Annotated in this window: 46 protein-coding genes and 1 pseudogene (1 of these 47 cut by a window edge); 29 read left to right on the top strand and 18 right to left on the bottom strand. The window is 52.1% G+C overall.

Annotation, left to right across the window (positions count from 1 at the left end):
* Positions 1 to 606: 606 nt before the first annotated feature.
* Positions 607 to 1,086, bottom strand: a complete 480-nt coding sequence (locus BLP78_RS05945; protein WP_090457493.1) for a VOC family protein — start codon at positions 1,084 to 1,086, stop codon at positions 607 to 609.
* A 180-nt stretch (positions 1,087 to 1,266) separates the two neighbouring features.
* Entirely contained in the window at positions 1,267 to 2,205 is a 939-nt protein-coding gene (locus BLP78_RS05940) for a DUF5996 family protein (protein WP_090457491.1), read from the bottom strand.
* Between the two features lie 605 nt (positions 2,206 to 2,810).
* Here BLP78_RS05940 and tadA point away from each other — a divergent pair.
* From tadA to ftsB, 5 genes are all read left to right on the top strand, one after another.
* Complete coding sequence (gene tadA / locus BLP78_RS05930; RefSeq protein WP_090457486.1) at positions 2,811 to 3,299, top strand: tRNA adenosine(34) deaminase TadA; 489 nt, start codon at positions 2,811 to 2,813, stop codon at positions 3,297 to 3,299.
* Complete coding sequence (locus BLP78_RS05925; protein WP_090457484.1) at positions 3,299 to 3,778, top strand: L,D-transpeptidase; 480 nt, start codon at positions 3,299 to 3,301, stop codon at positions 3,776 to 3,778. Before tadA ends, BLP78_RS05925 begins: the two co-directional genes overlap by 1 nt.
* Before the next feature lie 286 nt (positions 3,779 to 4,064).
* Entirely contained in the window at positions 4,065 to 5,759 is a 1,695-nt protein-coding gene (locus tag BLP78_RS05920) for a CTP synthase (protein WP_090457480.1), read from the top strand.
* Between the two features lie 217 nt (positions 5,760 to 5,976).
* A complete protein-coding gene (gene eno / locus BLP78_RS05915) occupies positions 5,977 to 7,260 on the top strand; it encodes a phosphopyruvate hydratase (RefSeq protein ID WP_090457478.1) in 1,284 nt (427 codons plus the stop codon).
* A gap of 136 nt (positions 7,261 to 7,396) precedes the next feature.
* On the top strand, positions 7,397 to 7,723 hold the full coding sequence (gene ftsB, locus BLP78_RS05910) for a cell division protein FtsB (protein ID WP_090457533.1): 327 nt from the start codon (positions 7,397 to 7,399) through the stop codon (positions 7,721 to 7,723).
* 350 nt (positions 7,724 to 8,073) lie between these two features.
* On the opposite strand, the gene BLP78_RS05905 is transcribed toward ftsB, so the two are convergent.
* Together BLP78_RS05905 and BLP78_RS05900 are read right to left on the bottom strand one after the other, a co-directional pair.
* Entirely contained in the window at positions 8,074 to 8,358 is a 285-nt protein-coding gene (locus tag BLP78_RS05905) for a type II toxin-antitoxin system RelE/ParE family toxin (RefSeq protein WP_090457476.1), read from the bottom strand.
* On the bottom strand, positions 8,355 to 8,633 hold the full coding sequence (locus BLP78_RS05900; protein ID WP_090457473.1) for an antitoxin of toxin-antitoxin stability system: 279 nt from the start codon (positions 8,631 to 8,633) through the stop codon (positions 8,355 to 8,357). The genes BLP78_RS05905 and BLP78_RS05900 overlap by 4 nt, the downstream gene beginning before the upstream one ends.
* Positions 8,634 to 8,763: 130 nt before the next feature.
* Here BLP78_RS05900 and BLP78_RS05895 point away from each other — a divergent pair.
* Positions 8,764 to 8,997, top strand: a pseudogene (locus tag BLP78_RS05895) (integrase core domain-containing protein); the annotation flags it as partial.
* A gap of 675 nt (positions 8,998 to 9,672) precedes the next feature.
* Here BLP78_RS05895 and BLP78_RS05885 read toward each other — a convergent pair.
* From BLP78_RS05885 to BLP78_RS05870, 4 genes are all read right to left on the bottom strand, one after another.
* On the bottom strand, positions 9,673 to 10,299 hold the full coding sequence (locus BLP78_RS05885; RefSeq protein ID WP_090457464.1) for a hypothetical protein: 627 nt from the start codon (positions 10,297 to 10,299) through the stop codon (positions 9,673 to 9,675).
* A complete protein-coding gene (locus tag BLP78_RS05880) occupies positions 10,296 to 10,916 on the bottom strand; it encodes an SCO family protein (RefSeq protein WP_090457462.1) in 621 nt (206 codons plus the stop codon). The genes BLP78_RS05885 and BLP78_RS05880 overlap by 4 nt, the downstream gene beginning before the upstream one ends.
* 110 nt (positions 10,917 to 11,026) lie before the next feature.
* Positions 11,027 to 12,547 carry a hypothetical protein gene (locus BLP78_RS05875; protein ID WP_090457459.1) on the bottom strand — a complete coding sequence of 507 codons (1,521 nt, stop codon included), beginning with the start codon at positions 12,545 to 12,547 and terminating at the stop codon, positions 11,027 to 11,029.
* 1,033 nt (positions 12,548 to 13,580) lie between these two features.
* Positions 13,581 to 14,141, bottom strand: coding sequence for a YaeQ family protein (locus BLP78_RS05870; protein ID WP_090457530.1), 561 nt, complete (start codon positions 14,139 to 14,141; stop codon positions 13,581 to 13,583).
* Positions 14,142 to 14,454: 313 nt separating this feature from the next.
* Here BLP78_RS05870 and nikR (BLP78_RS05865) point away from each other — a divergent pair, with 313 nt between their 5' ends.
* Positions 14,455 to 14,907, top strand: coding sequence for a nickel-responsive transcriptional regulator NikR (gene nikR / locus BLP78_RS05865; protein WP_090457457.1), 453 nt, complete (start codon positions 14,455 to 14,457; stop codon positions 14,905 to 14,907).
* A 73-nt stretch (positions 14,908 to 14,980) separates the two neighbouring features.
* Here the strand turns inward: nikR (BLP78_RS05865) and BLP78_RS05860 are convergent, their stop codons facing one another.
* Positions 14,981 to 15,616 carry a response regulator gene (locus BLP78_RS05860; RefSeq protein WP_090457455.1) on the bottom strand — a complete coding sequence of 212 codons (636 nt, stop codon included), beginning with the start codon at positions 15,614 to 15,616 and terminating at the stop codon, positions 14,981 to 14,983.
* A gap of 132 nt (positions 15,617 to 15,748) precedes the next feature.
* Entirely contained in the window at positions 15,749 to 17,725 is a 1,977-nt protein-coding gene (locus BLP78_RS05855) for an ATP-binding protein (RefSeq protein ID WP_090457452.1), read from the bottom strand.
* Between the two features lie 419 nt (positions 17,726 to 18,144).
* On the opposite strand from BLP78_RS05855, the gene BLP78_RS05850 reads away from it, so the two are divergent.
* The 9 genes from BLP78_RS05850 (at position 18,145) to yut (ending at position 26,592) form a co-directional block, all read left to right on the top strand.
* Entirely contained in the window at positions 18,145 to 19,446 is a 1,302-nt protein-coding gene (locus tag BLP78_RS05850) for a hypothetical protein (protein ID WP_256330107.1), read from the top strand.
* 360 nt (positions 19,447 to 19,806) lie between these two features.
* Positions 19,807 to 20,748, top strand: coding sequence for an urease accessory protein UreD (locus BLP78_RS05845; protein WP_090457449.1), 942 nt, complete (start codon positions 19,807 to 19,809; stop codon positions 20,746 to 20,748).
* A gap of 107 nt (positions 20,749 to 20,855) precedes the next feature.
* A complete protein-coding gene (locus tag BLP78_RS05840) occupies positions 20,856 to 21,158 on the top strand; it encodes an urease subunit gamma (protein ID WP_025039556.1) in 303 nt (100 codons plus the stop codon).
* Between the two features lie 32 nt (positions 21,159 to 21,190).
* Entirely contained in the window at positions 21,191 to 21,499 is a 309-nt protein-coding gene (locus BLP78_RS05835; RefSeq protein ID WP_025039557.1) for an urease subunit beta, read from the top strand.
* Between the two features lie 36 nt (positions 21,500 to 21,535).
* The gene (gene ureC / locus BLP78_RS05830) at positions 21,536 to 23,242 is read left to right on the top strand and encodes an urease subunit alpha (RefSeq protein ID WP_090457446.1); all 1,707 of its coding nucleotides are present in this window, start codon (positions 21,536 to 21,538) and stop codon (positions 23,240 to 23,242) included.
* Between the two features lie 199 nt (positions 23,243 to 23,441).
* Positions 23,442 to 23,981: an urease accessory protein UreE gene (ureE, locus tag BLP78_RS05825; protein WP_090457443.1), complete on the top strand. Its 540-nt coding sequence runs from the start codon at positions 23,442 to 23,444 to the stop codon at positions 23,979 to 23,981.
* Positions 23,982 to 24,665, top strand: coding sequence for an urease accessory protein UreF (locus tag BLP78_RS05820; protein WP_256330106.1), 684 nt, complete (start codon positions 23,982 to 23,984; stop codon positions 24,663 to 24,665).
* 21 nt (positions 24,666 to 24,686) lie between these two features.
* On the top strand, positions 24,687 to 25,340 hold the full coding sequence (ureG, locus tag BLP78_RS05815; RefSeq protein ID WP_090457441.1) for an urease accessory protein UreG: 654 nt from the start codon (positions 24,687 to 24,689) through the stop codon (positions 25,338 to 25,340).
* A gap of 292 nt (positions 25,341 to 25,632) precedes the next feature.
* The gene (yut, locus tag BLP78_RS05810) at positions 25,633 to 26,592 is read left to right on the top strand and encodes an urea transporter (protein ID WP_090457438.1); all 960 of its coding nucleotides are present in this window, start codon (positions 25,633 to 25,635) and stop codon (positions 26,590 to 26,592) included.
* A 485-nt stretch (positions 26,593 to 27,077) separates the two neighbouring features.
* Here yut and BLP78_RS05805 read toward each other — a convergent pair whose 3' ends face one another.
* The 3 genes from BLP78_RS05805 to BLP78_RS05795 are packed head-to-tail and all read right to left on the bottom strand — an operon-like array spanning position 27,078 to position 30,552.
* Positions 27,078 to 27,821 (bottom strand): carbonic anhydrase, encoded by a 744-nt coding sequence (locus BLP78_RS05805; RefSeq protein ID WP_090457436.1) that lies wholly within the window; start codon positions 27,819 to 27,821, stop codon positions 27,078 to 27,080.
* Between the two features lie 56 nt (positions 27,822 to 27,877).
* Positions 27,878 to 28,339: a nickel-responsive transcriptional regulator NikR gene (nikR, locus tag BLP78_RS05800; protein ID WP_090457434.1), complete on the bottom strand. Its 462-nt coding sequence runs from the start codon at positions 28,337 to 28,339 to the stop codon at positions 27,878 to 27,880.
* Positions 28,340 to 28,368: 29 nt separating this feature from the next.
* A complete protein-coding gene (locus BLP78_RS05795; RefSeq protein WP_218118922.1) occupies positions 28,369 to 30,552 on the bottom strand; it encodes a TonB-dependent receptor in 2,184 nt (727 codons plus the stop codon).
* Between the two features lie 395 nt (positions 30,553 to 30,947).
* On the opposite strand from BLP78_RS05795, the gene BLP78_RS05790 reads away from it, so the two are divergent.
* The 3 genes from BLP78_RS05790 (at position 30,948) to BLP78_RS05780 (ending at position 33,635) form a co-directional block, all read left to right on the top strand.
* Positions 30,948 to 31,916, top strand: a complete 969-nt coding sequence (locus tag BLP78_RS05790; RefSeq protein ID WP_090457429.1) for a metal ABC transporter substrate-binding protein — start codon at positions 30,948 to 30,950, stop codon at positions 31,914 to 31,916.
* Positions 31,917 to 32,007: 91 nt separating this feature from the next.
* Positions 32,008 to 32,745, top strand: coding sequence for a metal ABC transporter ATP-binding protein (locus BLP78_RS05785; RefSeq protein WP_256330104.1), 738 nt, complete (start codon positions 32,008 to 32,010; stop codon positions 32,743 to 32,745).
* Positions 32,745 to 33,635: a metal ABC transporter permease gene (locus BLP78_RS05780; protein WP_090457425.1), complete on the top strand. Its 891-nt coding sequence runs from the start codon at positions 32,745 to 32,747 to the stop codon at positions 33,633 to 33,635. Before BLP78_RS05785 ends, BLP78_RS05780 begins: the two co-directional genes overlap by 1 nt.
* A gap of 79 nt (positions 33,636 to 33,714) precedes the next feature.
* On the opposite strand, the gene BLP78_RS05775 is transcribed toward BLP78_RS05780, so the two are convergent.
* Both BLP78_RS05775 and BLP78_RS05770 read right to left on the bottom strand, forming a co-directional pair.
* The gene (locus tag BLP78_RS05775) at positions 33,715 to 34,212 is read right to left on the bottom strand and encodes a hypothetical protein (RefSeq protein ID WP_090457524.1); all 498 of its coding nucleotides are present in this window, start codon (positions 34,210 to 34,212) and stop codon (positions 33,715 to 33,717) included.
* Between the two features lie 78 nt (positions 34,213 to 34,290).
* Positions 34,291 to 35,958 carry an alpha-glucosidase gene (locus tag BLP78_RS05770; protein ID WP_176752791.1) on the bottom strand — a complete coding sequence of 556 codons (1,668 nt, stop codon included), beginning with the start codon at positions 35,956 to 35,958 and terminating at the stop codon, positions 34,291 to 34,293.
* A gap of 683 nt (positions 35,959 to 36,641) precedes the next feature.
* Here BLP78_RS05770 and BLP78_RS05765 point away from each other — a divergent pair.
* The gene (locus BLP78_RS05765; RefSeq protein ID WP_090457421.1) at positions 36,642 to 37,355 is read left to right on the top strand and encodes a hypothetical protein; all 714 of its coding nucleotides are present in this window, start codon (positions 36,642 to 36,644) and stop codon (positions 37,353 to 37,355) included.
* Positions 37,356 to 37,852: 497 nt separating this feature from the next.
* On the opposite strand, the gene BLP78_RS05760 is transcribed toward BLP78_RS05765, so the two are convergent.
* Together BLP78_RS05760 and BLP78_RS05755 are read right to left on the bottom strand one after the other, a co-directional pair.
* Complete coding sequence (locus BLP78_RS05760) at positions 37,853 to 39,325, bottom strand: amino acid permease (RefSeq protein WP_090457419.1); 1,473 nt, start codon at positions 39,323 to 39,325, stop codon at positions 37,853 to 37,855.
* Positions 39,326 to 39,597: 272 nt separating this feature from the next.
* Entirely contained in the window at positions 39,598 to 40,287 is a 690-nt protein-coding gene (locus tag BLP78_RS05755; protein ID WP_090457417.1) for a DNA-3-methyladenine glycosylase family protein, read from the bottom strand.
* Between the two features lie 344 nt (positions 40,288 to 40,631).
* Here BLP78_RS05755 and BLP78_RS05750 point away from each other — a divergent pair, with 344 nt between their 5' ends.
* The 4 genes from BLP78_RS05750 (at position 40,632) to BLP78_RS05740 (ending at position 43,474) form a co-directional block, all read left to right on the top strand.
* On the top strand, positions 40,632 to 41,243 hold the full coding sequence (locus tag BLP78_RS05750) for a hypothetical protein (protein WP_090457415.1): 612 nt from the start codon (positions 40,632 to 40,634) through the stop codon (positions 41,241 to 41,243).
* Positions 41,236 to 41,802 (top strand): nucleotidyl transferase AbiEii/AbiGii toxin family protein, encoded by a 567-nt coding sequence (locus BLP78_RS15770; protein ID WP_218118921.1) that lies wholly within the window; start codon positions 41,236 to 41,238, stop codon positions 41,800 to 41,802. Before BLP78_RS05750 ends, BLP78_RS15770 begins: the two co-directional genes overlap by 8 nt.
* 14 nt (positions 41,803 to 41,816) lie before the next feature.
* Positions 41,817 to 42,179 carry a nucleotidyl transferase AbiEii/AbiGii toxin family protein gene (locus BLP78_RS15765; RefSeq protein WP_218118920.1) on the top strand — a complete coding sequence of 121 codons (363 nt, stop codon included), beginning with the start codon at positions 41,817 to 41,819 and terminating at the stop codon, positions 42,177 to 42,179.
* Positions 42,180 to 42,460: 281 nt separating this feature from the next.
* Positions 42,461 to 43,474, top strand: coding sequence for an NADPH-dependent aldehyde reductase Ahr (locus BLP78_RS05740; protein WP_090457412.1), 1,014 nt, complete (start codon positions 42,461 to 42,463; stop codon positions 43,472 to 43,474).
* Between the two features lie 147 nt (positions 43,475 to 43,621).
* Here BLP78_RS05740 and BLP78_RS15205 read toward each other — a convergent pair whose 3' ends face one another.
* Positions 43,622 to 43,846 (bottom strand): hypothetical protein, encoded by a 225-nt coding sequence (locus tag BLP78_RS15205; protein WP_143002896.1) that lies wholly within the window; start codon positions 43,844 to 43,846, stop codon positions 43,622 to 43,624.
* A 476-nt stretch (positions 43,847 to 44,322) separates the two neighbouring features.
* Here BLP78_RS15205 and ada point away from each other — a divergent pair, with 476 nt between their 5' ends.
* The 5 genes from ada to BLP78_RS05710 form a co-directional block, all read left to right on the top strand.
* Positions 44,323 to 45,429, top strand: a complete 1,107-nt coding sequence (gene ada / locus BLP78_RS05735) for a bifunctional DNA-binding transcriptional regulator/O6-methylguanine-DNA methyltransferase Ada (protein ID WP_090457522.1) — start codon at positions 44,323 to 44,325, stop codon at positions 45,427 to 45,429.
* Entirely contained in the window at positions 45,426 to 46,175 is a 750-nt protein-coding gene (locus BLP78_RS05730; RefSeq protein ID WP_090457410.1) for a 2OG-Fe(II) oxygenase, read from the top strand. The genes ada and BLP78_RS05730 overlap by 4 nt, the downstream gene beginning before the upstream one ends.
* Positions 46,176 to 46,192: 17 nt before the next feature.
* Positions 46,193 to 46,846, top strand: coding sequence for a DNA oxidative demethylase AlkB (alkB, locus tag BLP78_RS05725; RefSeq protein ID WP_090457407.1), 654 nt, complete (start codon positions 46,193 to 46,195; stop codon positions 46,844 to 46,846).
* A gap of 203 nt (positions 46,847 to 47,049) precedes the next feature.
* Entirely contained in the window at positions 47,050 to 47,457 is a 408-nt protein-coding gene (locus BLP78_RS05720; protein ID WP_090457405.1) for a hypothetical protein, read from the top strand.
* Positions 47,458 to 47,775: 318 nt separating this feature from the next.
* Positions 47,776 to 48,569, top strand: partial view of a TonB-dependent receptor family protein gene (locus BLP78_RS05710; protein WP_256330102.1) — the 5' end (the start) only. It continues 1,450 nt past the right edge of the window; only the first 794 of its 2,244 coding nucleotides appear in the window; it begins with the start codon at positions 47,776 to 47,778; the stop codon falls past the right edge of the window.

Here is a 48,569-nt window from a genome sequence, read left to right as displayed (position 1 = left end):
TGGGTTAGCAAGAAGTTCCTTACAGGACGAAGTGGTAGTGAGTTAACCAAAAGGAGTACTGAAATGGCAACAAAACATCGAAGGTTGCGCAGCTAGAGCAGTGCTATCACATCACTGAGGCCAAATGGTAATGTTGGTTAGTAGTCCGTGCGACTCACAATACCGATCGCATTAAAGCCTATGAAACTTTTGTGACGTTTGTTTAAATGCACCCACTTCTTGGTGCCGGCCGAGAGAACCGTTACGGTATTGCGCCCATATAGAGGTGAAGACACGATTCGCGCTTAAAGCACGCTAAGCCGCTGCGGCGAAGTCATGTATACGGGTCCGAAGCGGCCGAAACTGGTCTGGCCCGAGTTTCGCAGGTGATCGACAGCCCGCTGCAGATAGGCCGTGTTCCACAAAATGATGGCGTCCACTGCTGAAGAGCGAACCAGGCCAGTCGCACTTATTCCTGGTTCGCTAAGATCAAATACAGGTCAGTACGGCTAAATGCAGATTCATTTGCAGTTAATCCTGGTTTGCGGGGTAGATAGTTGCAGTTATTTCTGGCCGAAAATCGCGCTGAATGCAGGTTGAGGCGGTTTCAAATGCAGGCTATTACAGCTAGGTATCGGCCCCGCCTTGCTTGAACATCGCCGCGGCACGTTGCCTGATTTCATCCAGGGAGAGATCTTCCTTATGAGTCGCAAGGAACCAGATATGCCCGAAGGGATCTTCCAACGTGCCTGTCCGATCACCATAGAACTGATCCTGGACCGGCTTGATGACCTTGGCGCCCGCACTTGTGGCTTGGGCAAACATTGCGTCCACATCCTTGACATATAAATGGAGGCCCACCGGCGAGCCAGCCCCCGGTTGCGAAGTACGGAACGCGCTTTCACAGCCGAAATCGTCAGCCAGCATAATTCGGGAATCGCCGATTTGAATTTCGGCATGCCCGATTTTCCCGCCGGGCGCGCCCAATCTATATAATTCCGCTGCGTTAAATGCTTGCGTGTAAAATTCGATGGCCTTGGCCGCGCCGTCAATCATCAGGTATGGCGTTAACGTATGGTAACCATCGGGTATGGGTCTGGTTGTCATATTTGCACTCCATTCTTTTCCAGGGTTCCAAATTGTGGCGGTATAAATATCCCGGTACGTTATCCCCATACCGCCACTCGTCAGATAACCAATAAAATCATCGGTTAATCAATGAAATTGATTGGCTGGTTTCGAGTGTAGAAGATTATCATCGCTGCGTCCACACCATCGCGTTCTGTATCACTTGGACGGCATGTTGCGCTCCAGCGCCAACCGGTCCCAGTGCGCCAGCGTGGCGGCAGCATCGTAAGTTGTCTGAAGAAATGAGAGCAGCGCCTGTGCCGGGTTGTCAGCTGTTCGCACAGCTTCGTAGGGAAGAATGAATTCCCCAAGCTTGTCGTGGAAATACGCAGCTTTTGGCTGAACAGGATATTTACTGAAACCGGCAGGGGTGGGATAAGCATAGGCGTAAAAGGCAGCTTCGCCCAAACCTGTCCCCGGCCAAAAGCCCGCGCTCGACACCTCATGAGAGTAGGCCTCTTCCATTATCCGGTTAGCGACATTGGGTGCCCCGCCCGGATGCTTCGGTGCGGTTCGCCCCGAAAACCGGGTCACAGCGAGATCAAATCCGCCCCAAAATAAATGCACCGGGCTCACCTTGCCGATGAAGCGGGCGCGGAAATCCTTGAAAACCCTATCCACGTGCACGAGCGCATGCCAGAATCGGGAAACGGCATCGGCATCATAGCTCGTATGTTGAGTATCTCTCTCGAATGGTATGGCGACTTCCACCTCAACCGGCCGGGCGAAAATCTTGACCTCGATACCCAACTCGGCAAGTGCTTCCATTATCTTGCGGTAGAAGCTCGCGACCGGCATGGGTTCCAGCATAAGCGCGCGATCAGCGCCTTCCGAGGTGGTGATGCGCAGTACGTGGGCAATAAAATCGAAGTCGACGGCAAACGTGAACTTTCCGTAAGGGATGGGTGAGGTCGTAAGGCCGCGCGTCGTGATATAGAGGGTAGAACCCCAGCCGTGATTGATATCCGGAGAGAGCGCCAATCGTATCTTGCCGACAACCTGTGTCCACATGTGGAGCGTAGTGCAAGTGTCCTGCCAATCCTCCAGCGCGGACAACCTGGGCCAATTATTCGAGTCACCGATATAATTAGAAGTCATGTCGTCTCCTGTCGATGCCGGTGCTAAAGATCCACTGCAGGGCAAGGGCCGCACGTTCCAGCCTCGTGATCGTAGCATCCACATTCTCCGGTTTCTTCGTTGCACACCACTGTAATCACGAAAGGACCATCAGCGCCCGCCGCGCCTGAAGACGATATCCGAAACTTTGTCCAGGACACGGGCGTGCCGTGCAAGCGATTCATTATCGTGCTCATCTCTTGTACGTTCCCGGTAATTTTTTCGAATAATCGAGCCATGCGAACCCGATCTTGACCCTTGAGGGGTTTCAACTTTTTTTGCGCGGATTGGGCAGGTTGCGCCGGTTGCTCTGATTGAGCAGATTTCGCAGGTTTTATGGATTTCGTAGATTTAGAGGGCATATTCATCTCCTGAAAGGTTATTCAAGGTTTACCGGGACCGCTTGACCAACACTAGCTAACGCTATTATTTTCATAGACTATATTGCTTCGAATAGCAAGAAACCCTGGTAGCCGCCTCTTCTATTGCATAATGCCCAGCATGCATTACAAGTAGTACGATATGAGAGATCAAGGTACATTCTTACCGCCGAGAATTTTTACGGTAACCCGAAACGATGAGCAGCCATGAACAATAATGATTCCGACTTCATGCGCGCTGCGCTTGAGCTTGCAGCACAGGCGGAAGAGGCAGGCGAGGTGCCGGTGGGCGCCGTGGTGGTGAGCAATGGAGTCATCATCGGACGTGGATACAATTGCCCAATCTCGGCAGCGGACCCAACGGCGCACGCGGAGGTGATGGCATTGCGGAATGCGGCAAAAAATGTGGGTAATTACCGTTTGGCGGATTGCACCCTTTATGTAACGCTGGAACCCTGCGTCATGTGTGTGGGCGCAATTTTTCACGCCCGTATCGCGCGGTTGGTTTATGGTGCGGTGGACCTTAAGACAGGGGCGTGCGGGAGCGTGATCGACTTGCCGGCGGAGATACGGCTTAACCACCATATGCAGGTGACCGGAAATATTCTGGCGGAAGAGGGAGCGGGAAAGTTGAAGCTTTTTTTTGGAAAACGCCGCAAGACAGCAGCGAAACGCCATGCTGATGAGAGTTGCTGATGAGAGTTGTAATCAGTATTCCATCACAAGAGCTTGATCTATGGGCCGAGAATCAGAATATCATCCGGAAATATCAAATTTCTTCAGCCGTCAATGGGGTAGGGCAGGAGTACGGCAGTTTTTGTACACCGCTTGGCAAGCACATTATTCGCGCCAAAATCGGGACGAGCCAGCCGATCAACACAGTATTTATCAGGCGCCGGCCCACCGGCGAAATCTATACCCCTGAACTGGGCGCAAGATATCCAGGCCGCGACTGGATTCTCACCCGCATTCTCTGGCTTTCCGGCTGTGAACCGGGCTTTAACCGTATGGGTAAAGTCGATACCATGCGCCGCTACATTTATATCCATGGGAGCCCGGATAGCGCAGAAATGGGCAAGCCCGGTTCCATCGGTTGCATCCGCATGCATAACCGTGACTTACTCGAATTGTTCGACCTGGTGAATGCTGGAACAGAGGTTGATATCAAAGGCTGACATTCTGGTTTGGAATCCTGGAGCGTGTGGCAGGAAAACCGGGGGGCGATTGAAACTATCTGGCAGCCTGCCGGACAGGAACGTCACCCTTTCCGCTCCACTGGCAAAGTTATTGCGCCTCTGCTTTTTACTCCAGATGAATCGGATTCGACCGTTGATACATGTGCTGTAATAAAGAGCGCGTCTAATTACACTGCTGAGCTATCAAGCTGTTTTCCCGGCAAAAGCCGCTTTACCATTGTCGCCAATTTGTTCGAATGAACCTTTTCCGGTATCATAAGCAGCCATGACAAAGTATGTATTTGTAACAGGTGGCGTAGTATCTTCCTTGGGAAAAGGCATTGCTGCGGCCTCGCTTGCAGCTATCCTCGAAACTCGTGGCATCAAGGTCACGATGCTCAAGCTGGATCCCTATATCAACGTGGATCCGGGAACCATGAGTCCGTTTCAGCACGGAGAGGTGTTCGTTACGGAGGATGGGGCGGAAACCGACCTTGACCTTGGTCATTACGAGCGTTTCATTACCGCGCGCATGAGCAGGCTCAATAATTTCACTACCGGTCAGATTTACGAGAGTGTAATAAAAAAGGAACGGCGGGGAGATTATCTGGGTGGCACAGTGCAAGTCATTCCGCACATCACCGATGAAATCAAACTGAACATCAGAGCCGGCGCGGCCAATGCTCAAGTAGCCATCGTCGAGATCGGAGGGACGGTTGGCGACATCGAGTCGTTACCGTTTCTGGAAGCGATCCGCCAGATGGCAGTGCAACTTCCTCGCGAGGATACCTGCTTTATCCACCTCACGTTACTGCCTTATATCCCATCCGCGGGAGAATTGAAAACCAAGCCAACCCAGCATTCGGTAAAAGAGTTGCGTGAGATCGGCATCCAGCCAGATGTGCTGCTATGCCGTGCCGACCGGCCGTTACCGCCGGAGGAACGCCGCAAGATCGCGCTATTCACCAACGTTCGGGAAGAAGCGGTGATTCTGGCGCTGGATGTGGACAGTATTTATAAAATTCCGGCGTTGCTGCACGAACAGATGCTGGATGAAATCGTCTGCCACAAGTTGAATATGCTCGCCAAGGCGGCGGATCTGGGCATCTGGAAAAAACTGGTGCACGCGTTGGAGAATCCTCAGCGAACAATAGAAATTGCGCTGGTCGGTAAGTATGTGGATCTGACGGAGTCATATAAATCCCTATCGGAAGCATTGATTCATGCGGGTATTCATACCCAGAGCAAAATCAAGATCCATTATATGGATTCTGAAACTATCGAGAAAGAAGGTACCGATTGCCTGAAGCACATGGATGGGATATTGGTTCCCGGCGGTTTCGGCAAGCGTGGGGTGGAGGGCAAAATCATGGCTATCCGCTATGCCCGTGTCAACCGCGTCCCTTATCTCGGAATCTGCCTGGGCATGCAATTGGCTGTAATAGAGTATGCCCGCGACAAGGCGGACATGGAAGGCACGCACAGCACCGAATTCAATCCCGATACGCTTTATCCCGTAATTGCTTTGACAACCGAATGGCGCACCCGCGAAGGTCATCTTGAAGTTCGAAGCACAGAGTCGGGCCTCGGTGGCAGCATGCGCCTGGGCGGGCAGGAATGTCTACTCAAGGAAGGATCGCTTGTCCGGAAAATTTATGGGGCGGATAAAATCATCGAGCGCCATCGTCATCGTTATGAAGTCAACAATGAGTATATTCCCCGTCTGGAACAGGCCGGGCTGCGCGTGAGCGCTGTGTCGGCAGCAGACGGCTTATGTGAAATGATTGAATTGCCGGAAGCCGAGCATCCCTGGTTTGTCGCCTGCCAGTTCCATCCAGAATTTACTTCCACTCCCAAGGCGGGGCATCCGCTGTTCACGGCGTTTATCGAGGCAGCTGCCCGTTTCGCGGGCAAATGCACGGCAGCCGAAGCTTTAACGCACAATAAACCGAAAGACACCGCCATAAGCGCCAACCAATAAATTCGGTCTTGTCGAACCTGATTCGGGGCACAATTTTTCTCCCCAACTGAAGACCCACGTGATGTAAATCAAAATAAAAATTGGAACCGTCCGATATTCGGTTCAAGCAAATAAGTCAGTGGTGACTTATTTTTCCTCAGACCATCGTTCGGTAAGCTGAATACCTAGCAAAACAGTTTTCGATAACTTATAAATAAATGACCCAGGGAAAAATAGCATGAGTGCAATTGTAGATGTCATCGCCCGCGAGATTCTTGATTCACGCGGAAACCCAACCGTAGAAGCGGATGTATTGCTTGAATCCGGCGTGCTCGGGCGAGCGGCCGTGCCTTCGGGCGCATCTGTCGGCACGAGAGAGGCGGTCGAATTACGCGACGGGGATACTCAGCGCTATTTTGGCAAGGGCGTGCTGAAAGCGGTGGAAAATGTGAATACCGAGATTTCCGAAGCTGTCATGGGTCTCGACGCGATGGACCAGGGTTTTATCGACCAGACGCTGATCGACCTGGATGGCACAAGCAACAAGTCGAGACTCGGCGCCAATGCGGTTCTTGCGGTGTCGCTTGCGGTGGCAAAAGCGGCAGCAGAGGAGTCCGGGCTGCCGTTATACCGATATTTGGGTGGTGCGGGGCCAATGGCTATGCCTGTCCCCATGATGAATGTCATCAATGGTGGTGCACATGCCAATAACAATATTGACATGCAGGAGTTCGTGATAATCCCCCTCGGCGCGCAGAGTTTCCGGGAAGCCTTGCGCTGGGGCGCTGAAATATTTCATACCCTGAGAGGCATGCTCGACAGCAAGGGTATGCATACTGCAGTGGGCGACGAGGGCGGGTTTGCGCCCGATCTGGCTAATAATGAAGCCGCGCTGCAACTAATTGTGGAGGCCATAGAGAAAGCCGGTTATATACCGGGCCCGGATGTGGCTATCGGGCTGGATTGCGCCAGTTCCGAATTTTTCAGAGACGGCAAATATCATTTGGCATCGGACGGCTTGAGCCTCGATTCGGGGCAATTTGCCGATTATCTCGCCACATGGGTAGACAAGTATCCTATTCTCAGCATTGAAGACGGCATGAGCGAGCACGACTGGGATGGGTGGAAGCTGCTTACCAGCAGGCTCGGAAAGTCCGTGCAACTGGTGGGGGACGATATCTTCGTGACCAATACCGGCATCCTGAAAGAAGGCATTGCGCAGGGTATCGCCAATTCCGTACTTATCAAACTCAACCAGATCGGGACGCTTACCGAAGTCTTTTCCGCCATAGAAACCGCCAAGCGTGCCGGGTATACCTCAGTGATTTCGCACCGTTCCGGTGAAACCGAAGATACCACCATTGCCGACATCGCCGTCGCCACCAATGCGCTGCAAATCAAGACCGGCTCGCTTTCCCGTTCTGATCGTCTTGCTAAATACAACCAGTTGCTGCGTATCGAGGAAGATCTTGGCGATGCCACAAACTATCCCGGGCGAGGCGCGTTCTATCAACTAAGATAATGGCTATCCAGGTTTCGATATCTCGATTCAGCCGGGCTCGGACATTGATTTAGCTTATTCTGGAATTGAAGGCGGCGCCCATGCAAGAAAAGGATCGCTGCCTTTACGATAAAGGATGGTCTCTAGGGGTATCCGGGTGAAAGTACTGGGCTTAATATTCGCTGCCCTGATTGCTCTGATGCAATACCCGTTGTGGCTGGGCAAGGGTAGCTGGCTTAAGGTATGGGAAGTGGATCAGCAGGTCATCACGCAACATGAAATCAACCAGAAGCTGAAAATGCGCAATGCTGCCCTGGACGCGGAAGTGCGCGACCTGAAGCAGGGGTACGACGCCATTGAAGAGCGTGCCCGCAGCGAACTGGGCATGATCAAGCAGGATGAGACTTTTTTTCACATACTGGAAGATAACAACAAAAATTCCTACGGCGATGGCAAGACCGGAGAAGGACACCCTGGGCAATAAACGTCGCAGAAAAAATACAGCTCGGATTTGATTTCACAAACAGCGTGGGATCAAGCCTGATGCAGCATTCATGATACAGGTGGGACAACGGCACTTCACAGGTTTAGGTGCCTACTGTGCGACCCAACCAGCACGGAGGGCGCACTCTGATTGACGCGGCTGACCGCGTTAGCCATCCGGTTCGTGCTGGCTGCCGGACAATCTCAAGGTGAAGCCAAGTCCTGAAATCTAAAGAAGAAGAACTGCAAATCTTTATTTTAAGGTTTGCAGTTCTATTCAGCATTAACATGGAAAAAAATTCGCTCACGGCCAAGGCCTTCTGAACGCCCCGGGTTTTCGCTAATCCACCCTCACTCGCGCAGCGGCGGCCACTGGCGGGCTGTATGAACCAAGGCCAGTATCCACACCGTTTCCTGGATGACCTCATATACCAGCAGATAATTTTCACGGGGAACGAGTTCGCGGGTACCCGATATTTTTCCAATCCGGCCCAGCATGGGATAGGTGACCAGCCGGGCGGCGGCATCGCTGAATAACTCATCCATCAAGATGGCCGCAACCGGATTGTCGGCCGCGATGTAATTCCATATGTCGTCGCGATCCTGCTCCGCTTCCGGCGTCCAGATAACTCTCACACCTGATTTGCGGTACTGGCACGCCTCGCGGCGAAATCGGCTTCAACCTCGGCGTTCGATCGGCCCCTTCCAGTACGCACCGATTTCCTGGCAACCTCGACCTTCTGGCGCAGGAACTCGTCGTGTTCCCGCGCCTGGCGTTGCCGCTGGACATATTCGCGCATCAGCTCACGTACGACCTGAGATGCAGGCCGGTCGGCTGCCTCGGTCTCGGCCATGAACTCCGCACGCAACTCGGGTTCGAGCTTCATGGTGAAAACGGCTTCTTTCGACATAATTCAATCTCCTAGCATAAAGTACTAAGCAAGTATATATACTGTCATTACACGTGTAAATATGGAACGACGGATGGCTGAATCACGATGGGATTCTGAAAGGATGACTCAACAACACCGGCTAAAGCCGGTGGTTGTCGAGCGCCTGTGGAAATCGGTGAAATACGAGCGGGTGTATTTACATGCGTATGAATCAGTCACTGAAGCCAGAGTATCAATTATGCAATACATGGATTGGTACAATCGATCCAGGCCACATTCGAGTCTGGGCAAGAAAACGCCTGATGAGGCTTATGCCGTGATGCTGCCGACGATTGAACAGGCAGGAACAGGCAGCGTGAGAATCAGCAGAGATTCCACTTAAAATACTCAGGTTGTTGTTCAAACAAACGGAACCACTTCTGAGTTCGCGGTATTCCATGACTACGCGGGTGGTCCAGATCAGAAATTAGACTCATTGATCCGAGATAAGCTGTTGATGAAGAAATGCGTATTTAATGCATCCCAATTCCGTGATGAGAACAAGTTCGGAGAAAATGGTAAGCCTAGCGATATTGAAGATTTGTTTACGCCATCAACGTACTTGACTTACTTTAACAAAGTCTATGATAGCAAGTTGAGAAACTCACCTCTCCTAGAAATTGAGCTTAACCCCAGTGCACGGCACCGAATCGTGCAACGGATCGAGGATGCTCTGAAGACTAGAGGAATAGAACTCCGTCCATCAGGTGGGTTTAACCACTATGGCATCGCCTCGGAGTTCGCGATCTCTCCTCCCAAAAGTCTCAATGAAAAGACCGTAAAGCGTTTCGCCGCATTGTTCAAAGCGATCAACGGTGCATTCAAATAGCTTTCTCGGTTGGCGCTTTTATGTGCCCGTTTTCGGATCAGCCTCAATTGCTGGCAAGAAAAATACCAAACTTATAATTGACTGACTGAAAAAGGGGTTTTTCAGGGACGATTATTTTAAGGTTTGCAGTTCCAGGATTCGCGGCCTGCCTTTTTTACCCGCAGATGCCGGGAAATAGAGAAGAGAAAATCATTGACTTGATCGCAGCCGTTGTGGCGTGCAAAGTTTATTGAGCAGGGTAACGGCGGAGAATGTGTTGCGCCCATCGCGGCCTTTGCCTGCCTGGTCGTATATCTCAGTGATCTCTACAATATTTCCTTGCATGTGTGCCTTGACCGTATAAGCATCGAAACCAAAATCTTTACCAAAATTGACCCAGTCGACAGGCAGAACAAACTCTGCTCCGTTGACTATACGCTTGGCATTCAAGTCTGCAGGCACGGCATTTCCATGCGACATTCCCAATGCCTGGGGCAATACAGCGCTGTCATGTTGCAGCACGCTTTCATACATTAGAACCTTATCGCCATCTCCTTGATTTATCGGAATGAGGAAACCGTAAGTTTTCCCATTCAGTATACGCAGCATGAGGTGATCCCCAGCTTCCCCATTTGTCCGTTCCCCCCTGGTTTTGACTTGAAACACGAGATGATTATCCGCGGAAATATCGGTTGCCACGGATAGAATATCGAGCTCCGGAGAAAGCGACTTATCCATGAACGATACGATGACACGGGGATCGGCATCGATCTGCATCGCAGATGCGGTAAGAGAGACGATTATCAGCGTTGGAATGAGTACGACAGGCCAAATCATGACTTAAACAGGGCCTTATTCTCACGAAATATCTGCTCCATTTGAGCTGTATCCTTCAGTGCATCAAATATCACCCTGATATTTCCTCTGGTGTCGATTAGAAATGCAGTAGTACTATGGTCTACCTGATAATTCTGCATATTTCCTGAATTTTTGGTGTAAAAGGCGGTCTCGACGCTGAAAGCGGCCTTGAACCGCTCCAGCACTTCACCTTCAAAACGCAAATAGGCAAGATCCGACCCGAAGGCTTTGATGTAGCGTGAAAGAATAGCGTTAGTATCCCTATCTGGGTCCACCGTGACGAAGATTCCGTTCAGCTTGATCTTCTCAGCCGCGGCTGCATTGACGAGCATGGATAGATTGGCGAGAGACGTGGGGCAGACATCCTTGCAATGCGTAAAACCGAAAACAACCAGTTGCCACCGCGTATCCTTGTCCGCCTGTGCTTGTTTCAGTTGACCGATGATTTCTGGTTGTAAGGGTATCGGAGAGGTCGGAATGACAGTCGCGGCTTCGATGCCGGCGTGGGCAAACAGGAGAAATGCTGTCAGCACAGCCGGAAAATAACGCTTCAGGAATACCCCTGACTGGATTTCTTTTATATATTTCAGTTTCATATCAATTCGCGATTATCCTGGTTGCGATCAGAAGGGGGCTCATCTTGTTCAGCCCAGGATAAATCCCGGGAAAAAGAGATGAGCCGAGTATAAAGCGGGATAACCGGAAATTAGCGAAGGCCTCCTGCGGCAAATATGCCGTGTGGCTTCACAAGACCGTCACTTGGTCCCCAAACCTTGGCGACAGTGTCGGTTTCTGTATCAATCTTCAGCACATAGCCCGAAACCCAGCTTGCCACCAGCAAATGCCGATGGTCTGGCGTCGGGCTGATCGTGTGAGCGACGGCGTATCCCTTCGGTAGTTCAAAGCCGGGTCGAAGCCTCTTGATGAACCGCGGTTTTTCTCGATCGGTTAAATCGAACACAGAAATGTAACCATCGTTTCCGAACGTGTAATCAAGAGTATCTTCCTCTGCGATATAGAGTTTTCCGTTCACCACCGCAATATCGGATGCAGAACGGAACACGCCATGGCCATTCGCATGATTGGTGTACTTGACTATTTCCTTTGCGGTTCCCTCCTGGGTATCAAGCAGCCACACGCTAGGCGGAATGATATCTTTCGTGGTTGAAGGAGTCAGGGAAGTTTTGTCCAGTTGCATGGATGCGGTGACAGCGTAGCGCTCATCCAGCCAATAGACGAAATGGGTGAAAGCCGCATGCTTTTTCTCGTTGCCCAGCATGATCTGACCTACCGTCTGCAGTTCACCGGTTTCCCTATTGGGTTTGTATATATCGATGATGCTATTGTCAAAAAAGTATCCTGTCCCAAGACCAATGGTTCCAGACCTGTTGAAATTTACCCCATGCGTCTGCTCGGTATAGCCAGGTATGACGATAGGATCAAAACTCACAAACTCGTTCGTTTTGTAATTGATCACACGTATCCTGTCCGACGTAAATTCCGTAAAGTAGAGGAAATCGGAGTAGGGGAGCAGCGTGGGACCATGAATCTGGGTTCCCCTGCCTATCAGCCAGTTGGGAATGGCCTGGACCTTGTTGACTGGCGTGACAAAGGGCAACTCGGAGGGATTATTTGGGGAATCAGCTGCCAAAACCGTATTCACGGTTAACGAGGCCAAGCGTGTATCCCAATTGATCTCGTTCACGCTCAAGGCGATGATATAGGAGGAATGGTCCTTCGTATTGTCGGAAGTGATATAAATCCTCTTCCCTTCGGGCATTATGACTGTGTGCTGCAAGGGAACGTTTCCAGGCCAACCGGGGAGCGTGGTCGGGTCTATGATTATCAACTTATCGTTTTCGTAGTTGAAGAGATAGATCATCCCGTTGTGGTAGTCGATCGCGGTGGCGATGGGCTGTATTTGATCGTTATAAACATCAGGATGTTGACCGAGCGACAATGATTTGGGGCTATCTTTTCCGCGCCGGTGGTCACGTCCCTTATCCGCGTAATCGTCATCGTCGGGAAACGCTTTGCCATTTTTTTCACGCAGGCTGTCGACCCTTGTCCGCATCTTGCCGGTGTTGGTGCTCGAAAGGTCATTGCTTGGTGAATTGTCCTCTTTTAAGGGAGAGGTATGATCTGTTGCTTGGATTTCGCCGACCGATAGTGTCAATATGCATGAAGCTACCAGTGGAGCTAGAAATATTTTTTTTATTGAAGTCATTTGAATCCCTTATACGATTTGATAAATGATGATCTGGAATGACGCTGTTCCCTTCATTAAGGAATCCGGATTGCAAAAACAGCTTCTTCCGTTTTTATGCAGCCCTTAGCAAAGCCGTCATTCAGCAGTTTTTTTTTGGATTATGGAATCGCTCGATATAGCTGAGGATTTCTGACCCGAAGTCCGTGTCCGATACAATATCGCGCGATCGGTCAACTCCAGGTTGGGCTGGAAGCCCAGGGTGGATAAGTATTGAAGACCTCCTGTCAGTAAAAACGGATCCAAAAGCAGCCAACCAGATACCTCCTGGTGGCGCAGGTCACTCTAATGCATTAAACAAAAAGTTGAGATGGGAGAAGGAGCTGTTTTATGTGTCTTCTTTTTATTGACTACTCAATAAAAATATCGTAGCTCTGGAACCCGCGGCAACAATCTCGGCGTGACAAATGCATCAGGTTTCAACCAGTCGGGCGGCTTTGAAATTTTCAATGACCGACTGACTTTCATAAGCCCGACGCAGACAAACGATAGTTCCGACAGCGTGGTCTACATATCTACGGTCGGTGGCACTCTCACAACATCAATGCGCACTCCCCCTATGTGTCGCAGAACAACTTGGTTCAACGCAGGAACGAACCTTGTCCTGGCTGCGTAACGTCGCAGGGAGCAATGGGAGTAACAAGAATTTTTTTCGCGTCTGCGAAAATTTATTATTGTGTCTGTGAAAAGGAAGGTCGACGGAGCAGAACCGTCAGCCTGGGGAATAATAACAATAGGAAAGTTTTGCTGATGTCGACAGGTTTACGCAGAGTGCCCCGTTGGCCGCGTTTGTTATCTGGCTTATTCCATCGCACCGACGTCTACGGGCATGAGTGTCATGGGATCGTTACTGAAGATATCACTTATACCGCCACCGTATAAGGCCTGAAAATGCCTTGCCCGGCAGGTCTATGGAGCCGGAATTTTTCATTTTAGAGGTACCAATTCAGGGAGCGGGTCATTTATTGGACTTTGCTAGAACGCCCCTGGACCACTACCGGGGATGTGTCACCGGCAAGCTCTTCAGATTTTCCAGTTCAAACAACGTTGACTCATTCCCGTCAGCCAGCCAAATTTGCTTGTCCTGAATCGTGCAATTCAAACGCATGTTACGTTGTGCCTGCTTCGCGATGGCCTGGCTGGCTTCCCTTGGTAGATTGTTCACGGTCAGGTTCTTGATCTGCTCGAGTTTGCCGCGGCATTGGCTCCACCATGTGTCGGCGATGCGTCCACCATATGTATAAACGCATACCTGATTGGCACGACCACAGGCTCTGCGAATGAGTTTTTCATCCGGAAGACCTACATCTATCCAGAGCTCGATAGCGCCGGTTAAATCCTTCTGCCAGAGATCGGGTTCATCACACGTGCTCAATCCATTGCCGAACGATAGGGATTCATGGGCGTGCAGCAGGAAGGCCAGTAATCGCACCATCATGCGTTCATCGGTTTCCGATGGGTGGCGGGCGAGGGTGAGCGCATGGTTGTGATAATAATTCCGGTCCAGGTCTGCGATTTGCAGATCGGCCTTAAAAATGGTTGCTCCAAGAGCCATATGGATATAAGTCGTTGTGTGATTGGCTGCCTGATGTTTTATCCGCAGAACCATCAGGCGGGCGCGTTAAGCGTCATCTTTGGCATGCTTGCCGGTGTCTCTAATTCTACACACTTGCCAACTGATCTTCGTAGCGCCTGGAAGCCTATCATTAATCGTGTAGGGAATCCCTGACAAGGCATTCATTTATTCCTACATCGTATTTCAGCGTTCCCCGACAGACGTTCCCTCATCAGTATGATATTTTTAATCCGATTGCAAGCCAGTCATACCCCAGAACACCGGAGCGAACAATATCTTGGAGCAGGTAAACATGGAACGTCTCACTATATCGCTTAATAATCAGCTCGCGAAGCAGTTTGATTCTGTAATGCACAAGCGCGGTTATTTCAATCGCTCGGAAGCCATGCGTGACCTGATACGGGATCTGCTCGATACCGTCCGCGTGGAAGAACATGTCGAAGATCATTGCGTTGCCACGCTCAGCTATATATACGCTCCCGAACTAACCAGTTGCATTACTGCGACACAACACAGGCATCATGACCTTATCGTATCCACCATGGATGTACATATCGATCACGACAATTGCCTGGAAGTAACCATCCTGAGTGGAACCATCAGGAACGTGAAAAAATTCGCCAATCATGTTATTTCCATGCAAGGAGTGCGGCATGGCAAACTGCATCTTTTACCGGTTGAGATCGTCCAGGAGAGCTATTCTTCTGATTCTGCACCGCACGTTCATGGCAGTGCTTTTGCGTGAATGAAATCGATCGCATGAACAACGCCTTATGAGCAAAGCGGCCGTAAGCGCTCAATATTGAATGAACATGCCGCTATTCCAGCAACTTATGTTCGGTTACATAGCGGATTAGCTGGGCGTTGTTCTGCATATTCATTTTTTCCAGAATGCGGGCGCGGTAAGTACTGACGGTTTTTGCGCTTAATGCCAGTCTTTGCGAGATTTCAGCCAAGGATACGCCCGCAGTGATAAGTTTGAGAACGTCATATTCCCGATCTGAAAGTGTGGAATGCAGCGGTATTTTCGATGTCGGGCCCAGGTCGAACAGCAGTTTCTCCGCCAGTTCCGGATCTATGTATTTTCCTCCATTTGCCAAACGGCGGATCACGGATATCAGTAGATCGGTCGGACTGTTCTTTGTGAGATAAGCGGATGCGCCCGCGCGTATTGTCCTGATCGCATATTCATCCTCATGGTACGTACTTAGCATCAGCACCTGATACTTCGCATCATCGGCCATTATCCGTTTTAATACTTCCAGTCCATTCAGGCCCGGCATGCTGACATCCAGCAATGCCACATCCCATTCGCCACGGCGCATTTTCTCCAGGGCATCGAGTCCGTCTGTCGCTTCCTCGACGACTCGGATGTCCGTTGTTTCGGCAAGAATCCGTTTCAGCCCATCCCGAAAAAGCCGATGGTCGTCAGCAAGAAAGACTTTGATTGTCATGTGTATTCTATCGGTCTTATCGGTTCCAAGGAGGTCAGCTCTATTTCACCCGCATATATACAGAAGGCTTTTTCATTGAAGATCGCAACGATATGAGCTGACTGCTTTTGCAGAGCTCCTGCGAGAGAGCTATTATGAAATTCCCCCGTTTCGCTTTATGGGCAAACGCACGCTGACCACGGTTCCCTGCTGCGGAATACTGGTAATATCGATATCCGCCCTCAGTACCGCCGCCCGTTCCCGCATTCCAAGCAGGCCAAATGATTTTTTCTGGGCAACGTCTGCGGAATCAAATCCTTTACCGTTGTCGCGTACTTCAACAATAAGATCATCCGCATTCTGCGACAGGGCAATTTCGACCTGACTTGCTTCGGCATGGCGTGCCACATTAGTCAAGGATTCCTGCACGATTCGAAATATCGCCACCGTTTGATCTTCATCCAGATCGATCGATTCCTCCATCAAACGCAACACGCAGCTTATGCCGCTATGTTTCCTGAATTCATCGGTCAGTTTCTTAATGGCCGATATGATCCCAAGCCCGAGCGAAGCCGGCCGCAAATGTTCAGCCACGTTGCGCACGCTCTGGCCCGCTTCATCCACCAGTTCGGCCATGTTACGCCTGATGGTTTCCATTTTCCCGCTTCTGCTATCTTCCACGCCATTTAGCAGCGAAATTTCGAGGTGTAATGCCGCCAGAAGCTGACCCAGTTCATCGTGAATTTCACGGGCGATGTATTTGCGATCTTCTTCCCGCATCTGCTCCACGTGGGCCGCAAATTCTCTTATTGCGGCGTCCCGTACCCGAAGCTCCTGCTCTACCAGAATACGTGCTTCCGCCTGCTTGTGTTCCAGCCACTTCCCCAGATCATCCCCAACCACGTCAATAAGATTCTGCTCTTCCGGCAGCAAAAAAGGCTGGTCTTCACTATAAAATACATCTATCCATCCGTATGCCTCGCCGTAGACCATTACCTGCTTTCGTCGTATGTGTGTATGGCTCCTGTCATACCGATCGGAAACAAACTGCTTGCCGTCGAGCTCGATTCTGATACTGGTAATGTGAGGAAATTGCATCGCTGCAATCAATTGCACAAAAACAGTCCTGCAAACCTCCTCCAGCGACCCTGATTCCATCCCGCGACGGATCGCATAAAAACAGTTGATCTCCTTTAGTCGCTCGCGTAAGGATTCTTCAACCCGTTTTAGTTTTGTGATTTCATGTTCGATGGCTTCTGCCATCGTATTGAAATCAGAGCCGAGCTTGGCGATTTCGTTATGCGTGGCAATATCGCAGCGGGTGGAATAGCTGCCCTTTGCGATACTGCTTGCCTGGCGGCTGAGATAATCGAGCGGACGCAGGATATTGCGGCGCATGTAGACAGCGGCGACCGCGACGGCGAGTAGCGCGGTGCAAAGCAGTCCCAGTATCAGCAGGATTTGCTGATGGAATTTTGACTGTAAATTTGTCAGTGTAGTTTGAGTGCGATGATCCAGTTCAAGCATGAATTGGCTGATCGGCGCCATTATTCTGGTTTTCTCAGCTGTGTAACGCTCTCCGAACAACAGTTCAATAGCGAAATTTCGGTCAGGCATGCGAGATATGGTGAAGTTTCCATATCCGTCGTCGTATAACCCTTTTATCGCAGCAAATGCCTGTTTTTCCAGGTTAACCAGATTGTCGGAATTTTTCTGGGATTGCCGCAGCAGATCCAGTTCTCGTTCACTGAAACCTTCACGCCGCATCAAATCCAACAGGGAAATGGCATTCCCGAGCGTGCTGGGTAAGGAAGGCTTGCTTACATTCCAATAGGTGACCGGATGATTTTCCTGAGGGCGCTGCCGTTTGCCGTTACGGATGTCGAGGATCTCTAAAAAAGATTGCTCGTAAACCGGATCACCGGTGATGACGTAGCTCCGAGCCATCTTCGTAAGATCTTCGGAACTGCGGAATAACTCGTTTGCGAGCTGTAGAGACCTGTTTTTCTGGTGCTCTGCTTCGGTGATCTCATCCAGCGTACCCAGCGCCTGTGAAGAAAGCAATATCAGCAGGCTGAGACTCAGTACAGTGACGATAAGACAAAAATTGATGAAAACACCGATTCGCACGCTTCTCCTTTTCGTCTTGTTAAATCACACTCGTTTTTTTTGCTTTCTGGGCTTGCAGCAAAGCTCGGCTTAGCCCGCAAATCTGGCATTGCTTGTATGGTTTTGTTTTATTGACGTGGCTTCTTCCCCTCAGGGACTTGATTAGATCGTTTGTTTTTGTCGTTTCTAATTGATAGGCCCAGCCATGTTTCCCATTTATTTAGAGGGGGCGGCTGGAGTTTCCTGAAATAATTCTTACTTCGCGGCCCTGCCGAGTCGGATTCGTGAAGTATAAAAGAAAATCTTCTTACACAAAATTTGTAGTTTGTGGATATTTTTTAATGACTCCTACCAAAAAGTCCTGCATGATCATGCTGGTCGGGTAAATAGGCATGAAGGAATTTCAAGAATGAAGAATTCTGAGAAAACGGGGTTATAAAATGGCCAGCTATGAACCAACATCGGCTGAGAGCGTTTTACGGAAAGATCATCTTCGGAAGAAACGGCAAAATTTCCTTGCTCAAGTAGCACTCCTTGCGGTACTGGCGGCCGGTTTTCTGCCTTTATCTCCCGAGGCAAATGCCATAGATTTGATGCCGAGCAAGCCCAAGTGGGCTATTGATGAGACGAAATGGGTGACCGTTGGCATGGGGTTCCGCGGTTCGGGGATATGGGCGGAAAATCGTGATTACAGGAACGATTTCAGCATCGACAATGCTCGTGTGTACGTAAACGGCCAGGTTCATCAATATGTCAAGTTCGAACTCAACACTGACTGTTTTTTCTGTAACAACACACATTCGGGCGACAGTCCGAAGATGCAATACAATATTCTGGATGCGATAGGAAAAGTCGAGGTTAACCGATATGTCAATATGTGGGGCGGGCGCATGCTGGTGCCCACGGAACGGGGCGAATTGAGCGGCCCGTTCTTTCAGGCAACCCACGATGCTTTCAAGACGCCGTTTTTCTCGCAAGACTTCAGCACTAAATTTGGTAGCGGCGGTGCGGGACGCTATGGCCGTGATGACGGCGGCACCTTCTGGGGCAGCGTCGAGCCCGGCTTCATCAAAGGAACGCTGAGCTATGCCGTAGGCGTTTACCGGGGTCTCCAGTCTTCCTCTACCATCGGCCCCAACCAGGGGGATGACGTGCTATGGGCCGGCCGATTCACCTACAATTTCCTGAACCCCGAAAAGAATCCCGGTTATTACACCAGCAGCACCTACTTTGGTAAAGCCGGCGATATCCTTGCGCTTGCTTTCGGCACATCGTATCAGCGAAACGGGGCCGGATCATTTGCCAATCGCAGCGATTTCCTGGGTCTAGTCGGCGACATCCTCTTTGAAAAAGTCCTGCCTAAAAATATGGGTGTAGTCACTGTCAATGGAGAATACAAGCAGTTTTATGCGAATTACGCCCCTACCGCTTTTGCCGATCCAGGCTGTTTTTGCATGTTCGACGGAAAATCCTGGACTGTCACCGGGCTTTACCTGATACCAGTCAATGTGGGAATTGGAAAATTTCAACCCTATGGCAGATTTACCAGCGTTCAGCCTAACCATAGCAGTAATCGCGAGGAAATCGAGGGCGGCGTGAACTACATTATCGATGGTTTCAATGCGCGTATCTCGGCCTATTACCAGCATGGCGATCTTCGCACCAAGGGGCTTAACTACGCGCCCGACGTAGTGGGTGAGAAGGTTGATGTTTTCAAATTATCCTTTCAGCTGCAAATGTAAAGCTCGACAGCGTGTCTTACCGAAGGCTGAGTTCGATAGTGATTTGGTATCGGTCGATTGATACAAATAATTGCTATCCATGCAGGGCGCATCGTTACGCCACGTTACCATGCCCGGTTCAGGCAAAAGCGTAAATCGTATTAAAAAACGCTTAATTTTCATACGCTTATTTTTGGAGATTTTTTCGCACGGCTATTTACTTTGCACGCAAGCGGGTATATGTTTGTGACGCTATCGGGAATAAAGCAAGGCTTTTCAGTTGTTTTTGGGACATGATGTTGCGGCTCATCTCACCAGTTGGACCGGCTAAAGCAGGTGGGTTTAACCTTTTGATGGACATTAATCAACAATAACCAAAAAATGCACTCGATTTCTCATGCGGAAGGTCTTCATATTCAGCAAGACCGCGTCCCATTCTCCAATCGTCCGGCTCTACAAAAGGTTTTGACTCAACCGACGGCAGGCGTATCTCATGTGCCGTTGCAAGCGCGGTTGTCTCTCGGGTTTGCGGATGATGCGGGCACTACCCGGTTGGTGGGTCGGGAGCACTTCGGCCCCTTGCTGGTGCAAAAGCCGCTTTATCCCGAAGGTCGCGAGGTCTGCCAGGTAGTAATCATTCATCCGCCTGGCGGTGTGGTGGGAGGAGACGAGCTGGAGATTGTTGCCAGGGTTGGCGCATCCGCGAATGCGCAAATCACCACACCCGGCGCAGCCAAGTGGTACAAAGCCAACGGCCATGTTTCGCACCAGAATATCAGACTCGATGTGGGCGTCGGCGGTTCGCTCGAGTGGGTGCCCCAGGAAACGATCTTTTTCGATAATGCCCATGTAGAGCTTGATCATCACGTGTTGCTGGAAAAGGACGCGAGCTATATCAGTTGTGAGATCTTATGCTTTGGGCGTACCGCGTTCGGTGAGTCATTCAGCGGCGGCCAGATCAGGCAGCGCACCCGCATTCATCGCGATGGCAAACTGGTCTGGTTCGAGCAACTGCGGTTACTGGGGGGCAGCCCGGCCATGAAAGCTTCTCTGGTTCTTGCTGACAGCACGGTCTGTGCAACATTGATTGCAGTAGGCAAAGCAGTGCCCGGCGCACTGCTGCACGAAGCACGCGAAGGGGCCAGTGCCATCGCGAATGGTGCAGGCTGTTTTGGCATCAGCCAATCAAAACAGATAGTGGTTGCGCGTTACCTCGGGGATTCCAGTGAAACCGCGCGGCGATTAATGCTGCATGCCTGGGGATTGCTTCGCCCGGCGATGCTGGGCCGCCAGCTTGCAGTGCCACGGTTATGGAATACATGACAATTGCCGTTTTCCTGGAAGCGGCTTTTTTTTCGCCCCGAAAGGTTCAGATTTATTGTAGTGCTCAGAGAATTAGCGACAATCATTAATTTACCGAGGAGAAAGCAATGGACCTTACACCCAGAGAAAAAGACAAGCTTCAGATATTTACTGCGGGGCTGCTGGCGGAACGGCGCAAGGCGCGTGGCCTGCGGCTCAACTATCCGGAAGCGGTCGCGCTGATCACCTGTGCGGTGCTGGAGGGAGCGCGCGATGGTAATACCGTCGCCGAGCTCATGGCCGCAGGCACTCGCGTACTGACCCGCGCCGATGTGATGGAGGGAGTTCCCGAGATGATCCCCGATATCCAGGTCGAGGCCACGTTCCCTGACGGCACCAAGCTTGTGACTGTTCACAATCCGATTCCTTAAGAAACCAGGAGATTATTATGGCCAGAACGCCAATGGTACCCGGTGAAGTATTTGTGCAACCCGGCGATATCGAACTGAATGTCGGTAGAAAAACCAAAACATTAAAAGCCTCGAACGGGGGAGACCGCCCAATACAAATCGGTTCGCATTTTCACTTTTATGAAGTCAATTCCGCAATGAAGTTTGACCGGGAGGCTGCCTATGGCATGCGCCTGAATATCATGGCGGGCACGGCCGTGCGTTTTGAGCCAGGCCAGGAGCGTACGGTTGAGCTGGTTGAACTCGCGGGAGACAGGATCGTCTACGGATTCAACCAGAAAGTGATGGGCAAGCTGAAATAACAGCGCACCGCCAATAATCTACTGAGGAGCATAAAAATGACTTTTAAAATTTCCCGTCAGGCATACGTTGAAATGATGGGCCCCACCGCCGGTGATCGTCTCCGTCTGGCTGATACGGAACTTTTTATCGAGATCGAGAAGGATTTCACCACGTATGGTGAAGAAGTGAAGTTCGGTGGCGGCAAGACGATCCGTGACGGCATGGGTCAATCTCAGCGCAACCACGCCGATGTGATGGATACGGTCATCACCAACGCAGTCATTGTGGACCACTGGGGGATCGTCAAGGCCGATATCGGGCTGAAGGGCGGCAAGATTGCCGCAATCGGCTCAGCGGGAAACCCGGATATCCAGCCCAATATCACGATGTGCATTGGCGCCGCCACGGAAATTATCGCAGGCGAGAATATGATTGTCACAGCGGGCGCTATCGACAGCCACATCCACTTCATCTGTCCGCAGCAGGCGGAAGACGCGATGATGAATGGCACGACCACCATGCTGGGCGGTGGTACCGGCCCGGCGGTCGGCACGGCAGCAACCACCTGCACCCCGGGTCCCTGGCATATTCATTCCATGCTGAGAGCATCGGACGGCATGGTGATGAATACCGGTTTTTACGGAAAGGGTAATGTCAGTCTGCCGACTCCAATTGAAGAACAAGTGCTGGCCGGTGCATGTGGCTTGAAGCTGCACGAGGATTGGGGAACCACCTATGCCGCTGTCGACAATTGCTTGAACGTCGCGGATAAATACGATGTGCAGGTCGCTATCCACACGGACACCATCAATGAAGGCGGTTATCTGGAAAATACGGTCGCCGCATTTAAAGACCGGACCATTCACACTTTCCATACCGAGGGCGCGGGGGGCGGCCACGCGCCCGACATCATAGCGGTCGTCGGCCAGGAAAATGTGCTGCCGTCATCCACCAATCCGACACGCCCCTATACCGTCAATACACTGGACGAACACCTGGATATGCTGATGGTATGCCATCACCTGCATGCCAATATTGCAGAGGACCTCGCCTTCGCGGAGTCCCGCATCCGTAAGGAGACCATCGCGGCCGAAGATATTCTTCATGACATGGGCGCCATTTCGATGATGTCATCAGATTCGCAGGCAATGGGCCGCATCGGTGAGGTGGTCCTGCGTACCTGGCAGACCGCGCACAAAATGAAAATACAGCGTGGCACGCTGCAGGAAGACAATTCCAGGAACGATAATTTCCGCGTCAAGCGCTATATCGCGAAATACACCATCAATCCCGCCATTACACAGGGCGTTTCGCATGCGATCGGTTCGGTGGAGGTGGGCAAATATGCCGATCTCGTCTTGTGGAGACCCGCGTTCTTTGGTGTCAAACCGTCGATGATACTGAAAGGCGGAATGATTGCGGCGTCTTTGATGGGTGATCCGAATGCTTCCATACCCACCCCGCAGCCGGTACATTATCGATACATGTTCGGCGGATACGGTGGTGGTATCAAGACATCGTGTTTCACCTTTACCTCGCAGGCATCCATTAATGCGGGGCTGATCGATACCCTGAAGCTGGACAAGAATCTGATTGCGGTCAAGAACACGCGCAATTTACGCAAGAAGGACATGATCCATAACGGGGCAACACCAAAGATGGAAGTCGATCCCGAAACTTATGAGGTGCGGGCCGACGGGCAACTGCTGACGTGTGGGGCGGAAGATGTTCTGCCGATGGCGCAGCGGTACTTTCTGTTTTGATAAGGTGATTCCCGTTTTTACTGGGGAATTTCCGGTCAGACCGGATGGGGCCGGATGCAGGATTCCACGCTGATCTACGCTTGCCGGAGCCAACAGGTTCTTGTTACCTCTTGAAGAGTAAGTCTCGGGAGCCATCCACGCCATTTTATTACCGACACCGCGATAGTAACAATACAACATTTCTTTTTGAGGCCTATAAATGCTGACATTGAACGCCAGAATAGCGCATGCGGACTCGATTTCCGCTCAGCTTGTTCTACCTTATGAATTACGCGAAAACAGCCGCTTGCGTACAAAGCTTGCATCAGGTGAAGAAGTTGCCATTTTTACCGAGCGGGGCACGGTGCTGCGCAACAACGACTTGCTGAAGGGTGACGATGGCCGCGTGGTGCAGATCGTCGCGGCGCAGGAACCGACCTATCGGGTTAGCTGCAATACTTCGCATAATCTATTGCGCTGTGCTTTCCATTTAGGCAATCGTCATACACAGACCCAGGTGGGCGAGGATTTTTTACGTATCTATCAAGACAGCGTGCTGAGAGAAATGCTGTTGGGGCTGGGCGCCACGGTGGTCGAAGAAAATGCACAATTCGAGCCGGAGTCGGGCGCCTACAGCGCGGGTGGAGGGCATCATCATCACAACGATGATGGTCACGGTCACTCACATAGTCATGGTCCATTAGCCCCGATTCCAGCGCATCAGAAAATTCACCGTGCGACGGACTCGAAAATAACTTAGATGACGATGGAAAGCCCGATATTGCTTCGATTGCTGCAGCTGGCGAGCCCGTCGCTGCCGATCGGTGCCTATACCTATTCGCAGGGATTGGAAGCAGCCATCGAGACGGGCATGGTCAAGGACGAGAGTTCGGCCCGTGCCTGGATCACTGAGTCGCTTGCTGTCGTCGCGGACTTTGAAGCGCCGGTACTTTGGCGCTTGTTGAAGGCTTTTTCCGCTCGGGACATGGCGGCAGCCACGTACTGGACGGAGTGCTTTATTGCCGCGCGCGATACCGCCGAGTTTCGCGCCGAAACAATTCAGATGGGATATTCTCTCGCCAGGCTGGTGGCAGATCTGAAAATCGCGGATGACGAGCTTCTGAAGATATTGACGAGTCAGCCCGAGATCCCTCTGCCTACGGCGTTTGCCTGTGCCGCGGAGGCACTGGCGGTACCGCATGAAGCCGCCTTGCTTGGAATGTTGTTTTCCATGATTGAGAATCAGGTGTTGGCCTGCGTGAAGTCTGTTCCGCTTGGGCAGGTTTCGGGCCAGCGTCTTCTGCTTTCCCTGCATCCCGTTCTGGAAAACGCATCGAATCACGCACAGCGACTGGCGGACGACGAGTTATCCAATTGGGCGCCCGGTCTGTCCTTATTATCCATGCAACATGAAGTTCAATACAGCCGGATCTACCGGTCCTGAATTGTTTAACCGGAAACAAAAATGACAAAATCATCAAATCCCCTGCGCGTCGGTATAGGCGGCCCCGTTGGTTCTGGAAAAACGGCTTTATGCGAAGCGCTTAGCAAAGGAATGCGTGACCGGTATGAAATGGCCGTCATTACTAACGATATCTATACTAAAGAAGATATGGAGATTCTGCTGCGTGCCGATGCGCTACCCGCTGAGCGTTTGATGGGTGTCGAAACCGGCGGTTGCCCGCACACGGCGATAAGAGAGGACGCATCCATCAACCTGGAAGCCATAGCGCGCATGACCGCCGACTTTCCTGACCTCGATCTTATCCTGGTCGAGTCCGGAGGCGACAATCTTGCCTCGACTTTCAGCCCGGAGCTCTCCGATCTGACCATCTATGTGATCGACGTTGCCGCCGGCGAAAAAATACCGCGCAAGGGTGGACCTGGTATTACACGTTCCGCCTTGCTCGTTATCAACAAGATCGACCTTGCACCTTACGTCGGTGCGGATCTCGGTGTAATGGCCCGCGACGCGAAGAAAATGCGTGGGGACCGGCCATTTGTCTTTACCAATTTGCGTACTGGAGAAGGTGTTCAGGAAATCATCGATTTCATCGTAAAACAGGGGTTGCTGGAAGAAATGAGGTCTCGAAATACGGATTCGACGGCGGTTAGCTGACGAATTGCTCCTATTTGCTTTACTTACGCGATACATCATCAGAATTATCAATAGATGGCCGTGCTTTCCATGTAACCGCAATGCAAAGAAATACAGCGATCACATAACCCGGAAGTTTCATAAATTGACGCACGCCCTCGCTGGTCTTTTGTTTCGTATGAAAATTTCGTTCAGTCGGGTGTATGAATAACTACACCACTCTTTCACAAAATTTCCCTACAAAACAAATCCTGCGCAATCACCACGCGAATTTATGAAACATCCGGGATAAGAAAAATTCTGGAGGTGAACAATGGATTGGTCATTAAAAATAGACGCGGCACTGCCTCGGCCGCTGCGCATAATTTTTAGAGGTGTCGGGCAGGTATTTTTTTGTTGTAACGCAGTGACTGGATTTATCTTTCTGCTGGCGCTTTTTATCGGCGGTTTGGCTGCGGGGGCTGCCGCTACCGTCGGTGTGATAAGCAGTACCATGGCGGCTCACGTTCTCGGTTTCTCCGAGGATGATATCGACGCGGGACTATATGGATTCAACGGTACGCTGGTAGGTCCCTGCCTCTTTTTATTCCTGGAGCATTCGCCGCAGCTCTGGCTGTACGTCGTACTTGCCTCGATATTATCGAGTGTCGTGCTGGCCGCGCTCATGAGAATTCTTCATCCCTATAACGTTCCTGCCTCGACCTCGCCGTTTGTTCTGACCTGCTGGATGTTCCTGGTCGCAGTGTACGCGTTTGACAGCTTTACTCGGGGTCCGATTTTACCCCCGCCCGGTATTCCCACCATCGTGACGGGTGTGGGGGCACTCCCAGCCGAGATATGGTTTATCGCACTCGCAAAAGGCGTAGGCGAGGTCATGTTTGCGGATAGCGTTATTGTCGGTATCCTGTTTTTGGTGGGTATCGCAATAGTTTCATTGCGGGGAGCGCTGATGGCGGTGGGTGGGGCGGTGGTGGGTTTGATCGTACCCATGCTTTTCGGGGCAAACCAGAATGCGATTGAGATGGGGCTGTATGCATTCAATCCAGTCTTGACCATGATGGCGGTGGGCTGGGTTTTTCTTAAACCTACCGGCAGAAGTGCCGCGTTGGCGCTATTGGCGGGCATACTGACGGTGGTGTGCCAGGCTGGGCTGGCCAGTTTTCTCACGCCGATAGGTTTGCCGACGCTCACATTCCCATTTGTTCTGGTCATGTGGATGTTTCTGTTTGCTGCCGGAATGTCCAAATACTGGTCGGCACCTTCAGCCAAGTAACGATGGGGGAGGGGACAGCGGAGTTGATCATGCGCCCCGGCCGTTGGCCGTCGCTTCAAATTGACGAAGTACACCGGAACCGGAATTCATCGGTTTAACCTAAATCCGGTAGTTGGACGAGGTGAAGTGTACGGTTTTTGTGGTGCAGGGCAAGGCGCAACGACGCGGAATGCGACCGCGCAGGGCGGAGCAGTGCCTTCCGCAGGAAGGTGCGACCCCGAAGCGGGATGCGGGCGCCCCCTTGCGTGTGGAACGCGATCGCGGCATCCCCTGCGCTGCCCGATCCCCGCTTCGCGGGACCCCTCGGGCGACGCTTCGGGGCGCCGTTCCATTCCAAGGAGTTACAACGCAGCCATGTGCCGCAAAAACTGTGCAATTCACCTCGTAGCGACCTAACCCGGAAGGTGAGCGTCAAATAATAGGAAATATTGTTATTAATCACAACACTAACCTATTAAATGAGCGGTCAGCTACCGGATTTAGGTTCAGGCCACAAGATCAACCTTTCCGGTTTTCAGGCTATATACGCCGCCCACTACGAGAACTTTCCCTTTTGCGACCAGGCGGCTCAAAATCGGCGGTTGTTTTCTCAGCTTGTCCACATTGCGAATGACGTTCATTTTAACCACATTCTCAAAGCGCTCCCCCGGCAAGGTTGCAGCCGCCCTGACTGCCGGCGCCAGCGCACTTGCCATGGATTGGATATGCCCGGGAAATTGGGTGTTGTTGTCAACGGAATCAATGGCTGCCCGGACAGCGCCACAGCTTTCGTGGCCGAGCACCATGATCAGTGGCGTATGCAATACAGCCGCCGCATACTCGAGAGTCGCCACAAAATCCGTGGTTAAATAATTACCGGCCACCCGAGCTACAAACAGATCGCCGCGTTGCTCATCAAAACAGAATTCCGGACCAACCCTCGAATCGGAGCAGCTTAAAATGCTGGCATAGGGATTCTGCCCACTGACCAGGGCTGCTCGATCATTGCTGAAATTCAAAGGCGTGGATTGTCCGGCTACATAACGTGCATTACCCGCCACTAATCGTTCCAATGCCGCATCGGGTGTCATCACGTTTTCGGGCAAGGGCGGCATTTTGACTTTTGCAGCGAAAGCCATTCTTCCAGTTGCCCCGGCGATACCTGCACCGAGAGCAGAGGCTGCGACCTGCTTCAGAAACAAGCGTTTGCTTGAATCCTGATGAAGGTTGGCGTTCTTCTCGTCACACATGACCGCGATATATTAAAAGTGTATTTTTGGTACTGCGCACTGATCTTATCGAATGATCAGGTCAGCGGATTGCTGTGAGTATGCGGCACGGAAGCGTGTGAATGCCTCTCATGTCTGATTTCGACCGGCACCATGTGCAGCTTGCCATGCCGAACGCCGCGCGTAGCCATGACAAGGTTGGCAAAATCCTTAACGTCCTGAATCGTGCCACGCAGGATGACCACTTCGAGACAGTTATCATGATCCATGTGCACATGCATGCTGGACAATGTAAGGTCGTGATGATCGTGCTGTATCGAGGTAACACGGCTGGCAAGATCACTTTCGTGGTGATCGTAAATATAGCTGAGCGTGGCGACGCAATGGCCTCCGCCTCCTTTTTCCAACCGAGCGGTCTCCAACTGGTCGCGTATCAGATCGCGCATCGCCTCCGAGCGATTGGTATAGCCGCGCGCGCGTATGAATTCGTCAAACTGTTCGGAGAGCTGGTTATCCAGCGATATGGTGAGTCGTTCCATATTCCTTACTCAAGAAGGAGGCGATAATTTTAAAATTGATACATCAAGCTGACACGGAACATACGCGATTCAATAGGGTGGAACACAATACCGTCTTTCGCTGTGGACGCCGGGCTCGTCTGGTAGCCATAATAGTAAGCGATATCGTAGTTTTTGGCGTTAAGTAAATTCAATACATCAAGCTGGATTTTAAATTTTCTACGCATCTCATACCCTGTCGAGAGATTGACGATAGTTGTGCTATAGGGGGCAACGGGATTGTTTGTATCTACCGTCACATTGCCAAAATGGCGCACACGAAGGGTAGTAAAGAAATTATAAGGTAAATTCAGGGTTGCACCCGCGCTGATCGTACGCCCTACTGCATTAGGAATGTGAAATCCATATGCCTGGTTTGCAGGATCGCTGGCCTGATTTAGCTGAGCCTGGTCATAGCGCGCATGAGTAAGCGAAAAATCGGCATCCAGGGTCAGCCAATTAACGGGCTTGTAGAAATTGGCCCACTCAATACCGTAGCGGGTACTTGCGCCGCTCATTTCCGTGGTGCCCGCATCGCCGCTAAATACCAGTTCCGAGGCCGAATGCAAATACCAGATTGCCAGGGTGGATTTCAATCCTTTGATGGCTTCGGTACGGAAACCGATTTCCGCACCCCTGGCCCGCACCAGCCCATTGGCGGCCAATTGAGGTGCAAAATTATTGTTGCCTATCTTATAGGTATTTACAGTCGCGGTTACGCCACGGGCATCGTTGGAATGGTAGCCTTCGCCAGCATTAAGATAAATTTCGGAATCGTACCAGGGGCCGAGAATAATGCTCAGCTTGGGGCTGAACAACCCGTCGGTCTTGTTGCCGGAATTTTGCGGGACGGTGAAGGCATGTACGTCGAAATTGAATATATCCCCACGCAGGCCTGCAATAGTCCTCAGTTTGGGCAACCAGTAAGTTAGGTTTTGCAGATACAGGCCGATACTGGTTTCCGTGACCTGATCCCTGCTCACATTATGATAAACGACTCCCCGGTTCGAGTTGTTCAGCAGCACGCGATTCATGTCATTACGTACCTGCACGCCTAGCGTATTAATCATATCGAAACCGGCCACCTTGTTGAACCAGCTTTGCTCGGCCTTGCCGCCGAAATAGATGCGGGATTCCCTTTGATTCATCTGGTCACTTGGGATTATTCCTCCCGGAAGTACGATATTGTCGGCGACAGAGTTGATAAAGCCACTGAAATTGGAGGTAAGGTCAAGGTCGTATTTAACCAGGTAAAAGGATGCGTCCCGCCGGTAGTCCTTCTCTTTTTGCCACCAGTCACCATGAAGCGTATAGCGCCCGGTTTTTCCATTATCGGTGGGGTCTATGTTGCCGAAGCGGTTTATCAAGCCATCATTAACCGCAAACAGCGGTATCTGATTGGTGGCGCGCCAGTCAGCATGGTATGCCTTAACGCCTACACTCATACCCCAATTACCTTTGTCGAGGCTGTATTTGAGCATACCGTTGAACTTGAGAGCATGTTCGGCCAATACCCAGGGACCATCATAAGTATTCGCATCGACCGCATAGAGCAGATGACCATCCCCCATTCGGTTTGAATTGGCTGCCACCCCACGGTAAAAGCCGAATGATCCACCCGTGAACTTGGCGAAACCTTGAGGGAGGGAGTTGAAGGTTGTCATCTTGGCATGTCCGGCTGCGGAAAAATTGCCCTGATCCGCATAGTAGGGGCCCTTTCCATATTGAACATTGTCTACCAATTCCGGAATAAGACCGTTCAGATCCATGTAACCCTGCCCGTGGGCATGGCTAGGCAGATTAATCGGCACACCGTCCACAAACGTAGCGAAATCGGTACCATGGTCAAGATTGAATCCCCGCAGGAAATACTGATTGGCTTTGCCATCGCCACTATGCTGGGTGGCAATCATGCCGGGAATGAACTCGACGATTTCACCGGCCCGTGAAAGCGCACGATTTTTAATCTGCTCTTGACCGATAAATCCCTGCGATGCGGACTGGGTTTCACCGACAAGGCTGGTGCCACGTTCTTTTCCCAGTACTACGACCTCCTTCAGCTTGACTACAGATACCTCGTGTTTCGACGAGGTTTCAGGTTTGACGGTAGCGGCATCCGCGGCCTGCTCTGCGTAAGCACTGCCGCTACTGAAAAAAAGAGGTAAAGCCGACAGGAATAAGCGTGCGATCAACATACCCATGCCGCGCCAGGGCAATGTCGCTGGCAGGATCGCAAGTTGCAGGAAATGAGGTTAGCTAAAACAGATGTTTCCCGAGCGTGCGCGCTATGTGAAACGCAATGTATGCCCGGATGAGCGCGTCGACCCGGTTTCGTGACAGGCATTTGCGAACTCTCGCAAATATTTACTTGTTTTTGTGTCATCCCCTGCCAGGAAATGCTTGAAGCTGAATTAGAGCGAGTTGTATGAATATTTTATAAATCTTCATACATTAAATCATGGCAGCGATTTTTATGTCAAGCGTTGCAACCCCTTGTTTCTCGGTGTATGAAATATTTATAACTATTCATATCCATCATGAAAAGTTAAACTAGCAAGTCACTCGATATCCTGAAAAATTGGGAATTTCCATGAATGGATCGATCCGTCCTGCCATCAAATTTTTATCATTCCTGCTAATTCTGGCTTCATCCGGCACAGTTCATTCTTCAGATGCGAACAAAAAGCTCGTCATTGTCACCACCGTCGCTCCTATCACAAATATTGTCCAGAATGTCGGCGGTGCTTATACCGAAGTAATTGGCATTGTTCCGGATGGAACCGATTCGCATACCTTTGAGCCTGTTCCCACGGATGCGAAAATATTGCAGTCGGCCGATATCATCATCGTAAATGGCCTGGACCTTGAATTACCCACCGTGAAGCTGGCGGAAAAGGTGAAAAAAGCAAAAACCCCTATCCTGCGGCTGGGTAATCACACATTGCGAAAGGAGGAGTGGCGGTATGATTTCAGTTTTCCCCGCGAATATGGGCATCCCAATCCGCATCTGTGGCCGAATATTGCATTGGCGATGCGTTATGCGGAACTCGTCCGGGACAAATTGATTGAGCTGGATCCGGCGCATAAGGAGGATTATCTTGCGAGCACATCGGTCTATCTGGCAAAGCTCCAGAAATTGGACAAGGCGATCTTTAATTGCGTCGGCATCATTCCGGAGAAGAACCGCAAACTGGTCACCTATCATGATTCGTTTGCTTATTTCGCCCCTCGCTACGGCATGAAAGTTATTGCAGCCATTCAGCCTTCAGATTTTTCCGAGCCGGGTCCGCAAGAAGTCATTCGTATCATCAAGCAGATAAAAAAGGAAAAGGTGCCCGCCATTTTTGGCTCCGAGGTTTTTCCCAGCAAGGTCATGGAGCAAATCGCGCGTGAAACCGGCGTAAAGTTCATTGATCAGCTTTCCGATGACGAACTGCCTGCTCCGCCCAATCACTCTTTTATAGGCATGATGGCAAATAACATGGGCCTCATGGCCGAATCACTAGGCGGCGATCCTGCTTGCATCGCACATGTCGACACAAGCAATATCAATCCCTGAGCCAATCCCTGGGATCCCCGGGCCAACCCCTGGGCTGCGGCCAAATCTCGCGGTTAGGCTGGGCGGGGTTACCGCCGCCTATGAACACAATGTGGTATTTGCAAATCTTTCGCTGGAAATTCCTGTCGGTCGGTTTGCCGGCATTGTGGGTCCCACCGGATGCGGCAAGACAACGCTGCTGAAAACCATTCTAGGAACGCATCCCGTTGACTCAGGCAATGTGCAATTGAATGGGGATTGCATAGGGAACGTGAAGCCGGGCACCATAGGTTATGTGCCACAGTTGGGAAGTGTGGATTGGAGCTTTCCCGTCACGGTGGAAGAAGTGATCATGATGGGCCTCTACACCAGCAAGCGCATCTTGCCCTGGTCCAGCAAGGAAGAGCGTGAGCGCATTCATGAACTGGCCCACAGACTCGGCATTTACGGTTGTCTGCACCATCATATCGTGAATATTTCCGGCGGCCAGCGCCAGCGCGCATTCCTCGGACGTGCGCTGGTCAATAACCCAAAGCTTCTGGTGCTGGATGAACCCACCTCGGGCGTCGATATCAAAACCCAGCATGAAATATTGCATCTGCTAAGCGATATCAACAGTGAAGGCATCACCATTTTGCTGACAACGCATGACCTCAATGCGGTGGCTTCACACCTGCCATGGGTAATCTGCTTCAACAACGGCGTGGTGGCGCAAGGCCAGCCACGCGATATTTTCACCAACGAAATCCTTACGAAAACCTATGGCGGCGATATTGTCATAGTGAAGCACAACGGGTACTTCCTCATCGCCAACAGCACACCGCTAAACCTCATGGGTGAAGGCCGGTAATGGAATTTCTTCTATTCCTTCTAGAGCCGCTGGAGTATGAATTTTTTCGGCACGGCCTTCTGGCTGGGCTGATGGTAGGCGCCTTATGCGGCTTGATAGGTGTATATGTAATATTGCGCGGCATGAGTTACGTGGGTCATGGATTGTCGCATGCGGCATTTGGCGGTGCGGTGGTAGGGTTTACGCTGAATCTTAATTTTTATGCCGGTGCAGGGGCCATGGGCCTGCTGGCCGCGGTAGTCATCAACCAGATCACAAAAAATAACAAGATCAAGCCGGACGCCGCCATCGGGATTGTCACCACCGCGATGTTCGCCCTGGGGGTGGCTATCGTCAGCAAGTCGCGCAGTTTTAATCAGAGCTTCGAGGCGGCTCTGTTCGGTAATATTCTGGGCATAACCGACCAGGATTTAGTGGTTATCGGACTAGTGACCGTTGCGGCCATGATCTCGATGTTTTTCATGTATAGGCCGTTGCTTTTTTCCACGTTCGATAACGAAGCGGCGCGAATATTCGGTATCAAAACAGGCGCTGTTCAATTGGCGTTTTCGATTCTCCTCACGCTTTCGATCATCGCGTCCATGAACGTAGTCGGCGTTACCATGATTGCCGCCACACTTATTGCGCCTGCAATGACGGCCCGAATGATGACGGACAGCTTCAGCCGCATGCTGATTTATTCGGTTCTGATAGGGGCCGTTATGGGCGTTACCGGGATGTACCTGAGTTATATCCTGAATATTGCCTCTGGCGCCGCCATTGTCCTGTTTAGCGCCTTGTTGTTCTGCTTATCACTGCTGCTCAAACCTGTCCGTAAGAAACGCATGTTGCGCAGGCGCTTTCAGCACCCCAGCCGTTTGGAAACCCTTAAACCTAAATCTGGCAGTTGACCGCTCGCGCTGCGCCAGCATACTGCGATTTCAGGCCCTGCAGTGGATGCGCCGCGGGCGCAAGCTGAACAAGCGCGTATCAATAGGAGATCGTTCCGTCTGCCTCCATTTTCCCCTTGCCGGTCTTGATATCCTGGTTTCCCTGTAACTCCACGCTTCCGCTCGCTTTTGAAAATCGCCCCGTTCCACCTGTGATCTGGAATGTTGCATTGGAAAAGGAATATGCTGGTGCAGTATCTGTTGGAATAAGAGAGCCGCTATAGTCGCCGCTAAGCTTATCGCCATTCGCCGCGGTGATGGTCAATTTGCCGATGAACGCGTAATGATTGCCCATCGGTGTAATGCAATCGCTCGCTGCAATCGAAACCTTGCCCATGTGCGTGCTTTTACCTGTGCCGGTCGTCGTGCCGCCGAATCCTGACGGGCAGTCTGGATTGAGCCCCATTTTTTCCTGCGTTACCACGCTAGCCTTCAAGGGCACGTTCGTCGGGCCTGCCAAGGCGGTAAGCGGTAGTGTCAAGCCTGCAATGGCAATGACAGAAGTTATGGTTCGCTTCGAAAACGAGAACGACGGCATGATCAATGTTGACTCCCTATTCTAATTGGTGGTTTATTTTATTTTATGGGATCGGCGGGTGATGCCATTCCAAGGATGCTAGTCTAACATTGTCACTCGTCCTTCAAATGGCTGCAATTGATGTGCATCGCTTTGAAGATGTGTCGAAAGCAGTATTCTGGAATGGTTTATCGGGTTTTTATGCGCGTACCGGGACATATTCAGTACTACGCTAAATCTTTTTCCGCCGAAAATGCGATCGTATGCGAGAATTTTTTTATTGCATAAATCGTGCGCGATCTCAAGGCTTCCAGCATGTAACGCGGGCGTTTCGTTCCGAAGGTGAATCACTTTTTTATAAAAATTAAAGAGCGAATCGGAATCCGCCATCTGCTTGTCAACATTTATTTCCTTGAAATTTTCAGCGATTGGCAGCCACGGCTCCACCGAATCGGCACAGAAACCCGCATTCGGTTTTTCGTTCCATAGCATGGGCGTGCGGCACTCGTCGCGATTGAGAATCTCAGCGCTCTTATCCACCAAGAACTGCGGAACCCAGTTATGTTGAATGGCGATAGCATCTTTTCCTTGCTTTAGCGGAATTCTCACTCTGGGTATGCCGATTTCATCCCCGAAATAGGTGAACGGAATGCCTCTGCATGTGAATTGAAATAGCGCCAGCAATTTAGCCTTTGCTACACTTCCACCCAAACGGCTGATGATGCGTGTGCGGTCATGATTGGCAAAGACGAGCGTGGGTATCAGGGGCTCGGGAAAATGCTCTTCAAATGTCAACAGCATTTGACGGTAATTTTCCGCCTTGAACGGCGTTGAAATAGCCTTGAAAAGGAAAATGGCGTTCAAGCCATTTTTGCCGTTGTGATAGCAGAACTGGTTGATCAGCGCTTCGTCCCCATGCGATTCCCCTATCAAGACCCTTCTGGGATTATCGAACTCGTCCACTACGCTTCTTAACTCCGTAGCAAATTCGAAGCTTTTTTCATGGAGAAAATTGTTTTTCAGATTTTGAAAAAAAATAGACAATGATTTGTCTGACGGGGTCAATCGAAAACTGGGCGGATTGCTGCGGAGTTCGGCATCTTCATAGATTGCGCTTATGATATCCAGCCGAAAGCCGTCTACCCCTTTTTTCAGCCAGAACCGGACCACATCAAACATGGCTTGCTTGACTTCGGGATTGTGGTAATTCAAGTCGGGTTGAAAAGGGAGAAAAGCCGTGTAATTGAACTGTTTCCGTTCAGGGTAATAGGTCCAGGCTTTGTTGCCGGCCATGGCGCGCCAGTTGTTGGGCGGCTTCATGCCATTCCTGCCTTTCCCATCTTTCCAGATGTACCAGTCCGCTTTCGGGTTATCGCGTGAGCTTGCCGATTCCTTGAACCAGGCATGCTCATTGGAGGTGTGATTCAGCACCAGGTCGAATACGAGTTTCATTTTCCTGCGATGCACCTCTTGCACCAGCTTTTCAAAAAGCGCCATATCGCCATACTGTGGAGAAATGGAAAAATAGTCGCTGATATCGTAGCCAAAATCTCTTTGTGGACTTTCCGTAAAGGGCGAAATCCAGATTGTTTCGTAACCGAGGTCTTTAAGATAATCAAGTTTTTCGATGACACCCGGTATATCTCCGATGCCATCTCCATTGGTGTCGAAGAAGGAGCGGGGATAGATATGGTAAACGGTGGTTTTTTTCCACCATTCGCCATCTGAATCATCGGGGAAAATGGAACTCTTGAAACTGTCTGTCATAGCTGTTTGGAATAAGTTTCCCATAAGAATTATTTACGATTTTGGTGATATCTGCCTTTCGGAATTGAAGACCCGGGTTGATCTATTCGAAGGGAGCAGGATATATACAGGGAGGATATATAGAGAGCAGGATATATAGGCAGACCTGTGAACCTTCGGCCCAGCCGAAGCCATGATCAGGGAAGAAGAGCGGCGCAGTTCGAACACCGACCGGATATGACGAGCAAGATTTCTCTCAACTGGCAGAGTCTTGCTTTATCAAGGACTATAGGACTGCTAATTACCTGCCCGAGTTCAATGGCGACAGATAGTTCTGCAGAAAACCTGGTAGCTCTTGCATTGGAGGTAGGGATGCTATAAAACGCGGTACGGCTCGGGTACGATTAAAATGGGCTACGACGGCAATCCAGTAGAGAGCCCGGTAGAGGTGGCAATCGCAGGTAATCACGATTTCGCGATCAGAAATTTCTCTCAGGCAAGCAGAAGCATTCAAACCTCAGCATTACTGTCGTGCAAACGTCTCGTCATTTTGAAGCTATCATGAAACAAGAGCAGTGCTAGTACCTTAGTCCGATGGTCAAACGATTAATACAGGTAGGATAATGTTCCATCGCTCACTGAAAAATTACCACTTTACTTTTCGCCTCGGATCGTAAGCGCCAATTTTATAAGATGAACGTCATATGGAAAACTTGAGTACGGCGTTATCGGTGGTGGCGGTGTTAGCGGAACCGCTGGGGGAAAATGCTACGCTGATAGGTCCTGTTCATTATCAGTCCTTCGCAGCCAGCCGTTTTGCCCGCGCTTCATTCGCGTATTTTCACCTTGAAGATTTCGAGAACGGCATCCTTGATACTTTCAACGCCCTGGCACCGCATGGAATGGTGTTGCAGCCTGCCGGCCAGGCCGCCCCGGCCGAAGCAGAAGATGGCTCGACAGATAATTCGCATTCTTCGCGTAATACATGGTACGCAGACGGCGACTCGATCCTGACATTTTCGTTCAGTAAGGAATTACTCGGCGAGCTACCTACCGATGCCGGTTTGATATGGACCGACATGGGACTTGCCAACATTCGGGGCGGTTTTAAAAGCGTACTTTTTGAAGCTTTCGATGCGTCAAATAATTTGCTGGGAGCGATCGGCCCATCCGCGATGGGAGATGGATTATTCGCGGGTCAAACGGCGGAGGACCGGTTCTTTGGCGTTAGCAGCGCCAACGGCGTCGGTTCCATACGAATAACTTCATTGAGCAGTACCGAGCAAGGGATGGATCAGTTCCGGTACCACCTCCCGGAGTCTGCGCAATTCGACGCGAATTCTGAATCAGCCGCCCTTGCCTTGCTTGTGGTCGGGCATGGGGGAAGCGGGTTCAAACGACGGCATTTGCAAAGCTGAAACGGTAAGGCCCGGATTCAGGTACGCATAAGCAGGGTTGCGCAATGTGAGAGAGATTCAGTTGCGACGAGTAGACCGCCAAGTTGGTTTAACCTAAATCCGGTAGTTGACCGCTCATTTAATAGATCAGTATTATGATTAATAACAATATTTCATATTATTTGACGCTCACCTCCGGATGAGGACGCTACGGGGTGAATTGCACAGTTTTTGGGGTACATGGCTGCGTTGCAACTCCTTGGAATGGAACGGCGCCCCGAAGCGTCGCCCGAGGGACCCCGCGAAGCGGGGATCGGGCAGCGCAGGGGATGCCGCGATCGCGTTCCACACGCAAGGGGGCGCCCGCATCCCGCTTCGGGGTCGCACCTTCCTGCGGAAGGCACTGCTCCACCCTGCGCGATCGTATTCCGCGTCATTGCGCCTTGCCCTGCACCCCAAAAACCGTACACTTCATCCCGTCCAACTACCGGATTTAGGTTGATGCGGACATACGCGCATCAACCGCCCGCCTGCTGTTTTCCCAAATGGCTGCGTTTGCGGGCATAAGCGAAATAAACGATGAGGCCGGTCAAGGCCCAGTACAAAAACAATCTTATCGTATTCCAGCCCAGGCTGACGAATAGCAGCGCGCATCCTGCCATGGCCAGCGGACCGACGATCCAGATCATCGGTGTTTTGAACGGCCTGTGTCGCTCAGGTTCGCGGCGGCGAAGGATCATCACGCCCAGCGCCACCATGAAAAATGCGAAGAGGGTGCCGGAGTTCGAGACATCGGCCAGCATTCCGACCGGGAACATCGCAGCGAAGAACGCCACGGCGATACCTGTGACCAGGGTGACGACATGTGGGGTATGAAAACGCTTATGCACATGGGAGAAGAACTTCGGCATAAGCCCGTCGTGCGACATGGTAAACAGAACGCGGGTTTGCCCATAAATCATCATCAGCACCACGGAGGGCAGAGCGACGATGGCGGCAGAAGCCACCCAATTGCCGACCACCGGGTAACCCACCTCACGTAACACAAAAGCCAGGGGTTCCTTGGATAAGGATAGCTCGGCACCTGGCTGGGCGCCGACAGCGCCCACTGCGGCATACGCGACGATCAGGTAAAAAACCGTGCATATCGTCAATGAACCTATGAGCCCAATGGGTACGTTACGGTTGGGATTGTTGGTTTCTTCCGCCGCCGTCGAGACGGCATCGAACCCGATATAGGCAAAAAAGATGGAGGCGGCGGCGCCGAGTACGCCTACACCGGAAAGCGGTGTACCCCAGCCATTGGGCAGCATAGGCTCAAAGTTGGCCGCATTGACGGCGGGCAGGGCGAGAATGATAAAGGCCATGAGCGCAACTATTTTTACGATGACAAGAATAGCCGTGAACCTGGCGCTCTTTGAAGTGCCTATGATCAGGAGAAGCGTAACGAAAAGCGAGATCAGGAATGCCAGCAGATTGAAACCGCCTGCGGAGGTTGTGCCCGCTGTTGCGCCTGTTTCGGTTTTAGTTGCAAGAACAATAAAATCGTAAGGTCCTGCAGTCAGAGCCAAGGGCAGCCCATACCCTATCTCATGGAGGAAACCATTGATATAGCCGGACCACCCGACGGCAACCGCGGCGGCTGCGACCGCATATTCCAGAATAAGCGCCCAACCTACCATCCATGCCGCCAACTCTCCAAATACCGCATAGGAATAGGTATATGCGGATCCCGCAACGGGCACCATCGCTGCGATCTCGGAATACACCAACGCTGCCAGTGCGCAGACAAAGCCGGCAATGACAAACGAAAACATCATGCCTGGCCCGGCTTTATCCGCAGCAACCGATGTCAGCACGAAAATGCCGGTGCCGATAATAGCGCCGATACCAAGCATGGTAAGGTCGAAGGCCCCGAGCTGGCGCTTGAGCCCCCTCGTGCGTGCTGACTCAAGTATGTGATCCAGGGACTTGACGCGCTCAAACAACATTTGTTTCTCCGGTAAAAAGGGAGCAAAACGAATTTGCTCCCGCTCTGAATTCAATGAGGGTCTAATGAGCTATCGGCGAGCGCGTTGTACTCCGCGGAGACGTACTCAGCGGTTCCTCAGGTCCAGTGGGAGTTTTCGCAAGGCGCATTCTAAACCAGCCGGGCGCGACGCGATGAAAATGCTGCTTTGAACCGCGAAAATTGCCTGAAGCGCAGTAAAATATCGGCATTAACCGGCTTGGTCCGGCAAATTGTCCAGATATACCAGGCTCGCTACCCCTTCTTCATCCTCTTCTTGATTTTTGTATAGCCAGGCAGTGAGGGGGCACGCCATAAATACCAGGATGCCACCGTTCGATAAGGGCTGCAGAGCATGCCGACTGTTTCCATCGCTTTGCGAGTGGGAATAGTATCAAGAGTTTTCAGGAACCGGTAGCCCTCGCGCACGCCAAAGTCATCGGCCGGCAATACATCGATACGGTCGAGCGTGTAGATGAGCAGCATCTCGACCGTCCAGCGGCCAATACCCGGCAGCGCTACAAGGCGGGCGATGAGTTCATCATCGGACATTTCGCCCGCGATATCGCGAGTTGGCACAAGGCCGTTCAATGCGCCCTCAGCAATACTTCTTATCGTGCTGATCTTGCGGGTTGAAAAACCGCACGAACGAAGTTCTTCAAATTGGGATGCCAATATTTGGGCCGGGCTGGGAAATGCATCTTCGGGGTACAAATCCAGAAATCTGCCGATAATGGCGTCGGTCGCCCGAGCGTGCAATTGCTGGTATGCCACCGCTCTCACCAGTGCTTCGTAAGGCTCGCGCGCGGGTTCTGGCTGATGCATGCATGGTCCCACCGATTTAATCAATCGTGACCAATCCTCATCAATGCGAGAGAGAGGGCTGGCGGCAAGACGATAGATGTCAGCAGGAGAATTCGCGCCCTTCGTTGCGGTGTTTGCCATTTGTCCGATCTTTTACCTGATTTCCGAACTGAATCGTTGCCCCTCTGCAACCCGGCGCGATAGTCACTGTACTGGATAAGGAGAAATTGGAATGATAGCGTTTTCCTCGAACTGTCGTTTGGGATCGCGCCTTGTCGCCGCTGGAAAATACGGCTGATGGCGCGGAAAATGGAGTCGGTGGTCGCTAATCCGATCATTCGGCTGGCACGGCGCATGATCACATGGTTCGGTCAAGGAAACTGGCTTGGGCCGGCCAGCGGGCCAAACCCGTAGGGTACATTTCGGGGGCAGACGCGGCTGGCGGAATGCGATAAAATGCATGAAATCTCAATGAAAAACTAGCCATGTCTGCCACCGTTCCATCTTCCACTGATTCCCTCCGAGGTGCCGTTGCGCACCTTGCGGGTGAGCTGCAAGCCGGTCGCGTCTATCGACGGGAGGATCTCGCACGTCTGTCCACCGCGGTGGACAGACATCTGCGTGAGTTGGTGGCTGCCGGGAAGCTGAAGAAGCTCGCCCAGGGGTTGTACCACGCCCCGAGGCAATCCAGCTTTGGTCCGCTGCCGCCTGCCGATGAACAGGTGGTGGGTGGTTTCCTGCGTGACAAGGACTTTCTCGTATTCTCCCCTTCGGCCTACAACGCCGTGGGCCTGGGCACCACGCAACTCTACAACCGCACGCTGGTCTACAACCACAAGCGCCATGGCGTTTTCCGGCTCGGCAACCGGCAGTTCGAATTCCGCACGAAGCCGCGCTTTCCGAAGAAGCTCACACTCGAGTTTCTGTATGTCGACCTGCTGAACAATCTCGAAGAGTTGGCCGAGGACCGCGATGCGGTCTTGCGCCAAGCGCGCAGCAAGCTGCCGTCTTTCGACTCGGCCCGCCTTCAACGCGCAATCGACAACTTTGGCAGCGTGGCGACGCGCAAGCGCTTGCGGGAGTGGGTGGGTGCCTGACTTCCTGCACGCACGGCGGGATTTCGACCAGTTGCTGGCGCTCGTCGCCGACGAGCGCGGACTTGATCCCATACTGGTCGAGAAGGACTACTGGATCATGCATTGCCTGTGGGGCCTTCAGGCCCAAGGCTTTCAGTTCGAGTTGAAGGGGGGTACTTCCCTGTCAAAGGGATTCGGCATCATCCGCCGCTTCTCCGAGGACATCGACATCCGCATCGAGTCGCTCGACGGCATGGATGTGAAGACAGGGCGCAATCAGGACAACCCGGCACACGTCGCTTCGCGCCGCGCTTACTACGATGAACTGGCAGCACGCATCTGCATTCTGGGCATCGACAGCGTGGCGCGCGACACGCAGTTTGATGACGACAAGATGCGCAGTGCCGGCATCCGACTGAACTACACGCCGCGTGTAGCGGCATTGGCTGGCGTCAAGGACGGCATTCTGTTGGAACTGGGTTTTGATGACACGGCGCCCAATCGGCCGGTCACCATCTCCTCATGGGCCCTGGATCTTGCCCGTGACGGGGCGTCGATGTGTTCGACAACCGGGCTGTAGCCGTACCCTGCTACATGCCGACGCACACCTTCGTCGAGAAGCTCCAGACGATCTCCACCAAGTTCCGCCGGTTGGGCGAAGCACAGGCGTTTCCCGGGAATTTCCTGCGGCACTACTACGACGTGTACTGCCTTCTCAGCTTGGAGGAGGTGCAGGCCTTCATGCGGGAGTCCGCTTACCAGGAGCGCAAGGCGCAGCGCTTTCGGAGCGGTGACGAGCAGGTGATTGCCCGAAACCCCGCTTTCGTGCTGGCCGATTCTGCGCAACGTGAGCGTTTCGCGCTGGAGTACCGCAAGACAGAAGCGCTGTACTACCAAGGTCAGCCGGATTTTGATGCGCTGGTGGCCCGGATTCATCAATACATCGACGCAATGTGAAGAGACGCATGCTGGATTGGTATCACACGACAAATGATCGCCGACGCCATCAGTATAAGAACTATATTGCCGAAGATTTTGAAGGGACGAAATGCGGGAATTTCGACTCGACATGGATCGATCCAATTGGACAGTACGGTATCGGTGGTTTATTCTTGCTGGAAACGAAAAGCAACAGTGTCTGATGCGCACGCAGCGGCTAAAAAGCATTATCGCCAGGCAGCATGAATAGAACCTGAATAGAACCGCTGATGCAGGAATTCAACTGAGGAGAGCAATCAATGGATATTCATGGATGGGCTGCGCACGGTGCAAAACAGAAGCTGGAGCCATTTTCATACAATCCCGGTCCCCTGGGTCCGGAAGAAGTGGAGATCGCTATCGAGTATTGTGGCCTCTGCCACTCCGATTTGTCCATCTTGAATAACGATTGGGGACTCTCCAAATATCCGGTCGTACCGGGCCATGAAGCGGTAGGCCGGATCGTGGCGTTGGGCCAACATGCGAAAGGCTTACGGATGGGCCAGCGTGTGGGCGTGGGCTGGAATAGCAGTAGTTGCATGCATTGCCACCAATGCATGACCGGGAACAACAATCTGTGTGCGGAAGCGGGCGCGACCATCATAGGGCACCATGGAGGCTTCGCAGAAAGAGTGCGTTCGCATTGGGCCTGGGCAATTCCTTTGCCTGATGCGCTCGATATTTCTTCCGCCGGTCCGCTGCTGTGCGGGGGAGTCACGGTGTTTGCGCCACTGGTCATTTATGGCGTCAAGCCAACGGATCGAGTGGGCATCGTAGGTATCGGCGGCCTCGGCCATATGGCCATACGATTTGCCAATGCCTGGGGTTGCGAGGTCACGGCGTTTACCTCGAATTTGTCGAAGGCCGACGAGCTACGGAAGCTGGGCACGCATCGCATAGTATCGAGCCGCGACGGCGCCGATATTCTCAAGGCGGCCAATACACTTGATTTTCTACTCGTCACCGTCAACATTCCGCTCGATTGGAGCGCGCTGCTAAAGACATTGAAGCCGAATGGCCGCATGCATGTCGTCGGCGCTGTGTTGGAGCCGATGCCCATTCCGGCATTTGACCTGATCTTTGGCCAGAAAAGCGTTTCCGGATCGCCGACGGGCGCCCCCGCGATAATGTCATCCATGCTGGATTTTGCCGCGCGGCACGATATCGCGCCACAAGTCGAACACTTTCCGTTAAGTAAAGTGAACGATGCGATCGAGCACCTTGCGGCAGGCAAGGCGCGCTATCGCATTGTCCTGGATGCTGATTTTCACTGAGAAAATCGGGTAGAGAAGCTCTTTTGTGGGGGTGCATGGAACAAAAACAGCAAAAAGGTATTCCGCAGCCGGGATAACACGCCCGCGCGCTGAACGGATGGAAGAAGCGCGTAGCATGGATATCAAGTCTTACGCGCCCCCGTTTCCTCACCTGCCCGCCGTTAGTTCAAGCTGCTCATTAATTGGAGTAGGAGCATCTGTCACTGCTACTGCTAACGTTTTGTCCAATGGCAATTCGCCGTAACCCATTGGGTAATGGGCGACATTCATTGCAAGTAATCTGGCGCATTCCGCCCACTCTACCTTATCCGGAGTATTCATCGGTTTATCTATGTGAGCTATATGATGCTCAAATCTTGTCAGGTAGGACATGGTATTTTTTCTTGGAGGTTGATTGAGGACGAAAAAGAGGCCCACGCGGGGGGCGTGAGCCTGTAAAGAAGCGAAGCACTATCTAGTCAAGGATGGCTTCCCGGTTAATTTTGCCCCAATACGAATTGTTTGAACCCGAGAATAGAGGGGTAATTTCCTTTTTTATTGATGAGCATGAGGTAGAGAAGATGTGATTCCCGCATTCAGGAACAGCAAACAAAAAAACGCCCTTTGGCGAGGGTGAGGAGAGGGTCATTCCCGTGTACGGGTACGTTGGGCAAAAAACCCCACCGAAAGCGGGTTTGAAGGACCTTAAGGAGAAGTAAACCACCTCAAGTTTTTTGGCCGAATCAGGATCGAATTTGAATCTTCAAACAAAATCGAATTCGAAAGCAAGGCGCGGAGTGCGACAGGAGTGCCGACATTGATAAATTGATAACGTTACCGATGTCATGCAATTTCTAAAGGAGCTCATCATGAACACTTTAGCAAAAAAAGCACAACGCACTGCTGAAACAATTAGTGACCCCCGCTGGGCCCCCGTTGTCGCGCGTGATACCGAAGCTGACGGCAAGTTTTATTACGCAGTCAGGACCACGGGCGTGTATTGCCGTCCTTCCTGCGCAGCCCGTCCGGCAAGGCCCGAGAATGTCGTTTTTTACACCACACGCGGAGAAGCGGAGAAGGCAGGTTTCAGGGCCTGCAAACGCTGCCAGCCGGACAAGCCCCCTCGGGCTGAGCAATATGCGACCAAGGTCACGCAAGCCTGCCGCATTATCGAAGAATCGGAAACGGCCCCAACCCTGGAAAAGCTGGCGATGCAGGTTGGCATGAGCACCTATCACTTTCATCGCACGTTCAAACAAGTTGCCGGGCTGACGCCAAGGCAATATGCGGCGGCGCAGCGCGAGAAAAAGGTGCGCGATGAACTTGGCCGTGGCAGTACAGTAACGGATGCCATTTTTGACGCGGGCTACAATTCCAGCAGCCGCTTCTACGAAAAATCCAACCAGGTTCTGGGCATGACGCCGAGCAGTTATCGCGCTGGCGGTACGGATAGCAAAATTCGCTTTGCCGTTGGGGAATGCTCACTCGGATCGATACTGGTTGCTCAAAGCAGTCGTGGCATTTGCGCGATTCTCCTGGGTGATGATCCCGATAAGCTGGTACATGACCTGCAGGATGGTTTTTCGCACGCCTGCCTCATCGGTTGTGATGCCGATTTCGAAGAACTTGTCGCAAAGGTGGTCGGTTTCATCGAGGCGCCGGGTATCGGGCTGGATCTGCCGTTGGACGTGCGTGGGACTGCGTTTCAGCAACGAGTGTGGCAGGCGCTGCGCGAAATTCCAGTAGGACAGACCGCAAGTTATACTGATATCGCCAGGCGCATCGGCGCGCCGAAGTCGGTGCGGGCCGTGGCACAGGCTTGCGCGACAAACAAAGTCGCAGTCGCAATTCCGTGTCATCGGGTGGTGCGTAACGATGGAACCCTGGCGGGTTACCGCTGGGGTGTAGAGCGCAAGCGCAATCTTCTTGAGAAAGAGGAGGTGGAGGCGAAGGTGAAGTTGAAAGTACAGGCATGAATACGCCGACAAGCGAATTGTGGAGTATTGCTCCCGTGCGGAATACAGCACGCCGGATGAAGGCGTTTGATTGGACGCGGATATCGAATGATCTGGACACGCAGGGCTGCGCGGTAATCGAACGACTTGTTTCTCCTGAAGATTGCGACGTACTGGCACGATTATATGTGCGGAATGACATTTTCAGGAACCGCGTCGTCATGGCGCGCCACGGTTTCGGGCGCGGGGAATACAAGTATTTCAGCTATCCGTTGCCCGGTATCATCACCGAACTGCGCACGTCGATATATCCCCGGCTTGTGCCGATCGCAAATCGCTGGGATGAAGCAATGGGCATAGCGGTGCGCTATCCGGAGAAACTTGCTGATTTCATCAAACGCTGCCATGAAGCGGGTCAGCTTCGCCCGACCCCTTTGTTGTTGCAATATGAGCCGGGTGATTATAATTGCCTGCATCAAGACTTGTACGGAGAGCATGTATTTCCGATCCAGATCACGATATTGCTATCCGAGCCGGGCCGGGATTTCACGGGTGGCGAATTCGTGCTGACCGAGCAGCGGCCACGCATGCAATCACGCCCCGAGGTCGTGCCCTTGAGGCAGGGAGACGCAGTGGCGTTTGCCGTGCATCATCGGCCTGTGCATGGCACACGGGGCGTATATCGGGTCAACTTGCGCCACGGCGTCAGCCGCATACGCTCGGGCCGCCGCCATACCGTGGGCATCATTTTTCACGATGCAATTTGAGAGCCAAAGGGATAAACATGACGCTCAGCCTGTTTGAAGGCGTGACGCAATGCCAGGCGCAACGGGAGGAGCTATGCTCCGGCGCGACCGTGCTGCGTGGCTTTGCGATGCGGGATGAGGCTGCCATTTTTGCACAATTATGTGATATCACAACCGCTGCGCCATTTCGCCACATGGTTACACCGGGCGGTTTCCGAATGTCCGTCGCGATAACGAATTGTGGTTCTTTTGGTTGGGTAACGGATCGCGCGGGCTATCGCTATGATAGGGCAGACCCGGAAAACGGCAAGCCATGGCCTTCCATGCCGGGCGTATTCCTGAAGCTGGCGCAAGATGCTGCGGCAAGCGCCGGCTTCCCGAATTACGCGCCAGATGCATGTCTCGTCAATCGCTATGAGCCGGGAGCGCGGCTATCGTTGCATCAGGACAAGAACGAGCGAGACTTCGGTGCGCCTATCGTTTCCGTGTCGCTTGGGATTTCGGCTGTGTTTTTATGGGGTGGCTTGCGGCGCGGGGATAAGCCGGTGCGCGTACAATTGACACATGGTGACGTGATGGTGTGGGGCGGACCGGCAAGGCTGCGCTATCATGGCGTGCTCCCGCTCAAAGATGGGTATCATCCCCTTGCGGGTGCCTGCCGGATAAACCTGACTTTTCGTAAGGCGGTTTGAGGGTTTCCGAAAATCGCGCGGCTCCGGCAAATGAATTCGAAAGCAAGCATGAGGTTCCTTAGCGCCTGGTTCTGTGCTATGTTTTTGAGAGTAAATGTGGGATGCCGCCATTGGCGGTTGCGTCCTTACAATATAAACGAAGACAAAGAGATAAAGAGAGACAGGGTGGCGTCATTTCACAAACGATAAGGAGACAGCATGTCATGAATCAGACGATTCTCTTTGCAGCTTTTTTTGCGCTCACTACCGCATTCACAGCCAATGCGGGCGTACTGGAAAATGGGACCTGGTCCGCTAGCGGATGCGGCGCCATGCCGGAAACACCGGTTATCGACTCGAGTAGCGTTGCTGCTTTCAATCGAAGCGTCAGCGCAATTAACGCCTGGCAAAAACAAATGCAGGTCTACCATGACTGCATGATCAAGGAAGCAAATGCCGACAGCGTAACTATTAATCAGTCTGCAACGGCAGGGCAGGGGCGGATAAACGGGATAGTGGAAAAGATAAATACGGAAGTCGCCGCCGGAAAGCAGAAAGTGGAGCAGAGCCAAAGTGCTTCTCCACCTTTATCTTCTCCACCCGGAGCAGCCCCTGGCAGTATGGCGTATTAAACCCGGATAATTCATTAGGCAGCTCTGCGAGCCTACGCGAGTGCTGGCGGTCAGTTTGCGGCCATTTTTGCTACCTGCGCGGCGCCCATAGACCAGGCTATGGACTTCTCTCAACCGGAAAAACGGTCTCGCAACCTGCCTCGCCATCTCGCGTCCCAATGGAATATCCGGGTTGAACGAATGAGGTTATTCTTTCGGCTCATGGCGGCAAGGACGCTATATATGTCAATTACGCTGGTGCCTGCTTCAACTAACAGCTGAGCAATTCGAAATATTGTCCCTTCTTCATATTGGAATGTATCGGCCACAGCAAAATCATTGAAGACGTTAAGTTCGATGCCGGCCACTGCGGTAGTCGTATTGCTCATTCTGGCACCGGCATCAGGTTCCTTGTTGGCACAGCCGGATGCTGAGCCGGATACTCAGTTGCCGGTTCGGCCAATCGTTCGGCCAGTCGCCCAGCCAAGCGCCTCATCGTCAAGCGCTCTGCCTACCCTCCATCCTGTCGTCATTACGGGTACTCGTATGGAACAATCGAGTTTCTCGCTGCCCATGTCCATTGACGTGGTGGAGGGGTTGGTGATCCAGGACTCCCAGCCACGCGTCAATCTCTCTGAAGCGCTCTCGCGCGTTCCCGGCCTGGTCATTCAAAACCGCCAGAATTATGCGCAGGACCTGCAGGTATCCAGCCGCGGCTTTGGCGCACGCTCCACTTTCGGCATTCGCGGAATACGGATGATCGTTGACGACATCCCCGCCTCAATGCCGGACGGGCAGGGCCAGGCCGCTAACATCAACCTGGGTTCGACCAAGCGCATTGAAGTGCTGCGCGGCCCCTTCTCGGCTATCTATGGCAATGCCTCCGGCGGCGTGATACAGGCATTCACCGAAGATGGTCCGGCGGAACATATGATATCCGGCACGCTGCTGGGGGGCAGCTATGGCACGACGCGCGGCGAGATCAAGCTCGGCGGCACGCTGGGTGGGACAGGTGCGGCAGGTACAGCAGGTGCAGTAGCAGGCCCGTTCAACTATGTGGTCGATATTTCACGTTTTCAAACGGATGGCTACCGCGACCACAGCGCCGCTACACGCTACCAGGCAAGTGCAAA

The sequence above is a fragment of the Nitrosospira sp. Nsp1 genome, from assembly GCF_900100985.1.
In the GTDB taxonomy this organism is placed as follows: Bacteria; Pseudomonadota; Gammaproteobacteria; order Burkholderiales; family Nitrosomonadaceae; genus Nitrosospira.
This window is presented reverse-complemented; position numbering and strand designations above follow the sequence as displayed.

Excerpts from the sequence above, each read along its gene's own strand:
- BLP78_RS05730 (WP_090457410.1), top strand. The coding sequence starts at position 45,426 with ATGAATACGCCGACAAGCGAATTGTGGAGTATTGCTCCCGTGCGGAAT.
- BLP78_RS05900 (WP_090457473.1), bottom strand. The coding sequence starts at position 8,633 with ATGTCGAAAGAAGCCGTTTTCACCATGAAGCTCGAACCCGAGTTGCGT.
- BLP78_RS05940 (WP_090457491.1), bottom strand. The coding sequence starts at position 2,205 with ATGACTTCTAATTATATCGGTGACTCGAATAATTGGCCCAGGTTGTCC.
- BLP78_RS05740 (WP_090457412.1), top strand. The coding sequence starts at position 42,461 with ATGGATATTCATGGATGGGCTGCGCACGGTGCAAAACAGAAGCTGGAG.
- BLP78_RS05860 (WP_090457455.1), bottom strand. The coding sequence starts at position 15,616 with ATGACAATCAAAGTCTTTCTTGCTGACGACCATCGGCTTTTTCGGGAT.
- nikR (WP_090457457.1), top strand. The coding sequence starts at position 14,455 with ATGGAACGTCTCACTATATCGCTTAATAATCAGCTCGCGAAGCAGTTT.
- tadA (WP_090457486.1), top strand. The coding sequence starts at position 2,811 with ATGAACAATAATGATTCCGACTTCATGCGCGCTGCGCTTGAGCTTGCA.
- BLP78_RS05775 (WP_090457524.1), bottom strand. The coding sequence starts at position 34,212 with ATGCCGTCGTTCTCGTTTTCGAAGCGAACCATAACTTCTGTCATTGCC.
- BLP78_RS05845 (WP_090457449.1), top strand. The coding sequence starts at position 19,807 with ATGCACTCGATTTCTCATGCGGAAGGTCTTCATATTCAGCAAGACCGC.
- BLP78_RS05850 (WP_256330107.1), top strand. The coding sequence starts at position 18,145 with ATGGCCAGCTATGAACCAACATCGGCTGAGAGCGTTTTACGGAAAGAT.
- BLP78_RS05805 (WP_090457436.1), bottom strand. The coding sequence starts at position 27,821 with ATGTGTGACGAGAAGAACGCCAACCTTCATCAGGATTCAAGCAAACGC.
- BLP78_RS05835 (WP_025039557.1), top strand. The coding sequence starts at position 21,191 with ATGGTACCCGGTGAAGTATTTGTGCAACCCGGCGATATCGAACTGAAT.
- alkB (WP_090457407.1), top strand. The coding sequence starts at position 46,193 with ATGACGCTCAGCCTGTTTGAAGGCGTGACGCAATGCCAGGCGCAACGG.
- BLP78_RS05920 (WP_090457480.1), top strand. The coding sequence starts at position 4,065 with ATGACAAAGTATGTATTTGTAACAGGTGGCGTAGTATCTTCCTTGGGA.
- ureE (WP_090457443.1), top strand. The coding sequence starts at position 23,442 with ATGCTGACATTGAACGCCAGAATAGCGCATGCGGACTCGATTTCCGCT.
- BLP78_RS05760 (WP_090457419.1), bottom strand. The coding sequence starts at position 39,325 with ATGTTGTTTGAGCGCGTCAAGTCCCTGGATCACATACTTGAGTCAGCA.
- BLP78_RS05820 (WP_256330106.1), top strand. The coding sequence starts at position 23,982 with ATGACGATGGAAAGCCCGATATTGCTTCGATTGCTGCAGCTGGCGAGC.
- BLP78_RS05720 (WP_090457405.1), top strand. The coding sequence starts at position 47,050 with ATGAATCAGACGATTCTCTTTGCAGCTTTTTTTGCGCTCACTACCGCA.
- BLP78_RS05880 (WP_090457462.1), bottom strand. The coding sequence starts at position 10,916 with ATGAAACTGAAATATATAAAAGAAATCCAGTCAGGGGTATTCCTGAAG.
- BLP78_RS15765 (WP_218118920.1), top strand. The coding sequence starts at position 41,817 with ATGCCGACGCACACCTTCGTCGAGAAGCTCCAGACGATCTCCACCAAG.
- BLP78_RS05875 (WP_090457459.1), bottom strand. The coding sequence starts at position 12,547 with ATGACTTCAATAAAAAAAATATTTCTAGCTCCACTGGTAGCTTCATGC.
- BLP78_RS05925 (WP_090457484.1), top strand. The coding sequence starts at position 3,299 with ATGAGAGTTGTAATCAGTATTCCATCACAAGAGCTTGATCTATGGGCC.
- BLP78_RS05885 (WP_090457464.1), bottom strand. The coding sequence starts at position 10,299 with ATGATTTGGCCTGTCGTACTCATTCCAACGCTGATAATCGTCTCTCTT.
- BLP78_RS05770 (WP_176752791.1), bottom strand. The coding sequence starts at position 35,958 with ATGACAGACAGTTTCAAGAGTTCCATTTTCCCCGATGATTCAGATGGC.
- ureC (WP_090457446.1), top strand. The coding sequence starts at position 21,536 with ATGACTTTTAAAATTTCCCGTCAGGCATACGTTGAAATGATGGGCCCC.
- BLP78_RS05795 (WP_218118922.1), bottom strand. The coding sequence starts at position 30,552 with ATGTTGATCGCACGCTTATTCCTGTCGGCTTTACCTCTTTTTTTCAGT.
- BLP78_RS05780 (WP_090457425.1), top strand. The coding sequence starts at position 32,745 with ATGGAATTTCTTCTATTCCTTCTAGAGCCGCTGGAGTATGAATTTTTT.
- ureG (WP_090457441.1), top strand. The coding sequence starts at position 24,687 with ATGACAAAATCATCAAATCCCCTGCGCGTCGGTATAGGCGGCCCCGTT.
- BLP78_RS05765 (WP_090457421.1), top strand. The coding sequence starts at position 36,642 with ATGGAAAACTTGAGTACGGCGTTATCGGTGGTGGCGGTGTTAGCGGAA.
- nikR (WP_090457434.1), bottom strand. The coding sequence starts at position 28,339 with ATGGAACGACTCACCATATCGCTGGATAACCAGCTCTCCGAACAGTTT.
- BLP78_RS05870 (WP_090457530.1), bottom strand. The coding sequence starts at position 14,141 with ATGGCTCTTGGAGCAACCATTTTTAAGGCCGATCTGCAAATCGCAGAC.
- BLP78_RS05755 (WP_090457417.1), bottom strand. The coding sequence starts at position 40,287 with ATGGCAAACACCGCAACGAAGGGCGCGAATTCTCCTGCTGACATCTAT.
- ada (WP_090457522.1), top strand. The coding sequence starts at position 44,323 with ATGAACACTTTAGCAAAAAAAGCACAACGCACTGCTGAAACAATTAGT.
- BLP78_RS05790 (WP_090457429.1), top strand. The coding sequence starts at position 30,948 with ATGAATGGATCGATCCGTCCTGCCATCAAATTTTTATCATTCCTGCTA.
- BLP78_RS05750 (WP_090457415.1), top strand. The coding sequence starts at position 40,632 with ATGTCTGCCACCGTTCCATCTTCCACTGATTCCCTCCGAGGTGCCGTT.
- yut (WP_090457438.1), top strand. The coding sequence starts at position 25,633 with ATGGATTGGTCATTAAAAATAGACGCGGCACTGCCTCGGCCGCTGCGC.
- BLP78_RS15205 (WP_143002896.1), bottom strand. The coding sequence starts at position 43,846 with ATGTCCTACCTGACAAGATTTGAGCATCATATAGCTCACATAGATAAA.
- eno (WP_090457478.1), top strand. The coding sequence starts at position 5,977 with ATGAGTGCAATTGTAGATGTCATCGCCCGCGAGATTCTTGATTCACGC.
- BLP78_RS05840 (WP_025039556.1), top strand. The coding sequence starts at position 20,856 with ATGGACCTTACACCCAGAGAAAAAGACAAGCTTCAGATATTTACTGCG.
- BLP78_RS05945 (WP_090457493.1), bottom strand. The coding sequence starts at position 1,086 with ATGACAACCAGACCCATACCCGATGGTTACCATACGTTAACGCCATAC.